This window comes from Pseudomonas sp. TUM25319, assembly GCF_056388475.1.
In genome coordinates this window covers 112,555-168,786 of record NZ_CM150751.1, presented here as the reverse complement: position 1 = coordinate 168,786, position 56,232 = coordinate 112,555, and the positions used below count along the sequence as shown (strand labels likewise).

The window sequence follows — 56,232 nt, the reverse complement described above, 5'->3', positions numbered from 1 at the left end:
AGTAAGCCCGGGCACTCATGCGCTTGAACCACGAATCACCGATTCTCAGGTTGCGCTGCATGTTCACCACGTCGTAGCCGCGTTGCCAGTAGTCCACCATGGCCGCGATGAGCTCTGGTGGATCCTGCAGGTCGACATCAATGAAGATCAGCGCACTGCCACGGGCATGGTCTATCCCGGCGCTCAGTGCAGCCTCTTTGCCGAAGTTGCGACTCAGGGACAGGCAACGTACAGATGACCCATCCTGATAGTGGCGAAGAATGTCGGCCGTCCGGTCATTACTGCCGTCGTCGACATAGAGGATTTCGCAGGAGACGGGTAAGCGCTTCACCACGCGGGTGATTCGCTGGTGGAACTCGGGGATGGTTTCCTCTTCCTGGAAGCAAGGGACCACGATGGTTAACAAGGGATCAGGGCGCTCGGGAAAGCGATGTAATGTCTGCATGATTGAATGTCCAAAAACGATGTGCAATGAATCCAAGTGCAGTGAGGCTTAAGGTCACTACGACTTGGGAGATGAGCGGTGACAGATTCGACTTGATGAGGAACCACATACCCACGCCATTGCCGAAGTTTGTGGTTAACGCGACCAGTGCAAACCTGACAGGCTGAAACTTACGAGAGCCATCTGCCACAAAACAGAGCGCCCTATTTCCAATGAAGCTCGCGATTGCGCCAACCATGCCGCCACAGATACTGGCCAGTAACGGAGTAACGAATTCTGTCGTAACCAGCAATAGGAACACCGCATAATGGACTCCCGTTGCTATGAAGCCGATCCCCAGATAACGAATCAGTAAGGTAGTAAGAGGTGGGGTTTGATTTTCCATGCCCAAAGCCTATGGAGGCAAAGGTGAAAAAATAGTGAACTAAATGTAAATGCGTAATTAGCCGAATCTATATATGGTAAGTAATAAGTCGGCGCACTAGGCTAGCACGCTACAATATCAGAGGGATTGCCTGAAAATTACGCTTTCGAAATAAAAGCCTTCCGATAACGCATGCATGACCCGTGGATTACAATGTTGACAAGATAAGGAAACACCGGGTGGCATTGAGATAGATTCCCCGAATTAAGGGGGACCTAATGGTTACACAAAATGAAACATATACAAGCACCGTTGTTCCTTACAGCCCTGACATATTGGATGATTTGCCAATTGATGATCAGCTGGCCGTAGAGTTTTTCGCAACAGCACGTTGTGCCAGTTTCAAACAGGCTGCCCGAGGGCTCAATGTGCCAGTGGTAGGCCTGCGGAAACGCTTGGAGAAACTGGAAGAGCACATTGGTGCTCCCGTGTTTGTCTACAAACACAACAAGCTTGCCCTGACCCGCACAGGCGAGAGGGTCAGCCATTACCTGTGCCAGCTCTTCGGCCCAGACGGCCTTGGCAAGTCCGGTGAAAAGGAAGTCCCCAGGCTTACCATCGCGATCACAGAGCCAGTGCTGAACGACATCGTAAACCGCGATCTAGTCGCCTACGTGCGTGATCATGCCGAAATGCAGCTGGAAATCCATTCAGAATGCACAACGCAGATGCTTTCTGAGTGTGAAGTCGATGTGGGTATCGCTTTGGTGAGCCCAGATGATAAAGGCGCGCTTGATCGCCATCCTACGTATAGGTTTGAACGGCTTGGCCGGATTGGGCACGCCCTGTTCATTTCCAGCCGCTATTCAAGAAGCGTCACCCTTCCAGTGGAGAGCTTGGATTTGCACAACTTCATGCTCGTTGTCCCTTGGGATGAAGAGATCTTGGCGGGCTCACGAAAGTGGGCATCGATAATGGCTGAGCATCAGGGCGGTACCACTCGGGTCAAGAGCTACAACCTATCACGAGGCCTTGTCGTTGGCGGTGCGTGTATTGGAGTGCTGCCCGACTACAGCCGAAAACTGGAGAGAAATATCCTACCCGTGCCGGGTTTCCTGGACGACCTGGAGGAGAAAGATGTCTATCTTGTTATCAAAACGAAGCTTGTCCGCAATCCGCAGGTTTTGGAAATTCGAAGATTGATCAAGAAGAGCTTCTTTGATAAGAAGGACTGGCTTGTTCGGTAACAGTTTTGTTAGGTTTGAAACTCCTCCGTTAACACTACAGAAACACAACTGTCATATTCGCTTGCAACCTAGTCAGAGTGCTTAGAACAAAGGCATCTTGTTACAGCAGGTGACAACCGTGGCCTGCTCCCATCTGCAAGATAAATTTAGGCCGGCGCAGGGCGAAATATAACGTCGGTAGCTAAGCACTTAACATACGAGAGGCAAGCAATGATCCGTTCTTCGAACATGCGGGAAAAGCTGTTGGCTGCCGCAATAATAGGCACATTTTCCTCGCAAGCATTCTCCGGAACAGTAACCACTGACGGAGCTGACATCGTTCTGAAGACCAAGGGCGGTCTTGAAGTATCGACTTCTGACAAGGAATTCAGTTTCAAACTGGGCGGCCGAGTTCAGGCCGACTACGGCCGTTTCGATGGTGTCTTCACCAAGAATGGCGATACCGCTGACGCAGGCTACTTCCGTCGCGCCTACCTTGAGCTCGGTGGCGTGCTGTACCGCGACTGGAAGTATCAGCTCAACTACGACCTTTCCCGCAACACGGGCAACGACTCCGACGGCTACTTCGACGAAGCCAGCCTGACCTACACGGGTTTCAAGCCGGTGCAACTGCGCTTTGGCCGTTTCTACACCGACTTCGGTCTTGAGAAAGCCACCAGTTCGAAGTGGACCACCGCCATGGAGCGGAACCTCTCGTACGACCTGGCGGACTGGATCAACGACAACGCCGGCATGGGTGTTCAAGCCACCAGCACCATCGCTGACATGGCTTATGTTTCCGGTAGCGTTTTCAGCGAAACCAATAACAACTCGGATGGCGACAGCACCAAGCGCTACAACGTACGTGGCGTGTTCGCACCGCTGCACAGTGATGGCAACGTCCTGCACGTCGGTGCTCAGTACGCTTACCGCGACCTCAAAAACAGTGCGGTCGATACCCGGATTCGTTCGCGTCTGGGCGTCCGCGGTGTAGATACCAATGGCGGCGGCGATGCCGGCACCAACGGCAACCGCATGCTGTTTGGCGGTGCTGCTGCACAAGATGGCCTGTGGAAGGACGACTCGGTCTGGGGTCTCGAAGGTGCCTGGGCCACCGGCCCGTTCTCGGTTCAAGCGGAATACCTTCGCCGCAAGCTGAAAGCTGACCAGGCCAACAACGACATGAAGGCCTCCGGTTACTACGCCCAGATGGCTTACACCCTGACCGGCGAGCCGCGTATCTACAAGCTCGATGGTGCCAAGTTCGACACTATCAAACCAGAGAACAAGGAACTGGGGGCCTGGGAAGTCTTCTACCGCTTTGACGATATCAAGGTCGAAGACGGCAACCTGGTCACCGCGGCGGACCAATCGAACGAGCGCAAGGCCAAGAGCCACACGGTGGGTGTGAACTGGTACGTCAACGAGGCGGTGAAAGTCAGTGCCAACTACATCAACGTGCGCACCGACAACAACGAGAACACCGTGGGCGACGACAGCGGCAATGCCATCGTGACCCGCCTGCAATACGTCTTCTGATCCCTCTCATCAGTCTGACGTGAGAAAGCCGGAAGCGCTCAACGTGCTTCCGGCTTTCCTGTTTCTGGAGGTGATCAAGCATGGAGCGCCCTCCTCCTACCTGCTTTCGCTTACCGATGACCGCTCTTGCCAAAGCTCGGCGAATCTGATGTGATTGCCGCGTCGGGCTTTGCATGGTGGCCGTGCAAGCAAATCAAACCTGACTCCTATTCATGATTGAACCTGATTCGACGTCCAGCTTCGCGTCTAACGGCCCTACAAGCGCAGCTACCCCAACGTCGCTCATTAGGGGATAGTCATGTCTGCAAAAAAGCTGCTTCAACCTCTCGCTGCTCAGCTGCACGCCTCGTTCTCGGCTTCTGGCCGCCCGTACTCTCATCTGCACCTCCACCAGCTGTTCCACGCGGCCATCGGCTCCGTTGCACCGCAAGTTGCCATCCAAGACAAGCTGCCAATTCAGGTCTGTCGTGACAACGAGACACGGCAGTACAACCTCTACGCGGCGGTCGAGCGGGCGAAAACGTGCTTAGGATTGACCGATCTTCAAGCAGTCGGTGTGGCTGAAGAAGTCATTGAGGTGCTACGAACTGCGGGAATCGGCGTGAACCAGGTTCGCCTGCTCCTTGACCCCTCCTTCAGCTCGAAGACTCGCAAAAAGGCCTTCAAGGCTCTCTGCAAGAACCTGGATCTGAACGAGCTAGGCGATCGCTTCGTCCCCAAGACTGCCACGTTGGCCATCGCTGCTGGTATTGCGCCGCCTCCCAAAATGTCGTGGAAGGATCGCTTCGCCCTGGCTGCAAATTCCCCCATGCGGGGGCCAAGCGAGCTCATCAGCATGGTCAACCGGGATGAGTGTTATCTGTGGGTATTCCCACCGACTGACCATCATGCGACGGCTCCAGCGACGCATGACCGTTTCTTTGGTGAAAAGACCCACCCGAGCGCAGAAATGGGCATGGGGTTCAGCATCATCGATTCCGGCTGGACCCGCCCCAAGTACCCGCTATCCAGGCAGTCACAAGAGACCTTCATCCAGTATTCGCTTTCTGCGCCGATGTGGTCCTGGCGCGCACAAAGTGACACCTGGCGCCTGGGAAACATCCTGCGTTCAAGAATCCTTGACGGGGCTCCTTGGCATAACGAGCCTCTGAGTGACGTGCTTCCGAGCGGCCTTAAATCCCTGCCCCGGATCTATGGGTGCGAAACCTGCCGAACGCTGTTCATTGAGAATCACAGCGACTACCCGGATGTACCCACTCAGTGCCAATGCGGTGAGGCGAGCAGCACGGGTGACCAAAACGAGTCATCTGCTCTCAATAGCTGATTTTCCTTACGGTGGCGGGCTGAGCCCCCCGTTAGGGATTGGCTATGGGAGCGGGATTCGCTCACCCCAAACCTGAAGGCGCCGCCACCTAACCGAGCGATATGAGCTGAATGCTCGCGGAGTAGATATGCAAAAGAGTAAAAACAAACAGGACACCCTGGCGGCGATCAATGCGCTTGTCGAGATTGCGTATGATCAGGGATTTGCGGACGGACACGGAGTCGGCAATCAAGTCGGTTTCGTAGCCGGTGTCATGAGCCTCAAAGCTGCATTGGCCTGCGGCTTACGGCATGGCTCACCTGAGTGCGGAAAGGCCCTTGAAAGCCTCAAGCGCATCGGGATCGACGAGTGAGAGAAAAGTACGGGTCGTGCGCTGATCGCGCACGACCCGTACTTCTACTTCAGGTCATTTCCCTGCTTAGCTTCATGATTGAAGCTCAGGGATCAGGTGCTTCTGCGGTAGGCCAACAGGCGCAAGGCGTTGAAGACGACCAACAGTGTGGAGCCCTCATGGATCGCAACAGCGGCACCAATGCTCAAGCCCATGATGGTGGACGGAACCAGGATGGCCACAATCCCCAAGCTGACGAACAGATTCTGGTGGATGATCGATCGCGTGTGACGGCTCAGCCCCACCGCAAATGGGAGTTGCCTGATGTCGTCAGCCATAAGCGCGATATCAGCCGTTTCCAGGGCAACATCAGATCCAGCAGCCCCCATTGCGATACCAACGCTCGAACTGGCCATGGCAGGGGCATCATTGACGCCGTCACCCACCATGGCCACCTTGGCGCTAAGGCGCAGGTTTTTGATGGCCTTGACCTTGTCTTCCGGCATCAGGTCTCCCCACGCTTCATCTAAGCCAACTTGTTTGGCTACAGCCTCTGCAACGCGGTTGTGGTCTCCAGAAATCATGACCATGCGTTCGATGCCCATCTCTCTAAGCTTCTGGAGTGCCTCTTTGGCCCCCTCCCGGGGTGTGTCCAATAGCCCGATAGCGCCCAGATCCTTGTCAGCACGCCGTACCACCATGGTGGTACGGCCTGACTGACGTAGACGCTCCGCAGCCTCCAGGGCTGCCTTGCTGAGTGCGGGAATACCATTGGTACCGAACATCTCGACCTTGCCAATCCAGACGAACTGCCCATCAAGCTCAGCACGCACGCCGCGGCCAATCATGTTGCTCATGTTCTTGGCTTGGAATCGGCGCCGTGTGCCAATCATCTCTTCACCGTCACGCACAATTGCCGCAGCCAGCGGATGGTCGCTCATCGACTCCACAGCGATGGCGACGTTTAGCAGATCCTCGATCTGCGTGCCGCCTATGGGTATTACATCGGTGATACGTGGGCGCCCTTCGGTCAGGGTACCGGTCTTGTCGAATGCCATGGCATTCAATGATCCAAGCTCTTCAAGTGGCGCACCGCCCTTGATCAGCACGCCACCTCGGGCTGCCCTGGCGATGCCAGAGAGAATGGCGCTTGGTGTAGCGATCGCGAGCGCGCAGGGGCTGGCTGCAACCAGTACGGCCATCGCCCGGTAGAACGAGTCACGGAACGGCTCGTCAAGGAAAATGCCGGCAAATAGCAGCCCGACTACCAGCAGTAAAACCAACGGGACGAATATGCGTTGGAAGCGGTCCGTGAATCGCTGGGTCGGTGACTTCCTGACTTCGGCTTCACTGACCATCTTGATGACCCGCGCCAAGGTACTCTCCGTAGAGCGCCGTGTTACCTCAACCTCGATGAGCGTTTCGCCATTGATGGTACCGGCGAAGACTTTCGAGGCTGCATCCACTGCATCTGGCTTGCTGCGTGCGAGTTCGGCATCAGGAACAGGTTGCTTGTCCACGGGGACGCTCTCACCGGTTACTGGCGCCTGGTTGATACTTGAGGAGCCTACGACTACAAAACCATCGGCCGGCAGGCGGTCATTGGGGCGCACGATGACAACGTCACCGGGAACCAGCAGCTCCACGGGCATCTCCACCGTGCCATTTGCTCTGCGTACGATCGCGGTGGCTGGTGCGAGCTTGGACAGTGCCTCAATCGCTTTCTTGGCCCGCCCCATCGCGTAGCTTTCAAGGGAATGCCCCAGACTGAACAGGAACAGCAGCAGAGCCCCCTCCGCCCAGGCGCCGATGCTCGCGGCACCGACTGCGGCGAGAAGCATCAGCGAGTCGATCTCGAAGCGTTTCTGACGGATGTTGGTAACCGCTTCCTTAGTGGTGAACCATCCACCGAACACGTAGGCCGACACGTACAGAATCAGAGGCAGACGATCAATCAGGCCAAGTTTTCCTGCGAGAGCTCCGGCACCCAGGAGAGCACCACAGATCAGCGCGAAAATCAGCTCTGTGTTCATTCCAAAAATGCCGCCATGCTCATGGCTATGACCTTCATGCCCGGCTTGGTCATCAGGGCGTTCAAGCAAACTCTTCATAACTCGTCCCTTCTGGGGTCAAGGCTTCCAATTGCCCTCTGCAGTTGGGGAGCCGTCTCTGTTGGTTGGCTAAGATCTATTGCACGGTTTGCCCGAGCCCAGGCGTTAACATTTCGAAGCTATGGGGTATCGGGCGTAATAAAAAATGCCAGGCACTGCCTGGCATTTATGAATTCTCTAATTGTTCTGTTCAAATCGTTTACTACTTGTTGTTGATGCATTGCGAATACATCGAGTAACGAACAGTCTTGAGCGTGCCCTGGGAGTCCTCGAAGGTCATCAACCGTGGATAGACCTGGCAGGTACGGGGGTCCTGCGACTGACGTACGAATTTCGCAACGTCTATCTTCATGCCATATTTGTAATCCTGAATCTCTGGCATTGGCTTGCCATTTTTCTCCGCGTACTTGGCCACTGCGGTCTGGTGTTCCTTGGTGTATTGAAGCTGCTTGCTCTCGGAGAAAGTGTTGGCCTGCGAAGCCACCGAGAAAACAACAAGTGCAGCAGCGATAATTAGCTTTTTCATAAAACCCTCTCAATTTCAAAACTTCTCGGGCGTAACCTTAGCAATGCATAGGCATCACCGGCATGACGAGAAACTTACAATTTTGAAAGGTAAGTGCATCTACTTCACTTTAAACAAAAAAGCCCACAACACGTGTTGTGGGCTTCTCTTTAGCGGAGGCTGTTAGCTAACCACTTCGGCCTCGTCGCCGTCTTCATCCTTGCGGTGTGCCCAGTGATACAGGGCAGGCAGTACCAGCAAGGTCAGTGCGGTGGAGGACAGGATCCCGCCAATCACCACCGTCGCCAATGGCCGCTGAACTTCGGCACCGGTGCCGGTGGCCAAAGCCATCGGGATGAAGCCCAGGGACGCTACCAAGGCTGTCATCAGAACAGGTCGCAGACGGGTCAATGCACCTTCATCGACTGCCTGTCTGAGCGTTCGTCCCTCCTCCCTTAGCCCGCGGATGAAGGCAATCATCACCAGGCCGTTCAGTACTGCAACGCCGGACAGTGCAATGAAGCCGACACCTGCCGAGATCGACAGTGGGATGTCCCGCAGCCACAACGCCACAACACCACCGGTGAGTGCGAATGGAATACCGGTGAAGACCAGCATGCCGTCCTTCAGGTTGTTGAACATCAGGAACAACAAGGTCATGACCAGCAGCAAGGCGACTGGAACAACGATCTGCAGGCGTTTGGCAGCCGACTGCAGCTGCTCGAACTGGCCCCCCCAAGTCGTCCAGTAGCCCGCAGGGATTTGCACCTTCTTGTCCAGCGATGCGGTCGCCTCCTCAACGAAGGACCCCAGATCGCGGCCTCGAACGTTGGCGCTGACGATAACCAGACGTTTGCCGTTCTCGCGGCTGATTTGGTTCGGGCCCAGTTGCAGGTCCAGATTGGCGACCTGGGACAGCGGGATGAAGCCGATCTGATTGGCACCCTGTGCCGCATTGGCAGGTACCGGGATCAGCAAGCTGGACATACCCGCTACGTCGGTGCGAACGGTCTCTGGTAGGCGTACTACCATGTCGAACCGACGGTCGCCCTCATACAGCGTGCCGGCCTGACGGCCACCCACGGCGATAGCGATCGAGTTCTGAACATCCGCGATGTTCAGGCCGTAGCGTGCTGCTTTTTCGCGGTCAATGTTGATGGTCAGCACCGGCAGGCCGGATGTCTGCTCAACTTTCACTTCCGATGAGCCCGGGACCGCTTTGAGCGCTGCCGCGATCTTGTTGGCGGTGTTGTTGAGCACGTCCATGTCATCGCCGAAGACTTTCACAGCGACGTCACTACGCACGCCCGAAATCAGCTCGTTGAAACGCAGTTGGATTGGCTGCGACAACTCGTAGTTGCTTCCTGGAACACCCGCTGCGGCCTTCTGCACTTCAGCAATCAGCTCATCACGAGGCTTCTTCGGGTTAGGCCACTGATCCTGAGGCTTGAGCATGATGTAGGCGTCAGAGGCGTTCGGCGGCATCGGGTCAGATGCAATTTCTGCGGTACCCGAGCGTGCGAACATCCGCTCAACTTCAGGCACCTGCGCAATCACCGCTTTCTCCAGACGCTGCTGCATCTCGACAGATTGAGTGAGGCTCGTTCCAGGCACACGCATGGCCTGCATCGCAAAGTCACCCTCACTGAGGCTTGGGATGAACTCGCTACCCATACGACTTGCCAGCAAACCACTGAGCACGACCAAGGCTACTGCGGCCGAGAAAGCGATGTTCCGATGTCCCAGCACCCATTGCAGAACCGGTTCATAGCGCAGTCGAGCTGTGCGCATGACCACGCCTTCCTCTTCCTTCACCTTGCCAGTGACGAACATGGCAATAGCTGCAGGAACAAAGGTAACGGACAGGACCATTGCACCCAGCAGCGCCATCACAACGGTGAAGGCCATCGGGTGGAACATTTTGCCTTCGACGCCGGTGAGGGCGAAGATCGGCAGGTACACCACCATGATGATCAGCTGACCGAAGATCAGCGGCCGGCGAGCTTCTCGCGCCGCGGCAAAGACCTCGTGGAAGCGTTCGGTTTTGGTGAGCATGCGGCCATGCTTATGTTGCGCATGAGCCAGTCGACGGATCGCGTTTTCTACAATAACCACGGCACCGTCGACGATGATGCCGAAGTCGAGTGCCCCCAAACTCATTAAGTTGGCACTGACCTTGTTGTTGAACATGCCTGTGAAGGTGAACAGCATGGACAGCGGAATCACCATCGCGGTGATCAGAGCCGCACGGATGTTGCCGAGGAACAGGAACAGAATGGCGATAACCAGGATCGCGCCTTCCACCAGGTTCTTCTTCACCGTCGCGATGGCTTTTTCAACCAGGTTGGTACGGTCGTAAACAGTCACAGCCACCACGCCCTTTGGCAGGGTGCGGTTGATGTCCGCCAATTTGGCGGCGACAGCTTGAGATACGGTGCGGCTGTTTTCACCAATCAGCATGAACACGGTACCGAGCACGACTTCGCGGCCGTTCTCAGTAGCAGCACCTGTACGGAGCTCTTTACCGATGCTGACGTCAGCAACGCTGCTGATGCGAATCGGTGCACCATCCACACTGGTGATCACGATGTTGGCGATGTCTTCGATATTGCCTACCTGACCCGGTGCACGGATGAGCAACTGTTCACCATTACGCTCGATGTAGCCGGCACCGACGTTGGCGTTGTTACTTTCCAACGCTGCGACCAGGTCATTGAGTGTCAGCTTGTAGGTAGCCAGGCGCTTTGGATCCGGCGCAACCAGGAACTGCTTGGCATAACCGCCGATGGTATTGATCTCGGCCACACCCGGGACGTTACGCAGCTGAGGCTTGATGATCCAGTCCTGGATCACGCGCAGGTCGGTCGGGGTGTACGGCGTACCGTCCTCTTTGACCGCGCCATCTTCGGCTTCAACAGTCCACAGGAAGATCTCGCCGAGGCCGGTAGATACCGGACCCATGACGGCCTCTACACCTTCTGGCAGCTGTTCCTTCGCAACCTGCAGCCGCTCGTTGATCAACTGGCGGGCAAAGAAGATGTCAGTGCCATCCTTGAAGATCACGGTGACCTGAGACAGGCCAGAGCGAGACAGGGAACGGGTCTGCTGAAGGCCCGGGAGACCGGCCATGGCCGTTTCAACTGGAAACGTGATCCGTTGTTCGGTTTCCAAGGGCGAGTAACCAGGCGCTGCAGTGTTGATCTGCACCTGGACGTTGGTGATATCGGGTACCGCATCGATGGGCAGCTTTTGATAGCTGTAGATACCGATACCCGCCATGATCAGAACGGCGATCATTACTACGATGCGCTGCTCGATGGCGAATCTGATGATACGTTCAAACATGAGAAATCATCCTGTCAGTTCGCATCAGTGACCGTGTTCGGCAGAAGCTTTGCCGAGCTCGGACTTGAGTGTGAAGCTGCCACTGGTTGCTACCTGGGCGCCGGCTTCAATACCGTCGATGATTTCCACGTACCCATTGTCGCGGCGACCCAGTTTTACCGGGCGGGTGTCAAAGCCATCTGGGGTGCGTACGAATACCGAAGGTTTGTCTTCAACGGTCTGCACAGCGTGCTCAGGGACCGCTACGGCAACTCGATCGGTCTGGGAGGTGACCGCAATGTTTACGAACAGGCCTGGACGCCAGGCGCCGTTGGGGTTGGTCAAGGTGACGCGGACAGTAGCTGCACGGTTTTGCTCGCCCAGCAGGCTGCCGACATAACCCACCTTCCCTTCGACCTCGACGTTCATGTCAGGCGAAGAGACTTTCACTGCACGGCCAGTCGTGACCTTGCCCAGATCTGTCGGCGGAACTGCGAAGGTCGCCCAGACCTGATTCAGGTCGGAAAGGATGAAGGCGTTGGTCGCCTCGCTGACGACTTCGCCGACGGTCAGGTGTTTCTCCACTACCACGGCGTCGAAGGGAGCGCGGAGCTCGTAACGATTACCGCCAACGGAGTTAACCGAGGCACCGATTGCGCCGACCTTCTGCTTGGCGTTGGCCAAGGAGATCTCCGCTTCTTGCAGCGCTTGGCGTGCTTGGAGGTAGTCTTGCTCTGCAGAGATCTTGTCCTGCCACAGTTGCTTCTCACGTTCGAAGGTCACACGCGCCAGTTCGACGCGACGCTGTGCGGCCTGTTGTTCGCTGCGCAGGTCAGAGATCTGCTGGCTGGCGATTACCGCGAGGACTTGCCCTTTCTTGACCGTCTCGCCCAGGTTGGCCTGGACAGCCTCAACAACGCCAGGAACACGAGGAACCACGTGGGCAGTACGATCTTCGTCGAAGCGAATTTCGCCAGGGAAGCTCACGACGGTACCGAGGTCACGAGGCGCTGCAGCTTCCAGGGCAACACCAGCGGCCTTGATCTGTTCAGCGCTGAGCGTCAGCTTGCCCTCTTCTTCACCGCCCTCTTCGCTGTGGCCTTCTTCACCATGGCCCTCATCACCTTCCTCTTTGGCGGCAGATGCGGCTTTCTTTTCGTCGCCATGGCCATCGTTAGCGCCATGCTCGGCAGTACTGGCGGCCTGCTGTCCGGAACTGTTGTTCCAGGCAAGGCTGCCAAATCCGAGGGCTGCCACAGCGGCTACCGCGAGGGCGATCTTGCGTTTGTTATCCATTGCTACTCCTGCTGATCGTAGGCACCGGCTTGTTCAAGGCTGTGTGCCGAAGAAAATGTTTGGCCCGTTCAGCGAGTGCCGGCGGTTGAGCCGACTTCGCCATAAACCCTTTCCACCTGCGCACGCGCATTGGTCGCCGCTGCCAACGATTCGAGGTATTGGCCACGAGCGACGATCAAGGTGCGCTGGGCATCCAGCACTTCGATGAAACCGAATTTGCCCATCTCGAAGCCGCGGGTTGCGGTCTCTACGGCTTGTTGGGCTGAAGGCAGAATGGTCTTGTCGTAGGACTCGACCTCCTGCATGGCGGTGGACCATTGGTTCAACGCGGTTTGGGTTTCGGTGCGCAGGCGCAGCTCAACAGCATTGCGCTGGTCCCGGGCCTGATCTGCACGACGAGAAGCGGAAAGAATGTTGCCCTGGTTACGATCGAACAGCGGCAAAGGCATAGACAGGCCCACAGTGTTGACCCGCTCGCGCACAGAGCGGTCGTACTGGCTACCTACACTGACAGTAAGGTTCGGGATACGCTGAGCTTTCTCTGAGCCGAGCGAGGCATCGCTCTTGTCTATCTGCACCACGGCCTGACGCATTTCTGCTGTTTGGTCGAGCTTAGCCAGCAGATCTTCAGTGCGAGGTGGCAAGCCCGGGGAGAGGGTTGGCGATTCGAGTCGATCAAACACGGTGACTGAGCTCCCGGTAATTTGAGCGAGCTGTTGGTAAGCGGTCGCTTTTTCCGTTTCTGCACGTCGAACTTGCAGCTGGGCTTCGGCCAGTTGCACTTGAGCGCGGGTCGCCTCCACTGGGGACGACTTACCTGCGCGAACACGGCCATCGACGATGCGAAGACCGCGCTCAGTCAGTTCGAGAGATTGCTTGGCCAGGTCGAGACCTGTCTGGGCCCGCAACGCGGCGTAAAAGGCTTGGACGACATCTGCACGCAGGCCGTTAACGCGACGGTCTAACTCAAGCTGTGCGGCGGTCTGCCCGTATGTGGCGACGTCAACACGAGCCCCCCGCTTACCGCCCAGCTCAAGGGTCTGGCTGAGAGAGACAGTCGTCTGGCTGGTGTTACGACGGGTGTCTTCCACGTCATACGAGATTGTGGGGTTGGGGATAAGCCCGGCCTGCTTGCGAGCACCATCAGCGATCCCAATTTCTTGCCTGGCCGCGGCCAGGTCTGGGTTGGCATCCATGGCCGTCGAAAGCGCCTGGGGCAAGCTGATGCTTTGGGCAAGGGCTGCAGGCGCCATCAACCCAGAGATGACTGCACAGAGTGCAGCGATCTTCCAGGGCGAGACGGGGGTCTTGGGTAAGACATTGCGGTTATACCGGGGCACTTTGATGGTCCTCGTGCACAAACTTCGATAAAGCTTGGCGAGAACGCCGAAACAGCTGCCAAGCCCCACTTGATTAGGTGATGGCACTCTAATGAGCGGTAGCTATCAGAGGGGTGGCTAGAAAATTACAATTCCGTAAGAATGTCCTGTAATGCCCGAAAATACTGGGAAACCAAACCCGACACGATGATTTCGTTACAAGCAACGGAGATGGCAAACACGCGGTGCGAAGGCCCGAACAACAGGTAGATGACGAAATTGTAATTTTCCTATCACCCCCCCGTTATCTTCGGCCTGCAAATATGAGCTCGCGCTACGCTAGGCGCGCCGCCTGGTCAGAACAATTAACGACACCCGCGCCGGTAAACATAATAAAAACTGCCGTGAATCAAAGGAGCATCGGATGAAAATCAAAGTACCACTGTATTTGGCGGCAGTTTCTGCGCTGTCTGGAAGCTATGCTATTTCGGCACAGGCAGAAGACAAGCCAGAAGGCTTCATTGAAGGCAGCAGCCTTACAGTGCTGAACCGTAACTTCTACTTCAACCGTGATAACCGCGACAGCACTGCCCCCACTTATAACAGTGGCAAGGGCAACACCAACGGCTACTCCGAAGCCTGGGCGCACGCGATCATCAGCAAATTCAACTCTGGGTTTACCCAGGGAACCGTTGGCTTTGGCGTTGATGCCTTCGCCATGATCGGCCTCAAGCTCGACACCGGTGATGGGCGCAACGGCGGCCGTAGCTCCTTCGACGTGCTACCCGTTGATAACAAGGGCGAAGCTCGCGACGAATACACCAAGGTCGGCGGCGCAGCCAAAGTCCGCTTGTTCGATACCATCGTGAAAGTAGGTGATGTTTTCCCATCGACTCCGGTCGTTGCATCCGGCGACTCTCGCCTGCTGCCAGAAAGCTTCCGCGGCGTGACCGTTGAGAACACCAGCATCCAAGGCCTCACCCTGCAGGGTGGTCGTCTGCATGCGATGAGCCAGCCGGTCTCAAGCAACCTGAACGACAACTTCGTGACGTTCTACGGCGGCCCGGTCAACTCGCCATGGATCGGTTACGGTGGCGGTGACTACTCGATCAACGACAACTGGACTGTGAGCGTCTACGCCAGCCAGCTGAAAGACGTCTGGAATCAGTACTACGCCGGCACCAGCGTGGTTTACCCGCTGAGCGACGATCTGGCGCTGATCGGTGGCTTCAACTACTACAAAGCCGTAGATGAAGGTAAGAAGCGCCTGGGTGAATTCGACAACAACATCTGGAGTGCCAAGGTCGGCGTGCGTTACGGTGCCCATACCCTAGCCCTGTCGCACCAGCGCAACAACGGCGACGACGATTTTGACTACCTGCGTCAGTCGGACTCGATTTTCGTCGACAACTCCATCCAGTACAGCGACTTCAACTCGCCGAAAGAGCGTTCCTGGATGCTGCGCTATGACCTGAACTTCACCAGCTACGGCATTCCAGGCCTGACGTTCATGACCCGCTACGCCAGAGGCTCGGGCGCGGATTACTCGAACGCTAACCAGTTCTACATGCGCACTGATGACAACGGCAACCCGCTCGACAATCAGAAGCGTTGGGAGCGTGACGTCGAAGTCAAATACGTTGTCCAAACCGGTCCAGCAAAAGATCTGTCCTTCCGGTTGCGCCAGGCAACCACACGTGCCACTGCATTCGAATCGGATCTGGATGAAACCCGTGTGATCATTGAGTACCCGCTTTCGATTCTGTAATTCGCTAACTGGACCAGTTATTCATTAACTGGTCCTATTAGTAAAACGAGCATTACGAATTCACCTTGAGTGGCTTAAGTGCTCCTTTGGTAAAAGGTGGATATTTGGCGCCCATTGGGCGCCTTTTTTTGCCTAAAATTCAAGTAGGCGTTCGATTGTACGCATCGCATGCCGGTGAAGTTCATGACTACACCAATGACCAGTCTCTTCAATGTGAGCGACCTCGCCGTCATCTGAGCGGAACGAAGCCAGCACAAAGAAGAAAATAACCCAATACTTCATAAGGTCAAATCACCTGCTGGAGAGAGGGCCCGCAACTGTCAAACCCAAACCGCGACAAGATATACCGCCAGACTATCAACTGTATTACCTAGAAATTACAAATCCGTCATTTGAGCCCCGGCACGCTCATTTTGATTTACCATCCCTTTCAATAATGCCGGCGCGCGTGCGCGGTTAATTGCTCAGTGATATCGAGACAAAATCCCATGCGAATTCTGGTAATTGAGGATGAAGTAAAAACTGCGGAGTATGTGCGTCAAGGTCTGACGGAATGTGGCTATGTCGTAGATTGCGTCCACACCGGGTCAGATGGATTATTCTTGGCTAAGCAGCACGAATATGAGCTGATTATCCTGGATATAAATCTGCCAGAGATGGACGGTTGGCAGGTCCTTGAGTTGTTGCGTCGTAAAAACTGCCCTTCCCGTATCATGATGCTGACGGCGAGAAGCCGGCTGGCGGATAAGGTCCGGGGGCTGGAGAACGGAGCAGATGACTACCTGATCAAGCCATTTGAGTTCCCTGAGCTGCTGGCCCGGGTTCGCGCCTTGATGCGCAGGTCAGATCACCCTGCATCCGTAGAGGTCATTCGCGTCGCTGACCTGGAGCTTGATCAGAGCCGGCACAGGGCATTCAGGGACGGTCAGCGCATTGACCTGACCACGAAAGAATTCGCGTTACTGCATTACCTGATGCGTAATACCGGTGTGGTGCTGAGCCGCACCCAAATTATTTCGCAGGTTTGGGATATGAATTTTGACTGCGACACAAACGTTGTAGAGGTGTCGATTCGAAGACTCAGAGCCAAGATAGATGACCCTTTCGAGACCAAACTGATACATACGCTTCGGGGCGTAGGGTATGTGCTTGAAAAACGATAGTTGCCAAGCTCTCTAGTACCGAAAATCCGCTACATGCTCCCGTCGCTTGCGAACTTGAGGTTTCTGTTTACGATCCGCGGCGCTGATTCCTCACTCAACAAATGAGGTAGGCTGTACATGAGGTATAGCATTGATTATCAGCAGGTTTCGCAAGGACAATCCGATGCCAGCATTGATGCCTGTCCAGCTGACATTGTCTTCAACAGCGACCATGGCCTAGCTCTTATCCCGTGCGTTGGCGATGTTATCAACCTCCCCTCTACGGCGGTCAAAGAAGGGGTTTGCGGCATCGTTAGATCAAGGATTTTCAATTATCTCAGAGGTCCTGAAGAGCTGTACTGTCACGTCAATATTCTCGTTGAGGAGGCGGACATCAATTTCGAAAGTCTCATCTCGGAATACATGCGCAATCAGTCACGTGCTCGCTCGCCTTCTTCATAAAGTCGAAGGCGGGCCAGTCCATTAATGGTTGTGTATGGGTGAGGGTTCAGCAGAGCGAGCGCCTACTGAGCACCAGAGATGAATAGTCACAGCCTAGTGGTTTAACGCGGTACTGCTGGTGTACGCAGGGCCGGACTCATTGTTTTTTGAATGGCGCATTGCAGCACATAGAAATATAAAACCCCGGAAGCAAATACGATTGCGGACAGATAAGCAAACTCAGAGTCTAAAACCCCGGAAACCATATACAATTTAATCGTGATAGAACCCATAATAATTCCGGTACAGTACATGACGCCTGTGAACTGATTGCCCAAAAAACTCAGTATGCCGCTGAAGGCATTGTTCGCACTCAACAGCATTGCTTTCAGTATCGTCCAGCCGAGAACTGGCAGAAAAGCCTTGATCATGAAGGCGAATAACATCGACGATGCAAACAGTTTTATCGGGGTTTCTGCCCACGGCTTGATGGTGCCGTCTACTTCAACGCCGGTATACAAGATGATATTCAGAATAATCGCCATAAGGGTGCATATGCCGAGGCGTATCATTTCCCGCTTAAGCGGGGCCATCATTATCACTGCGTGAATCTTGTTTCCAAAGTATCGTTTTAGTCCTTGGATCGACATTTTTCTTCCTATGCTCTCGGGTATGACGCTGTTGTAGCGTTGTATGACGGTCATGCTTTTACCCGAAGAGAGGTGACGCTTCAACGGTCCTGAATTGCGCAGGGGATCTCATGTCCTTCCCCTGGCTGGGTAGCTTGCTGAGAAATTCTCATCTACCTGCGTGGCAACGATGCGGCCACCCCGCCGCCGTCAGAGCTCTGGAGGACTGGCTGCTGTCAGCAACTCATCGAGTGACGGAACCTTAGCGTTTGCACTGAGGACGAGTGTTCTGGATCGGAGTATGGATACATCAAAGAAAGATTCGCACTCGACTCTTCCGTTTACTTCTCTCCAGTGGGTGACTTCTGGTATCAACTCATTAGGCACCGGGTATAGTGCCATAGGGTTATGGAATACCTCCACTTCAGCAGACCACGGCTCGTAGCCATATTGCGGCCAGAGCTGACCGTAGTCGCTGGACGCTACATCCAACAGAAATGGGATACCTCGTGATGCTCCCGGAGAACGGTCGAAAAACTCACCAAACCGCAAGTATCGGTACCCGTCTAGATGAGCTCCACCTGAGATCGGCACTCGGCTGAGCTTTGGCACTGTGCAGGCATTGGTGAAAATGACCGCTGAAAGATGGGCATTTTCCATTAGCGTAAATAGGCCGTTGGGGCGCCCTGATAGCAGAGATGTCTCTTCCTCCACAGTTATCAGGTGCGTACCACGATGCGCAGATGAGTGAACTGCAAAGCCATAGAGATAGCTGATGAGCGACTCCCTGCTCCACAGCATTGAACTGGGCGCATGGAAATCGGCTAAGGCCAGAATGAGCGGCTTACCCTCCACGTGCGGTAGGGATTCGTAACGCTTGTCCAATTTGTTTTGGATGGTCCTCGCAAACCTTTCTGCAGCCGCTCCTAAGAAACGCTCATGTCGGTCAGCGGGTGGGGGGACCGGCGAGGCGCCAAAATGCTCATACCGCTCTTCCGGGTTGGCTGTCACTGCTTCAACCCAGGCCTCATCTCCCAGCCTATTCTCGATGTGAAAATCGGGTGATTCTTTAGGCTGGGTGACCAAGAGTCCCTGTTCACGAAAAATCGCTAATAGGTGGGCTTCCCAGAGGCGGGTGTGAAAATTCTCAGTCTGGCAATCGGGAACCCAATTTCTGTCTGGGGATGGCAGTGCGAGATACAGTTGATTCAGCGCCCACGCCCCAATACGGCGGCTTGGATCAAATAGTGATTTGAACACCACGCTTGGTGTGCGCTTACCCATTCTGCTTAGAGGAGCACGTCGTCGTTCACCTGAAGGGAGTGGAAGCGGATGGGCTTGGGTATAGAGAAAATGGCTGATTGAGGCGCGGGCTTCAGACTCGCCAGTGGTGCGCTCACTATGGCTGAGGAGCACCCACACGCTATCGACACGACGCCGCAAGGTGACAATTCCGAAGCTGCCGGAATGGATATTTCGGGTTAGAGCGGCACAAGAAATTCCGTCCTCACTAAGCCATGCCCCTACTGGCGGGCTGTCCCCAAACCCCAACCCTCGTGGAAGCGACAAAGCGATTAGATCGAACATCGGCGCAGCAATTTCTTTCATTCGCTGATCTCGGCAGCCGTCAAAATGCATTCCATCAATGCCTCGGAGCGTGCCCGCCGGCGATGGCATCGGTGGAGGTACCTATTGAAGAAGGGGGCCTTGTTCCACCAGGACATCTCGGTTGGTGAAGATGGTCTCAATGGTTGCAGCCTCGGCAGCCACATGAGTCTTTCGCGTGATCTCTTCAAGGGCCAGTTCGAGCCGGTAGTCTTGGAAATACTCGTACAGCTTTTCAGAGCTCTCGGATATCTCCTCCCCACCATTCTTCGCGAACAAGATGTGGATGATCGCTGCGAGTGGGAGAGAGATGTCGAGATCCTTCTCTTCTGCATCTGAATCCGAGTTCAAACCGTCGAAATACCTCTCCAGATGACTCTGGAGCTCCTCAAGCCAGAACTGAGATAGGTTGCTTGGAAGGGAGCTTTCAGGCCCGGTCAGAAGGACTTCATCTCTGAATAGAGCCAGCAGATTGGGGTTTGCCATGGAGGACCTCACGATTAGATTTGAGAGCAACTGGTCAGCATAGTCCACCTCAAGATGACCACCTCCTTGACGCCCATCCTGGTGCTCCTGAGCATCAGACGAGTGAATCGCCCCGAAACCTGTAGATACAAAATGACCGCTTCTCGCCGTTAGCTGCCTTTCTTGAAGGACAGCTTTGGGTCGATAGCGGCCTTCGTGGAGGTTGGTGTCTACGGGGTCGGTTTAGTCAATCTGAATCTCCGGTTTCACCTCCGTGAGGCCGGCCATCGTCATGCATCAGATCTTGATTGACACGCGTGCCGCTTTGGATAGCCTTGCAATTGAGGGCTGCAACTGCGCATTTGTCGGGCCTGGGTACCAGCATGAGCCCCCCGCAATTTTGGCAGCAGAGGAAGCTGGTTCCTCTGAAGTAGTGACGGCGGGCATTGCCAGTCGGATTCTGAACCCAAGGTCGCCAGACTAGGAGCTAAAGGATCGCTGCGACTACTCCTCATCCCTTACCGAAAAGTCACGCGTCGGTCGTAAACGGCCCTTTCCAGGCCAATCAACTTTTGTGATTGGTGAGTAGGGATTTCTCGGCTTTTCTGTGAAAAGCACCCCTTCATTTCACAAAAAAAATGGCGAAGATTCCAATTTCACGGGGTCTGGCCTATCACCTATTTTGTGAACCTACAGTGTTCCACGTGAAACAAAGAACCCCGGCGAATGTGCCGGGGTTTTTTATGGGCTGTGCTTTTACAGGCCCAATTCTCGTAAACGGCGATACAGCGTTCGTTCACTCATGCCCAAGTGTCGCGCCAACTCACTGCGTGAACCTTCGAAGCTCTCCAGCGTTTGCGCCAGCCGCGCACGCTCATTCGAGGCGCCACGAACCGGCTGCACCGAAGCGCCCTCCCCGCTGATCTCTGGCGGTAGATGCTCTGCCCGAATCACGCCGTCGTCCGCAAATAGCCGTGCTCGTTCGAGGATATTGCGCAGCTCTCGGATATTGCCGGGGAAGGTGTAAGCCCGAAGCAGTTGCAGCGCTTGCTTGTCGATGTGCGGCGCGGTGTTGCCCGCGATGCGCTGCAGCAGGGTTTCGATCAGCAGCGGCAGATCTTCACCCCGCTCGCGAAGAGACGGCAGGCGAATGGGAAATCCACTGATGCGGTAATACAGGTCTTCGCGGAAGGTCCCTTCTGCCGCCATTTCTTTCAGCGGCTTGTGGGTGGCACACACCAGGCGGAAGTCCGAGTGTACGGTGCGCAAGCTGCCCACCGGCCGGAAGCTGCCGGACTCGATCAGGCGCAACAGTTTCACCTGCATCGCCAGCGGCACTTCGCCGATCTCATCGAGGAACAGGGTTCCGCCATGGGCGGCTTCCGCCAACCCTGTCTTGCGTTGTAGTGCGCCAGTGAACGCGCCCTTCTCGTAGCCGAACAGTTCGCTCTCGAACAGTGAGTCGGTAAGGCCGGTGCAGTCCACCACCACCAGGGGACCTTCGGCCCGCGAGCTGCCCAGATGCAAGGCACGGGCGAACAGTTCCTTGCCGGTTCCTGATTCCCCTTGCAGCAATACCGGAATCTGCGCCGGCGCGGCTCGCTGCAACCCTTCCAATGCCCGTTTGAACGCCGATGATCGGCCCACCAATCCATGTTGCTGCGGTTGCGCGGACGCCAGGGTGATGCGGTTGAGGCGCTCGACAAACGCAATCACCTGGCCCTCGGCATCCAGGATTGGCCGCAGTTCCACATCCACATGCTCCGGCCCTCGCGGGGTGTGGTGGACGTGCAGCATGCGTTCGGCCACACGGCTTTCCCGGGCCTTGCGCATGGGACAGACCTCGCCGGCCTGGTCGCAAGGAACCGCGTAGTGATGAGAGACACGATGGCACTTGGCGCCGATGGCCGGCTTGCCCTCCACGCCGAATTGGCGCTGATAGGCGCTGTTGGCCGCGAGGATGTTGTAGTCGGTGTCCAGCACGATAGCGGGCTGAAGATCGTGTTCGAGGTAGGACACCAGCGCCTGGATGGCGGGATGGGTCATGGCGGAGGACAGCGTGGTCATGGCGACACCTGGGAAAGCTCGGCGGCAGCTTAGCGCATGACGGCGGCACTGCCAAAGACTGCCAAGGTCTGCCACTGCCCTGCCATCCGACGCGGCAGTCACTGTCAGCCGGATAGGCCAGACTCAATGAAACCGGGACGTTGATCCCGTCGACGCCGTGGCACACATCTTGAAAACCCCTGTCGACGATTGGCAAGCCTGCGTGCTGGCGCCAGCAGACCTTCTGGAGAAAGGGTAATGATCATAGGCGGCAATTTGTATGTGGAAGCGCTGTTCGACAGTGCAACCTGGACCATCAGCTACCTGGTGATGGACAACCAGACCCGGCACTGCGCACTGATCGACAGTGTGCTCGACTACGATCCCAAGTCCGGTCGCACCGACAGCCACAGCGCCGACCGGCTGATCGCCCGCGTCCGCGAACTGGGCGCCAGCGTGCAGTGGATTCTGGAGACCCATGTACATGCCGATCATCTTTCGGCAGGTGCCTATCTGAAACAGGCGTTGGGTGGACAGCTGGCGATCGGCAGTCAGATCACCCAGGTGCAGAAGACCTTCGGTGCGCTGTTCAATGCGGGCCCCGCGTTCGCCCGGGACGGCAGTCAGTTCGACGTGCTGTTCGACGACAACGCCGCCTTCCGCATCGGCGAGCTGCAAGCGCATGCGCTGCATACCCCTGGCCATACACCGGCATGCATGACCTATGTGGTGGAACTGGCCGGCGAGACAATCGCCTTCGTAGGCGACACGCTGTTCATGCCCGACTACGGCACCGCCCGTTGCGACTTCCCCGGTGCCGATGCGCGCACCCTGTTCCGCTCGATCCAGCGCATTCTCGATCTGCCTGCGGACACTCGTCTGTTCATGTGCCACGACTACCTGCCCGGTGGCCGCGAGCTGCGCTACATGACCACCGTCGCCCAGCAGCGTGCCAGCAACATCCATATCCGCCAGGGTATCGCCGAGGACGAATTCGTCGCCATGCGCCAGGCCCGTGACGCCACCCTGGAGATGCCCGTGCTCATGCTGCCGTCCGTGCAGATCAACATGCGTAGCGGCCAGTTTCCCGAGCCGGAAGCGAACGGCGTGAGCTACCTGAAGATTCCTCTCAACGCCCTGTGATGCCGTTGTACCCAAACATTATTAGAAAGGAAGTTCCACCATGCCTGCTGCCACCCTCCCCGTTTCCGGCCGCGAGGTCGATCATCATTGCGTGCTGATCATCGGCGCCGGTGCCGCCGGAATCGCTGTTGCGGCGAGCCTGAAGGCTCGCGACCGTTCACTCGACATTGCCGTGGTCGATCCGGCCGATGTGCATTACTACCAGCCCGGCTGGACCCTGGTCGGTGCCGGCGTCTTTCAGGCCAGCAGTACCGCCCGAACCCTGGCTTCGACGGTGCCCACGGGTGTGCGCTGGATCAAGACCGCCGTCAGTCGCTTCGAACCTGAAACCAGGCGCGTGACCCTCACTGATGGCCGGACGGTGAGCTACGAGCAACTGATCGTCTGCCCCGGCCTCAAGCTCGACTGGCAGGCCATCGACGGTCTGGAGCAGACCCTCGGCCGTAACGGTGTCACCTCCAATTACCGCTACGACCTGGCGCCCTACACTTGGGAGCTGGTGCGCAACCTGCGCGGCGGACGTGCCCTGTTCACCCAGCCACCGATGCCGATCAAGTGTGCCGGGGCGCCGCAGAAAGCCATGTACCTCTCCTGCGATCACTGGTTGCGCAGCGGCCGGTTGGGCGCGATCCGCACGCAATTCTTCAATGCGGGGGCGGTGCTGTTCGGCGTGGCCGATTACGTGCCGGCGCTGATGGAGTACGTCGACCGCTACGGCATCGATCTCAACTACAGCCATCGGCTGACGGCCGTGGACGGTCCGGGCAAGCGCGCGACCTTCGTCCGGACTTTGCCGGACGGCAGTACTGAAACCCTGACGCAGCCCTTCGACATGCTGCATGTGGTACCGCCGCAGATAGCCCCCGATGTGATCCGCACCAGTCCCTTGGCCGATGCTGCCGGCTGGCTGGATGTCGACCCGGCCACCTTGCGCCATCGCCAGTTCGCCGACATCCATGGCCTGGGCGACGTGATCAACACCGGCAATGCCAAGACCGCGGCAGCCGCCCGCAAGCAGGCACCGGTGGTCGCCAACAATGTGCTGGCGGCACTCGGGCGCTTGCCGAACGTGATGGCATACGACGGCTACGGCTCCTGCCCGCTCACCGTGGCACGGGGCAAGATCGTACTGGCGGAGTTCACCTATGGCGGCAAGCTGGCGCCGAGCTTCCCGCGCTGGCTGCTGGACGGGCGCAAGGCAACCCGGATGGCCTGGTGGCTGAAGGCTCGGGTGCTACCGCCACTGTATTGGCGCGGGATGCTGAAGGGGCGTGAGTGGCTGGCGCGACCGACCCTCCGCGTGGATGAGGTTCGCCCGTGATCGAGCACGAACTGCTGGGCGCCGCGTTGGGCGCGATGGTTGGCGCGATCCTGGCGCTGACCGGTGCCGGCGGCGGCATCCTCGCCGTGCCATTGCTGGTGTTCGGCCTTGGCTTGTCGATGGTCGAGGCGGCGCCGGTCGGCCTGCTGGCGGTGGGGCTGGCGGCTGGCGTTGGCGCCGTACTGGGCTGGCGGCAAGGGCTTGTGCGTTATCGTGCAGCCTTCTTCATCGCAGGACTCGGGGTGGTGGCGTCGCCCTGTGGTTTCTGGCTGGCGCACCGATTGCCCAATGCACCGCTGGCGCTCGGTTTCTCGCTGGTGCTGGTGTACGCCTGCTCGCGCATGCTGCTCAAGGCCCGCAGGGAACTGCGTGGTGAGCCGGTCTGTGGCAATCGCCAGATCCAGCCCTGTGTGCTCAACCCGCTACAAGGGCGTCTGCGCTGGACCCTGCCCTGCGCCCGTGCCCTGGCCTTCACCGGCCTGACGGCAGGCCTGCTGTCGGGGTTGCTCGGCGTCGGCGGCGGGTTTGTCATCGTTCCCGCCCTTGGTCGCTACACCAACCTGCAGATGAAGAACATGGTCGCCACCTCCCTGGCGGTCATTGCGCTGGTGTCCTGCGGCAGCGTGCTGACGGCCAGTTTCAGCGGGGTGATGCCTTGGGCCGTCGGCGCCCCTTTCGCCGCAGGTGCACTGGCGGGACTGCTGGGCGGGCGCCAGGTCGCTCACCGTCTGGCCGGTCCACGGTTGCAGCAGGCATTCGCCGTGGTCGGGATTGGCGCTGCCGTGCTGCTGGCGCTGAACACCCTACTCGGCCAGTAGCTCGCCCTGCTCCTGAGCACACTGCGCCAGCAGGTAGTCCCAGACCACCCGCAGGCGCACCGACTTGTGCAGCTCGCGACGGGTGCTGATCCAGTAGCTGCGCTGGATGGTCTCGCTGGGCAGGATGCGCACCAGCTCCGGGTCGTGACGGGCCATGTAGTTGGGTAGCACAGCGATGCCCAGCCCGGCCCGCGCCGCATGCTGCTGGGCGATCACGCTGGTGCTGCGGAACACCACGTTCGGCGCCCGGCAGAAACTGTTGAGAAACAGCAGTTCCTGGCTGAACAGCAGGTCATCGACATAGCCGATCCAGCTGTGCCGGGCGAGGTCTTCGCGGCTGTTCAAGGCGGGCGCCCGGGCCAGGTAGTCACGGCTGGCGTAGAGCGCCAGCCGGTAGTCGGTGAGCTTGCGGGTGATCAACAGGTCGGCATTGGGCCGCTCCAGATGGATGCTGATTTCTGCCTCGCGGTTGATGATGCTGACGAACCGCGGCACCGCCACCAGTTCCACTTCCAGCCCCGGATAACGTTCGAACAGGCTGCCCATGCGCGGGGTGAAGAACATGATGCCGATGCCTTCGGTGACGCCGAGGCGGATCTTGCCCAGCGGCGTGATGGCCTGGGTGATTTCTTCCTGCGCCAGCAGCGCCACGTTCTCCATGGCTTCGGCGTGCTTGAGCAGGGCCTGGCCGGACGGGGTCAGTTCATAGCCCTGGGCGTGCTGCACGAACAATGCGGTGCCCAGGCTCTGCTCGATGTTCTCGATGTGCCGGGCGACCGTGCTATGGGTGGTATTGAGGCGTTTGGCGGCAGTGAGCAGGCGGCCGCTGCGCTGTAGTTCGAGAAAAAACCGCAGATCATTCCAGTCGAACATGAGCTGTTCCTGTTAACCGCAGGTTGGCCGGCGTTGTGTCAAAACGCACAGCGGTTGAGTGAAAACGAATGTTTTCATCTCGAAAATAATCAATAACACTGAAGGCAGACAAGAATAAAAATCAGGCGCGAGGTTCACATGCCATCAGCCGATCATGCCTACGACTACGTTATCGTCGGTGCCGGTCCCGCAGGCTGCCTGCTGGCCAACCGGCTTTCCACCGACCCCTCCTGCCGCGTCGCCCTGCTCGAAGCCGGTGGCCGCGACAACTACCCGTGGATTCACATCCCGGTGGGCTACCTCTACTGCATTGGCAACCCGCGCACCGACTGGTGCTTCAAGACCGAAGCGCAACCCGGCCTCAATGGCCGCGCCCTAGGCTATCCACGGGGCAAGGTGCTCGGCGGCTGTTCCTCGATCAACGGCATGATCTACATGCGCGGTCAGTCCGGCGACTACGATCGCTGGGCCGCCGAGGGCAACGAGGGCTGGGCGTGGAAGGACGTGCTGCCACTGTTCAAGGCCAGCGAACGGCACTTCGCCGGCGCCAGCGAGGCCCATGGCGGCGACGGTGAATGGCGGGTGGAGCGCCAGCGCTATTCCTGGGCGATCCTCGATGCTTTCCGCGAGGCGGCCGCGCAGCAAGGGATCGCCAACGTCGATGACTTCAACGGTGGCGACAACCAGGGCTGTGGATACTTTCAGGTCAACCAGAAGTCCGGGGTGCGCTGGAACGCGTCCAAAGCCTTCCTTCGCCCCATCGCCAACCGCCCCAACCTCAGCGTGCTCACCGGTGTCGAAGTGGACCGCGTGCTGCTGGAGGACGGTCGCGCCACGGCGGTACGGGCGCGTTTCGAAGGCCAGTGGCAGAGCTTCAAGGCCCGCCGCGAGATCCTGCTGTGCGCAGGCGCAGTCGGTTCGCCAGGCATCCTGCAGCGTTCCGGTATCGGCCCGCGCCCGCTGCTGGAGCGCCTGGGTATTGGTGTACGCCACGAACTGCCCGGCGTGGGTGGCAACCTGCAGGACCATCTTCAGCTACGCCTGATTTATCAGGTGGATAACGTTCGTACCCTCAACCAGGTGGCCAACAGCCTGGCAGGCAAAATGGGCATGGGCCTGCGTTATCTTTACGACCGCAGCGGCCCGCTGGCCATGGCGCCGAGCCAGTTGGGCGCCTTCGTCCGTTCCGGTCCGGAGCAGACCTCGGCGAACCTGCAGTATCACGTCCAGCCGCTGTCGCTGGACCGCTTCGGCGAACCCCTGCACCGCTTCGCCGCGTTCACCGCATCGGTGTGCAACCTGCGTCCGGTCAGCCGCGGGCGTGTGGATATCCGTTCGGCGGACCCTTCGGCATCCCCCTTGATCGATCCGAATTACCTCAGCGCTCCCGAGGACTTGCACGTCGCCGCGCAAGCCATCCGCTTGACCCGCGAGATTGTCCGTTCCCCTGCCCTGGCGCCCTTCTCGCCCCGCGAGTACCTGCCGGGGCCGTCGCTGAACACCGACGAGGAACTGCACCAGGCCGCCGGCCAGATCGGCACTACCATCTTCCATCCCGTTGGCACCTGCCGCATGGGCAGCGGTGCGCTCGACGTGGTGGACGCTCAACTGCGGGTCCACGGCATCAAGGGCCTGCGGGTTGCCGATGCCTCCATCATGCCCAACATCGTTTCGGGCAATACCTGCTCCCCCACCTTGATGATCGCGGAGAAGGCCGCGCAACTGATCCGCGAAGGCCATCAGGCCGCCAGTAGTGACCGCACGAAGATAGCGACGCCCTGAGCCTTGCGCAGGGTGGCGTGGCAACAGTGACGCCGGTAGCAGTCGGCCGGCGTCGACAGTGGACAACAACAATAATCACTGTGCCCCACGAGGGCCGAGGACAGCACGATGTCGGACACAATCCAGCAACAGGGCGCGACCACGGCGGCGAGCACTCGCCGCGAAGAGCGCAAGATCATTTTCGCGTCATCCCTCGGGACGGTTTTCGAGTGGTATGACTTTTTTCTCTACGGGGCCCTGGCCGCGGTCATCAGCAAGCAGTTCTTCGCCGGGGTCAACGACACCACGGCGTTCATCTTTGCGCTGATGGCGTTTGCCGCCGGGTTCCTGGTGCGTCCCTTCGGTGCGTTGGTATTCGGCCGCCTGGGGGACATGATCGGGCGCAAATACACCTTCCTGGTCACCATCGTGCTGATGGGCCTGTCCACCTTCGCCGTGGGCCTGCTGCCGACCTACGCCAGCATCGGCATTGCTGCGCCGATCATCCTGGTGGTGCTGCGCATGCTCCAGGGGCTGGCGCTCGGCGGTGAATACGGTGGTGCCGCCACCTACGTGGCCGAGCACGCACCGCCCGGCAAGCGCGGTTTCCACACCGGCTTCATTCAGTCCACCGCCACCCTTGGGCTGCTGCTGTCGTTGCTGGTGGTGCTTGCCAGCCGCTACATCAGTGGCGATGAGTTCGAAACCTGGGGCTGGCGCCTGCCCTTCCTGCTGTCCATCGTGCTGCTGGCAATCTCCACCTGGATCCGCATGAGCATGCATGAGTCGCCGGCGTTCGTGAAAATGAAGGCCCAGGGCAAGGTCAGCAAGTCGCCAATCCGCGAGTCGTTCACCTCCTGGCCGAACCTCAAGGTGGTGCTCACCGCCCTGTTCAGCATCAACGCCGGGCAAGCGGTGACCTTCTACACCGCACAGTTCTACGTGCTGTTCTTCATGACCCAGATGCTCAAGATGGACCCGGCCCAGGCCAATACCCTGCTGATCATCAGCGTGGTGATCGGTGCGCCGTTCTTTGTTTTCTTCGGCTGGCTGTCGGATCGCATCGGCCGCAAACCGATCCTGATGCTCGGCCTGCTGCTGGCGACCCTGCTGTATTTCCCGCTGTTCAAGGCGCTGAGCCATTACGCCAACCCGCAGATCGACGCCGCCAGCCGCCAGTCGCCCATCGTGGTGATGGCCGATCCCGCCGGCTGCACCTTCCAGTTCGACCCTGTGGGTAAAGCGCGCTTCGACAGCCCCTGCGACAAGGTCAAGACCTTCCTGGTCAAGCAGGGCCTGCCGTACAGCTCCCAGTCGATGCCGGCGGGCAGCAGCGTCGCGGTGACCATCGGTGAGCAGCGTATCGTCGGCTTCGACGAAGCCGCCCTGCGTGCAGCCATCGAGAAGGCCGGCTACCCGGCCAAGGCCGACGCGGCGAGCGTCAACCAGCCGATGGTGGTGCTGCTGATCGTGGTGATGATCCTGATCGCCACCATGACCTACGGGCCCCTGGCAGCGGTGATGGTCGAGCTGTTCCCGACCCGTATCCGCTACACCTCGATGTCCCTGCCCTACCACATCGGCAATGGCTGGTTCGGTGGCTTCCTGCCCACCGTGTCGTTCGCCCTGGTGGTGTACACCGGCGACATTTTCTACGGCCTCTGGTACCCGGTGCTGATCACCGGTGTCAGCCTGGTGGTGGGTCTGTTCTGTCTTAAAGAGACCCGCGATGTGGATATCGACAAGGTCTGAATGACGGGCACAAAAAAACCGGCGTAAAAGCCGGTTTTTTTATTCCCCGAAAAAACTTATGCACGATTTACATAAACCAGTCATACAGAGAAATATGTATACAGATTAGTAACTTAGCTTCGTTTTTTTGAAAGGATCCAAATATTGTCAACAAGTTATCCACAGAACGCTCAGGCTACCGACTGGGTTTCGCTCACCGCCTGTTGCGGTGGCAGCGAGCCCATCTCGCGCTGAGTCTTTTCGTTCCAGGCGGCGGCGCGGTCGTTCAGCTCGGCGATGGCCCGCGGGCCAGTGCCTTCGGCCCACATCGGCTCGCCAATCACCACTTCGATGGTGCCGGCACGTTTTCCCCAGCCTTCCTTCGGCCAGTACTTGCCGGCGTTGTGAGCAATCGGCAGCACCGGCAGGTTGGCGTTCACCGCCAGGGCGGCGCCACTGCGCGAGAACTTGCCGATCTGGCCGTACGGCACGCGGGTGCCTTCAGGGAAGATCAGCACCCAGACGTTTTCCTTGAGCAGCTTGTCGCCCTTGGCGGCCACTTGCTTGAGGGCCGCCTTGGGGTTGTCGCGGTCGATGGCGATCGGCCGCAGCATGGCCATTGCCCAGCCAAAGAACGGCACGAACAGCAGTTCACGCTTGAGCACCTGGCTCAGGGGCTGGAAGTAGGCCGACAGGAAGAAGGTTTCCCAGGTGCTCTGGTGATTGGACAGGATCACGCAGGGCCGCTCGGGAATGTGTTCGGCACCGGTCACCTTGACCCGGATATTCAGGAACACCCGCACCAGCACCAGCGCAAAGCGGCACCAGTAGACGTTGATCCAGCGGTAGCGGTAACGGAACGGCAGGAACGGCGCGATAAAGAAGCTGAGGGAGCACCAGATCAGCGCGCTGGCGCCCAGCAACACATAAAACGGAACGATTCTGATCGCCTGCAGGATCGACATAGCGGCTTGTACCGTTGCGGGAAGTCCCGCCTAGTAAGAGTGCGCCCGCGAGGAGCTGACGCGCTATTTGTGGATAAGTGCTCTGGCGACGGCAGCCAGGTCATCGAAAATCAGTGTATCCGGCGGTACGCCCTTGGAGAGGGTCTTCTCGCCCTTGCCGGTACGAACCAGAACCGGTTGTGCATCGACGGTCAGCGCGGCGTCCAGGTCACCACGGCTGTCGCCGACGAACCACACGCCGGCCAGATCCACACCGTAATGCCCGGCAATCTGCCGCAGCATTCCGGGTTTGGGCTTGCGGCAATCACAGCCCTCGTCCGGCCCGTGCGGGCAGTGGACGATCATGCCCACCTCGCCACCCAGCCCGGCCACCAGCTCGCGCAGGCGGGCGTGCATGGCGTCGAGGGTGGACAGCGGGTAGTAGCCGCGAGCGATGCCGGACTGGTTGGTAGCAACCGCTACCGTCCAGCCGGCCTGGCTCAACTGCGCGATGGCCTCGATCGAGCCGGGAATCGGAATCCACTCGTCCAGCGACTTGATGTAGGCGTCGGAGTCCTGGTTGATCACTCCGTCACGATCGAGAATCAGCAGTTTCAAGGCTTACCCCAGCAGCGAGATGTCGGCCACGCCCAGGAACAGACCGCGCAGGCGGCTGAGCAGGGCATAACGGTTGGCACGCACGCTGGCGTCCTCGGCATTGACCATCACCGCTTCGAAGAACGCATCCACCGGCTCGCGCAGGGCGGCCAGGCGCGCCAGCGACTCGGTGTACTGGCGGGACGCGGCCATCGGCTGCACGGCCTGGTCGGCCTGCTGGATTGCCGAGTACAGCGAGAACTCGTTGGCGTTGTCGAAGTACTTGGGCTCGACCTGGGTCGCGATGGCGCCCTCGGCCTTGCTCAGCAGGTTCGATACGCGCTTGTTCACCGCCGCCAGGGCCGCCGCTTCCGGCAGTTGACGGAACGCCTGAACGGCCTGAACGCGCTGGTCGAAGTCCAGGGCAGAGCCCGGCTTCAGGGCGCGAACCGACAGGTAGGTGGCGACGTCGATGCCTTCGTCTTCATAGCGCGCACGCAGGCGGTCGAAGATGAACTCCAGCACCTGCTCGGCGAAGCCGGCGGACTTGACCTTGGCACCGAACTGGGCGACAGCGAATTCCACGGCGTCGTTCAGGTCCAGGTCCAGCTGCTTCTCGATCAGGATCCGCAGCACGCCCAGGGCCGCACGGCGCAGGGCATAAGGGTCCTTGGAGCCGGTTGGCAGCATGCCGATGCCGAAGATGCCAACCAGGGTGTCGAGCTTGTCGGCGATGGCCACGGCCGCACCGGTCAGGGTCGATGGCAGTTCGGCACCCGCACCCCGTGGCATGTACTGCTCGTTCAGGGCCAGGGCGACGTCTTCCGGCTCACCGTCGTTTAGCGCGTAGTAGTAACCGGCAACACCCTGCATTTCAGGGAATTCGCCGACCATCTCGGTGGCCAGGTCGCACTTGGACAGCAGGCCGGCGCGGGCTGCGCGCTGGGCGTCGCCGCCGATCTTGCCGGCGATGAACGCGGCCAGCTTGCCGACGCGCTCGGCCTTGTCGAAGACGCTGCCCAGTTGAGCCTGGAACACCACGTTCTGCAGGCGCTCGTTGAAGCTTTCCAGCGGCTGCTTCTTGTCTTGCTTGAAGAAGAACTCGGCGTCGGTCAGGCGTGGGCGCACGACCTTCTCGTTACCTTCGATGATCTGCTTCGGATCGCGGCTCTCGACGTTGGCCACGGTGATGAAGCGCGGCAGCAGCTTGCCGTCGACGTCCAGCAGGCAGAAGTACTTCTGGTTGTCCTGCATGGTGGTGATCAGCGCTTCCTGCGGCACTTCGAGGAAACGCTCCTCGAACGAGCAGACCAGCGGAACCGGCCACTCGACCAGTGCGGTCACTTCGTCCAGCAGCGCTGGAGGAACGATGGCGGTGCCTTCCTGCTGCATCGCCAGTTCCGCAGTACGCTTGCTGATCAGCTCGCGACGCTCGGCGAAGTCGGCCAGGACATAAGCCTTGCGCAGGTCTTCCTGGTAGTTCGCCGGGGCGCTGATGCGCACGTTTTCCGGATGGTGGAAGCGGTGACCACGGGACTCGCGGCCAGCGGTCTGGGCGAGGATGGTGCAATCGACCACCTCGTCACCGAACAGCATCACCAGCCACTGGGTCGGACGCACGAACTCTTCGCGGCGGGCACCCCAGCGCATGCGCTTGGGAATCGGCAGGTCGTTCAGGGAGTCTTCGACGATGGTCGGCAGCAGGCTGGCGGTGGCCTTGCCCGGAATGTGCTGGGAGAAGCGCAGCTTGGCGCCGCTCTGGTCGATGTCCGACAGCTCCACGCCGCACTTCTTGGCGAAGCCCAGGGCTGCCTGGGTCGGGTTGCCTTCGGCGTCGAAGGCTGCCTGACGGGGCGGACCGTCGACATTGATGCTGCGGTCCGGCTGCTGGGTGTCCAGGTTGCGGATCAGTACGGCCAGACGGCGCGGCGCGGCGTAGACGTGCTTGGCGGTGTAGTTCAGGCCAGCGGCCTGCAGGCCTTTCTCGATGCCGGCAAGGAAGGCGTCGCCGAGGGTGGCGAGGGCTTTCGGTGGCAGTTCTTCGGTGCCCAGTTCAACCAGGAAATCTTGAGCACTCATTCTGCAGCCTCCAGCTTGGCCAACACTTCATCACGCAATTCGGGGGTCGCCATCGGGAAGCCCAGCTTGGCGCGGGCTTGCAGGTAGCTCTGGGCCACGGCCCGGGCCAGGGTGCGCACGCGCAGGATGTAACGCTGGCGCTCGGTTACCGAGATGGCACGGCGGGCGTCCAGCAGGTTGAAGGTGTGGGAGGCCTTGAGGACCATTTCATAGGTCGGCAGTGGCAGCTCCAGCTCGATCAGGCGGTTGGCTTCGCTTTCGTAGAAATCGAACAGCTCGAACAGCTTCTCGACGTTGGCGTGTTCGAAGTTGTAGGTCGATTGCTCCACTTCGTTCTGGTGGAACACGTCGCCGTAGGTCACCTTGCCGAACGGGCCGTCGGTCCAGACCAGGTCGTAGACCGAGTCGACGCCCTGCAGGTACATCGCCAGACGTTCCAGACCGTAGGTGATTTCACCGGTGACCGGCAGGCACTCGATGCCGCCGACCTGCTGGAAGTAGGTGAACTGCGTGACTTCCATGCCGTTGAGCCAGATTTCCCAACCCAGACCCCAGGCGCCGAGGGTTGGCGATTCCCAGTTGTCTTCGACGAAACGGATGTCGTGAACCAGCGGATCCAGGCCGATGGCTTTCAGCGAGCCGAGGTACAGCTCCTGGAAGTTGGCCGGGTTCGGCTTCAGGACCACCTGGAACTGGTAGTAGTGCTGCAGGCGGTTGGGGTTCTCGCCGTAGCGACCGTCGCCCGGGCGACGGCTTGGCTGCACATAGGCGGCGTTCCAGGTTTCAGGGCCTACGGCGCGCAGAAACGTGGCGGTATGAAAGGTGCCGGCGCCCACTTCCATATCGTAGGGCTGAAGCACCACACAACCTTGCTCGGCCCAGTATTGCTGGAGCGCGAGGATCAAGTCTTGGAAGGTACGCACGGCTGGCGTAGGCTGGCTCACGAAATTCACCTGTTTCTAGGGCTGCGAATATAAAGAGCGGGAGTATAACCCGATTCGCCCCGGCCTCTACCCATGGTGCTTTATGCCACGTTGCTTTTGGTGTACCGACGATCCGCTGTACCAGGCTTATCACGACCAGGAATGGGGAACGCCTCAGCGCGACGCGGGGCAGCTATTCGAGATGCTTTTGCTCGAAGGGTTCCAGGCGGGGCTTTCGTGGATCACCGTGCTGCGCAAACGCGAGCGTTACCGCCAGGTGATGTTCGGTTTCGATCCGAAGCGGCTGGCGCAGATGACCGACGAGGAAATCGAAGAGCGCATGCTTGACCCCGGCATCATCCGCAACCGCCTCAAGCTCAACGCTGCGCGCCGCAATGCGCGGGCCTGGCTGGCGCTGGATGACCCGGCGAACTTCCTCTGGTCTTTCGTCGGCGGCCAGCCGAAGGTCAATCACTTCAGCGGGCGCAGCGACGTGCCGGCGGTCACCGACGAAGCCAAGGCCATGAGCAAGGCGTTGCAGAAGGCCGGCTTCACCTTCGTCGGCCCGACCATCTGCTACGCCTTCATGCAGGCCACCGGCATGGTCATGGACCACACCACCGATTGCGATCGGTACGCCGCCCTGCTGCGCTGACGGTTACACTACGCGGCTTGCTTACGGAGGAACCTGCCTGTGGAAAAGTTCAAGGGCGCCTTGATGGTCGGGGCGTTGCGGTTGTTTGCCAAGCTGCCGTGGGGCGCTGTGCAACGGGTTGGCGCAGCCATCGGCTGGATCATGTGGAAAGTGCCGAACAGCTCCCGCGAGGTGGTGCGGATCAACCTGGCCAAGTGTTTCCCGGAGATGGACCCGGTCGAACGCGAAAAGCTGGTGGGCCGCACGCTGATGGATATCGGCAAATCCTTCACCGAAAGCGCCTGTGCCTGGATCTGGCCGGCGCAGCGCTCCATCGACCTGGTGCGTGAGGTCGAGGGCCTCGACGTGCTGAAGGACGCCCTGGCCTCGGGCAAGGGCGTGGTCGGCATCACCAGCCACCTGGGCAACTGGGAAGTGCTCAACCACTTCTATTGCAGCCAGTGCAAACCGATCATTTTCTACCGTCCGCCCAAGCTCAAGGCCGTGGACGACCTGCTGCGCGAGCAGCGCGTGCAACTGGGCAACCGCGTCGCGCCGTCCACCAAGGAAGGCATCCTGAGCATCATCAAGGAAGTGCGCAAAGGCGGCCAGGTGGGTATTCCGGCCGACCCGGAGCCGGCGGAATCGGCGGGGATCTTCGTGCCGTTCCTGGCGACCAAAGCGCTGACCAGCAAGTTCGTACCGAACATGCTGGCCGGTGGCAAGGCGGTAGGTGTGTTCCTGCATGCCCTGCGGCTGCCGGATGGTTCGGGCTTCAAGGTGATCCTGGAAGCGGCGCCGGAAGCGATGTACAGCACCGACACCGAGACCTCGGCGGCGGCCATGAGCCAGGTGGTGGAGAAGTATGTGCGGGCTTATCCGAGCCAGTACATGTGGAGCATGAAACGCTTCAAGAAGCGTCCGGCTGGCGAGGCTCGCTGGTACTGAGATTTCTGGGACCGCAAAGCGGTCCCAAAACCATTCAACTCAGTGTTCGGCTTTATCCAGCTTCTTGAGAAATACCGTCATCTCTTTTTCAGCCTGCTTGTCTCCATGAGCCTGCGCCGCAGCGATCCCCCGCTCCCAGGCATCCCGCGCCGCCAGGTTATCCCCAGCCGCCTGCCAGGCCTTGCCCAACAGCTTCCACGCCGCCGAGTACTTCGGGTCCAGTTCCACGCACCGCGCCAGGTGCACCGCCGCCTCGGCGCCGTTGCCCTCGTCCAGCCAAGACTTGCCCAAGCCAAAGCGCAGCAGCGGGTTATCCACACCCTTGGCGAGCATCTTTTCCAGCGATTCGCGCATTGCGTCGTTCCTCAGAAGAACGTCAGGCCGACGTGGAACAGTTTCTCCACATCACGGATGTACTTTTTATCCACAACGAACAGGATCACGTGGTCGCCACTCTTGATCACCGTGTCGTCGTGGGCGATCAGCACTTCCTCGTCGCGGATGATCGCGCCGATGGTGGTGCCCGGCGGCAGGTTGATGTCCTCGATGGCCTTGCCCACCACCTTGCTCGACTTCGAGTCGCCATGAGCGATGGCCTCGATGGCTTCTGCCGCACCCCGGCGCAGGGAGTGCACGCTGACGATATCGCCGCGGCGCACGTGGGCCAGCAAGGTGCCGATGGTCGCCAGTTGCGGGCTGATGGCGATGTCGATCTCGCCGCCCTGCACCAGGTCGACATAGGCCGGGTTGTTGATGATGGTCATCACCTTGCGTGCACCCAGGCGCTTGGCCAGCAGCGACGACATGATGTTGGCCTCGTCGTCGTTGGTCAGGGCCAGGAAGATGTCGGCGTCGGCGATGTTCTCTTCCAGCAGCAGGTCGCGGTCCGAGGCGCTGCCCTGCAGCACCACGGTGCTGTCGAGGTTGTCCGAGAGGTAGCGGCAGCGTGCTGCACTCATCTCGATGATCTTCACCTGGTAGCGGCTTTCGATGGCCTCGGCCAGGCGCTCGCCGATCTGCCCGCCACCGGCGATGACCACGCGCTTGTTGGTTTCGTCGAGGCGGCGCAGCTCGCCCATCACCGCGCGGATGTGCGCCTTGGCGGCGATGAAGAACACTTCGTCATCGGCTTCGATCACCGTGTCGCCCTGGGGCAGGATCGGCCGGTCACGGCGGAAGATCGCGGCCACGCGGGTATCGACATTGGGCATGTGCGCACGGATCTGGCGCAGTTGCTGGCCCACCAGCGGCCCGCCGTAGTACGCCTTGACCGCCACCAGTTGCGCCTTGCCCTCGGCGAAGTCGATCACCTGCAGGGCACCGGGGTGTTCGATCAGGCGCTTGATGTAGTGGGTCACCACCTGCTCGGGGCTGATCAGCACGTCCACCGGGATGGCTTCGTTGTCGAACAGCTCGTTGCGGGTCAGGTAGGCCGACTCCCGCACCCGGGCGATCTTGGTCGGCGTGTGGAACAGCGTGTAGGCGACCTGGCAGGCGACCATGTTGGTTTCGTCGCTGTTGGTTACCGCCACCAGCATGTCGGCATCGTCGGCACCGGCCTGGCGCAGGATGGTCGGCAGCGAACCCCGGCCCTGGACGGTACGGATGTCCAGGCGATCGCCGAGATCACGCAGGCGATCGCCATCGGTGTCCACCACGGTAATGTCGTTGGCTTCGCTGGCCAGGTGCTCGGCCAGCGTGCCGCCGACCTGCCCCGCGCCGAGGATGATGATCTTCATCCGCTGTCACTTCCTTTTTATTGACCGCGCGTGGCGGCGATTTTTATCAGCTTGGCGTAATAGAAACCGTCGTGCCCGCCTTCTTGGGCGAGCAACTGGCGACCATGGGGCTGGCGGATGCCGGCGTCGGTGGCCAGGTCCAGCTCACGGGCGCCGGGGGTGCGGGCCAGGAACGCCTCGATCACTTCGGTGTTCTCCGTGGGCAGGGTGGAGCAGGTGGCGTACAGCAGCATGCCGCCGACATCGAGGGTCGGCCACAGCGCGTCGAGCAACTCGCCTTGCAGGCTGGCGAGGGCGGCGATGTCGTCGGGCTGGCGGGTCAGCTTGATGTCCGGGTGGCGGCGGATCACGCCGGTGGCCGAGCACGGCGCGTCCAGCAGGATGCGCTGGAAGCCCTTGCCGTCCCACCAGGTGGCGGTGTCGCGAGCGTCGCAGGCGATCAGCTGGGCATCGAGGCCAAGGCGGTCGAGGTTCTCGCGAACCCGGGTCAGGCGCTTGGCTTCGAGGTCGATGGCCACCACGCCGGCCAGCTTCGGCTCGGCTTCCAGCAGGTGGCAGGTCTTGCCGCCGGGGGCGCAGCAGGCGTCCAGCACCCGTTGGCCGGGGGCCAGTTCGAGCAGGTCGGCGGCCAGTTGCGCCGCTTCGTCCTGCACGCTGATCCAGCCTTCGGCAAAGCCCGGCAGGTCGCGCACATCCTTGGCCTCGGCCAGCAGGATGCCGTCGGTGCTGAACTGGCACGGCACGGCCTCGATACCGGCCTGGCGCAGCAGGTCGAGGTAGGCGTCACGGCTGTGATGGCGGCGATTGACCCGCAGGATCATCGGCGGATGGGCATTGTTGGCGGCGCAGATGGCTTCCCACTGCTCGGGCCAGAACGCCTTCAGGGATTTTTGCAGCCAGCGCGGGTGCGCGGTGCGCACTACCGGGTCGCGTTCCATCTCGGCGAGCAGGTCATTGCCTTCGCGTTGGGCGCGGCGCAGTACCGCGTTGAGCAGGCCCTTGGCCCATGGCTTTTTCAGCTTGTCGGCGCAGCCCACGGTCTCGCCGATGGCGGCGTGCTCTGGCACGCGGGTGTAGAGCAACTGGTACAGGCCCACCAGCAGCAGCGCTTCGACATCGGCGTCGGCGCTCTTGAAGGGTTTCTGCAACAGGCGCTCGGCCAGCAGCGACAGCCGTGGCTGCCAGCGCGCAGTACCGAAGGCGAGGTCCTGGGTGAGGCCGCGGTCGCGGGCCTCGACCTTGTCCAGTTGCGCGGGCAGCGAACTATTCAGCGACGCCTTGCCGCTGAGGACGGCGGCCAGGGCGCGGGCGGCGGCCAGACGCGGGTTCATTGGCCGAGTACCGTGCCGGGGGTGAATTTCTCGCGGCGGCTGTTGAACAGGTCGCTGAAGTTCAGCGCCTTGCCACCGGGCAGTTGCAGACGGGTCAGGCTCAGTGCCTGTTCACCGCAGGCGACCACCAGGCCGTCCTTGCTCGCCGAAAGGATCTCGCCCGGCGCGCCCTTGCCTTCGGCCAGGTTGGCGGCCAGCACTTTCAGCGCTTCGCCGGCGAGGGTGCTGTGGCAGATCGGCCACGGATTGAAGGCGCGTACCAGCCGCTCCAGCTCGACCGCCGGACGGCTCCAGTCCAGGCGCGCTTCGTCCTTGTTCAGCTTGTGAGCGTAGGTGGCCAGGGCATCGTCCTGCACCTCGCCTTGCAGCGTGCCGGCGCCGAGGCCGGCGATGGCTTGCAGCACGGCGGGCGGGCCCAGTTCGGCAAGGCGATCATGCAGGCTGCCGCCGGTGTCGCTGGCGCTGATCGGGGTGCTGACCTTGAGCAGCATCGGGCCGGTGTCCAGGCCCGCTTCCATGCGCATCACGGTCACGCCGCTTTCGGCGTCGCCCGCTTGTACGGCGCGCTGGATCGGCGCGGCACCGCGCCAGCGGGGCAGCAGCGAGGCGTGGCTGTTGATGCAGCCGAGTTTCGGAATATCCAGCACCACTTGCGGCAGGATCAGGCCGTAGGCCACCACCACCATCAGGTCCGGCGCCAGCGCGGCCAGTTCGGCCTGGGCTTCGGGGTTGCGCAGCGTCGGTGGTTGCAGCACCGGGATGCCGTTATCCACAGCCAGTTGCTTGACCGGGCTCGGCATCAGCTTCTGCCCGCGACCGGCCGGACGGTCGGGTTGGGTGTAGACGGCGACGATGTCATGGTCGCTGGCCAGCAGGGCCTTGAGGTGTTCGGCGGCAAACTCGGGGGTGCCCGCGAAGACGATGCGCATGCAGTTCTCGCTTAAAAGAAAAAGGCTTGCCGGAGCAAGCCTTCTGGAGTGAGGAGGATCAAGCTTGCTGGCGGTGCTGCTTTTCCAGCTTCTTCTTGATGCGGTCGCGTTTGAGCGTCGACAGGTAATCGACGAACAGCTTGCCGTTGAGGTGGTCGCACTCGTGCTGGATGCACACGGCCAGCAGGCCTTCGGCGATCAGCTCGAACGGCTTGCCGTCGCGGTCCAGGGCCTTGACCCGGACTTGCAGCGGACGGTCGACGTTCTCGTAGAAGCCCGGTACCGACAGGCAGCCTTCCTGGTACTGGCCCATGTCGTGGGTCAACTCTTCCAGTTCGGGGTTGATGAACACCCGCGGCTCGCTGCGATCTTCGCTCAGGTCCATGACCACCACGCGCTTGTGCACGTTGACCTGGGTCGCGGCCAGACCGATGCCGGGGGCTTCGTACATGGTTTCGAACATGTCATCCACCAACTGGCGGATGGCGTCGTCGACTTCCGTCACCGGTTTGGCGATGGTGCGAAGGCGCGAGTCCGGGAATTCGAGGATGTTCAGAATGGCCATAAGGGTATGAGCTGCACTGTGCGCTATGTGACAAACATGAACGCACATAATAAAGGGATTCGCCGCGTTCGGCACCTGCGAAAAGGTCGTCTAGGGTTGAAATGCCGGCTGTCAGCGCCCGTTCGGCGGACAGTTGTCAAAGCATTATCAACAGAGTTATCCACAAGTTGTGCAATGTGGACGCTCCCCGAAAGATCAAGGATGGTCTTATGCCCTGCCCCGATTTTCCCGCCTGCCCGCCCGCCGAGCTGGAGGCGCGCCTGCGTTTGCAGCATCTGCCCGATGTGGGTCCGCAGCGTTTCATGACACTGATCCAGGCCTTTGGCAGCGCCTCTGCTGCCATGAGCGCACCGGCTGCTGCCTGGGTTTCCCTTGGCGTGCCGCCGGCCGCTGGTGATGCCCGGCGCAGCGCTGAAGTCCGTGATGCGGCAGCTGCTGCGATGGCCTGGCTAGAGCGGCCGGGCCAGCATTTGCTGATGTGGGACGATCCCGCCTATCCGGCGTTGCTGGCGGAAATTCCTGATCCGCCGCCGCTGCTTTACGTCGCCGGTGACCCCTCGCTTGTGGATAAACCCCAGTTGGCGGTGGTCGGCAGCCGGCGTGCTTCGCCACCGGCAATCAGCACCGCCGCTTTGTTTTCCCGCAGCCTGGCGAAGTCCGGTTTCGTCATTACCAGTGGTCTTGCCCTGGGCATCGACGGTGCGGCGCACCAGGCCGCACTCGATGTGGGCGGGGCCACCATCGGGGTGTTGGGCACGGGCTTGAAAAAATTTTATCCACAGCGTCACCGGACGCTGGCACGCCACATGCTGGAACAGGGCAACGCGCTGGTGTCGGAGTTTCCGCTGGAGGCCGGGCCCTTGCCGGGCAACTTTCCCCGACGCAACCGGATCATCAGCGGGCTGTCGCTGGGCGTGCTGGTGGTGGAGGCGAGTCTTGCCAGCGGCTCGCTGATCACCGCCCGGCTGGCGGCGGAACAGGGGCGCGAGGTGTTCGCCATTCCCGGCTCGATCCACCATCCTGGCGCCAAGGGCTGCCATCAGTTGATTCGCGACGGCGCGTTGCTGGTGGAAAGCATCGAACAGATCCTCGAAAGCCTGCGTGGCTGGCAGAACCTCTCGCCCGCGCCTGTGGATAAACCCGCCCACCCGCTGCTTGCCCTGCTGCTGGCCGCGCCGCAGACCAGCGAAGGGCTGGCCCATGCCAGCGGCCAGCCACTGGGGCGGGTACTGGCGGCATTGACCGAGCTGGAACTGGAGGGCCGCGTGTGCAATGAAGCCGGGCGTTGGTTTGCCCGGCCCGGCTAAGTAAACTGCGCATCAGCCTTCATGCGGAGTAACACAAATGGTGAACAGTTGGCGTGCGCAACAAGCCGCGCGGGAAATCCGGGCCGGAGCGGTGATCGCCTATCCGACCGAAGCGGTCTGGGGCCTGGGCTGTGACCCATGGAACGAAGAGGCGGTGGATCGGCTGCTGGCGCTCAAGTCGCGCTCGGTGAACAAGGGGTTGATCCTGATCGCCGACAACATCCGTCAGTTCGACTTCCTCTTCGAAGACTTCCCGGACGTGTGGATTGACCGCATGAGCAGCACCTGGCCGGGGCCGAACACCTGGCTGGTGCCGCATCAGGGCCTGCTGCCGGAGTGGATCACCGGTGTGCACGACACCGTGGCGCTGCGGGTCAGTGACCATCCGCTGGTGCGCGACCTGTGTTCGCTGGTGGGGCCGCTGGTGTCCACCTCGGCCAACCCGGCGGGGCGTCCGGCGGCCAAGAGCCGGTTGCGGGTGGAACAGTATTTCCACGGCCAGCTGGATCTGGTGCTGGGTGGGGCGCTGGGGGGGCGCAAGAATCCGAGTGTGATTCGTGATCTGGCGACTGGTGAGGTGGTTCGGGCTGGATAATTTGGGTGTTGCTGATGGCCTCATCGCCGGCAAGGCCGGCTCCCACAGGTTCCGAGTTGCCTCAGACATTGTGGGAGCCGGCCTTGCCGGCGATAGGGCCATCAGCCTCACCGTAACACTCAGGGAATCAGAACCGTCGAGCCCACCGTCCGCCGCGCCGACAACTCGGTCTGCGCCTTGGCTGCATCAGCCAGCGAATACCGCTGCTGGATATCCACCTTCACCTTGCCGCTGGCGATCATCGCGAACAGCTCATTGGCCATCGCCTGGGTGTTTTCCGCGGTGTTGGCGTAACTGGCCAGCGTCGGCCGGGTGACATACAGCGAACCCTTCTGCGCCAGGATGCCCAGGTTCACCCCGGTCACCGCACCCGAGGCATTGCCGAAGCTCACCATCAGCCCACGGGGCGCCAGGCAGTCCAGCGAGGTCAGCCAGGTGTCCTGGCCCACACCGTCATACACCACCGGGCACTTCTTGCCATCGGTCAGTTCCAGCACCCGCTGCGCCACATCCTCGCGGCTGTAGTCGATGGTCGCCCAGGCGCCCAGTGCCTTGGCGCGCTCGGCCTTTTCCGCCGAGCTGACGGTGCCGATCAGTTTGGCGCCAATGGCGTTGGCCCACTGGCAGGCCAGCGAGCCGACACCGCCCGCCGCGGCGTGGAACAGGATGACGTCGCCCGGCTGCACGTCGTAGGTCTGGCGCAGCAGGTACTGCACGGTCAGGCCCTTGAGCATCACGGCAGCGGCGTCTTCGAAGCTGATCTCCTGCGGCAACGCCACCAGATTGCTTGCCGGCAGTTCGTGCAGCTCGCTGTAAGCGCCCAGCGGCCCGCCGCCATAGGCCACGCGGTCGCCGGCCTTGAAGCGGGTCACGCCCTCGCCCACCGCTTCCACCACGCCGGCACCCTCGGTGCCCAGGCCCGACGGCAGCGCCGGCGGCGCATACAGGCCGCTACGGAAATAGGTGTCGATGAAATTCAGACCGATGGCGTGGTTACGCACAAGGACATTGCCCGGCGCCGGGGCCTTCGGTTCGAAATCGACCAGGGTCAGCACCTCGGGGCCGCCATGCTGGGCGAACTGGATACGCTTGGCCATCTGCACTCTCCTGAGACATCGGGGAAAGGGCCTATCGGACGCTTTTGCTTGATCGCCGTCAACTACGGGGGGCACATGCACGATGGTATGCTGTGCGCCGAATTTTCCGCCGGTTCCCCTGGGCCGGCCCAAGCCCGCTTCAAGGTGACCCGATGACTAGCCGCACCGAGGCCGTGAAGGCCTACCTGCTGGACCTGCAAGACCGGATTTGCACCGCCCTGGAAAACGAAGACGGCGGCGCCCGCTTCGTCGAAGACGCCTGGACCCGCGAAGCCGGCGGCGGTGGACGGACCCGGGTGATCGGCGACGGCAAGGTCATCGAGAAAGGCGGCGTCAATTTCTCCCATGTCTTTGGCAACGGCCTGCCGCCGTCCGCCAGCGCCCACCGCCCGGAACTGGCGGGTCGCGGCTTCGAAGCCCTTGGCGTGTCGCTGGTGATCCACCCGCACAACCCGCATGTGCCGACCTCCCACGCCAACGTACGCTTCTTCATCGCCGAGAAAGAAGGCGAAGAAGCGGTGTGGTGGTTCGGCGGCGGCTTCGACCTGACCCCGTACTACGGCAACGAAGAAGACTGCATCCACTGGCACCGTGTCGCCGAGCAGGCCTGCGCGCCGTTCGGCGCCGACGTCTATCCGCGCTACAAGGCCTGGTGCGACCGCTACTTCCACCTCAAGCACCGTGGTGAACCCCGCGGCATTGGCGGCCTGTTCTTCGACGACCTCAACGAATGGGACTTCGACACCAGCTTCGCCTTCATGCGCGCCATTGGCGACGCCTACGTCGAGGCCTACCTGCCCATCGTCCAGCGTCGCAAGGCCGAGCCGTACACCGCCGAGCAGCGCGAATTCCAGGAATTCCGCCGCGGCCGCTACGTCGAGTTCAACCTGGTCTATGACCGCGGCACCCTGTTCGGCCTGCAATCGGGCGGCCGTACCGAGTCGATCCTCATGTCGCTGCCGCCGCAGGTGCGCTGGGGCTACGACTGGAAGCCGCAACCGGGCAGCGCCGAAGCACGTCTGACCGAGTACTTCCTGCAGGATCGCGACTGGCTGAGTCTGGACAACAGCGCTCGCTGAGCCCATTGTTCACCCCCCCGTTTGCCCGGTCGCCGGGCGTGATTCAGGAAGCGCGTGAATGGACCAGTACGTTGTATTCGGCAACCCGATCGGCCACAGCAAGTCGCCGTTGATCCACCGGCTGTTTGCCGACCAGACCGGCCAGCAGCTCGAATACGACACCCTGCTGGCGCCGCTGGATGACTTTACCGCCTGCGCCCTGGGCTTCTTCCAGCAGGGCCTGGGCGCCAACGTCACCGTGCCGTTCAAGGAAGAAGCCTTCCGCCTGGTCGACAGCCTCACCCCCCGCGCCCAGCGCGCCGGGGCGGTGAACACCCTGAGCAAACTGGCCGATGGCAGCCTCCAGGGCGACAACACCGACGGCGCCGGGCTGGTGCGCGACCTCACCGTCAATGCCGGGGTTGAACTGGCCGGCAAGCGCATCCTGCTGCTGGGCGCCGGCGGTGCCGTGCGCGGCGTGCTGGAGCCACTGCTGGCGCACAACCCCGCGTCGCTGGTGATCGCCAACCGCACCGTGGAAAAAGCCGAGCAACTGGCCCGCGAGTTCGCCGACCTCGGCCCCGTGGCGGCCAGCGGCTTCAGTTGGCTGAAAGAGCCGGTGGACCTGATCATCAACGCCACCTCGGCGAGCCTTGCCGGCGAGCTGCCGCCCATCGACCCGAGCCTGATCGAGCCGGGCGTCACCGTGTGCTACGACATGATGTACGGCAAGGAACCCACGCCGTTCTGCCAGTGGGCCCGCGAACACGGCGCCGCCAAGGTGCTGGACGGGCTGGGGATGCTGGCGGAGCAGGCGGCGGAAGCCTTCTGCATCTGGCGGGGCGTGCGGCCGGATACCGGGCCGGTGTTGGCGGAACTGCGGCGGCAACTGGCGCGGGCTTGATCCTGAGCAAAAAACCGGCCGTGGTTATCCTCACCGGCCGGCTTTTTTATCGCTGAAACTTTTGTCGGTAATCGCTCATTTACCCGAGACGGTGATTTCTGTATTAACTTCATTACCACATTCTTCATCCCTTACGTTCAGGTTGAGGCGTGTGCTGTAACCTCGCTCGGGGGTCTTTACCTTGGTGGTCGGCTTGTTATCTTCGGGGTTGCCGGCCCACTGATATCTCACCTTTCCACTGGTTGTTTTTGTCCCCGAGGCGTCAAGAATCGTTGAAGACGTCGCTGTGTCAACTGTTTGTTTGACAACTACATCAATTGGTTTGTACTTCAGGGCTGTCAGTGTCGCTCTTTCGGAAGAGTTGATAGAATTATGCATATCGAACGCGTTCAAGCTTTGGTCTGTATAACAATTCCGTGGGTACTGTGCTTCTACCGCTGCGTTAGCCGAATAAAAAAACGGTGTTTGTATAAACAGCAAAATTAATGACGAAAAAAGCTTTATGTTATTCATTCTTTCTTCCTCACGTTTAAATTTGGGCATTCAAAATATTCTGCGCGACTCACGCTAACCAGATCTGTGCTTGAGCACAACTGACAGAAATATCAGTTGCCGGAAATGCTTGTTTGTTCTAGCTAGTTGCACTTATTAGACAGGGCGATAAAAAACCGGCCGTTGAGAACACTTAACGGCCGGTTTTTTCAGCCCACTAGATCGGCATGCTTTGTGTCGATTTCGCCAGAGCTACTTTCAGGTAGGCCTTGATCAGCCGCAGATGCACTCGCGTGTCTTCCAGATCGGCCTGCTGTTTGGGCTTGGCCTGGTCGGGCAGGCGGGTGGCGAAGGCGATGGCCTTTTCGAGATGCTCGAAGGCATTGTGGATCGCTTCGTCGTGGGTGATGCCTGGCTTGAGGGCGAGGATTGGGGGTGGATCGGGGACAAGCTTTTTCATGACAAAACTCCTGGATGAATGGAGCTGCCATCGTCTGCTGTCAAACAGAGGGTGGCAGCTGTACGCGGGTTGACAGACCGGTCCAGGAAACCCGGCGCACCATGAGGTGCCCACGCGCACAGCTGCCATAAAGCTGCGGCGACCTGAAGGACGGCCTGTCAAAGCCGATCGTTGATGTTCAACGACCGCCGAAGACTAGGCAGCGATTCCCACGAGCGCAACAACTGAAGGCGGCCGGCAGTATGCTTGGGAAATTGCCTACAAGAAAGTCGGAGATAGAGGAAGTTCGTAGCCAAGTACGACCACGAGCATTGTAGGAGCGGATTCATCCGCGATGGGCCGCAGCGCGGCCCCAGAACCATCCCGCACGAGCTGGCTGTCAGTACCGGGAGGTTAATGGTGCGTGAATGTCAGATCCAGATCGGACATCAACAGGGTGCTGGATGGATTCAGGGCCGCGCTGTGGCCCATCGCGGATAAATCCGCTCCTACCGGGCATTACGGCTTCAGTCTTCGAAGCGGATCGGGCAGCGCTCCATCCCTTCGAGCTTCTGCAATTCCTCGATCACTTGCGGCCTCGCCCGGCGCAAGGTCAGGCTGCGGTCTTGCCGGCGCAGGCGGCGGGCTTCCTGGTGGAGCATTTCCACCCCGGAGTAGTCGATGAAGTTGATCTGCCGCGCATCGATCACCACGTCCGTCGCCTGGCAGCGTTGCAGCCGCACCTGCAAGTAGTGGCTGGCGCCGAAGAAGATCGAACCGCCCACCCGCAACACGTCTGCCTCGCCTTCCCGGCTCTGTTGTACCCGCGGCTGCGAGGTGCGCTTGAGGTAGAAGAACAGCGAGGCCAGCACACCGGCATAGATCGCCGTTTGCAGCTCCAGCAGCAGGGTGGCGAAGAAGGTCAGCAGCATCACCACGAACTCCGGGCGGCTGACCCGGTACAGCGCCCGGATCGCCCGATGATCCACCAGGCCCCAGCAGATCAGCAGAATGCTGCCGGCCATGGCCGGGATCGGAATATGAGCGATGAGTTGGGCACCGGCCACCGCGAACAGCGCCACCCACAACGCTGAAAACACGCCAGCCAGCGGCGATCGGGCGCCCGCGTCATAACTCAACCCGGAGCGGGTGAAAGAGCCGGACGACAGATAACCCGAGAACCACGCGCCAATCAGGTTGGACAGGCCCTGGGCACGGATTTCCTGATTGGCGTCGATCAACTGCTCCGAGCGGATCGACAGCGAGCGGGCGATGGACAGGCTGGTCACCAGGCCCAGCATGCCCACCGCCACGGCGCCCGGCAGCAGGCGCAGGATCAGTTCCACGTCCAGCAGCGGCAGCGGGCTCAGCGGCGGCAACTGGCCGATGAACGCCGGCACCCTCGCGACATGGCCGAACATCGCCGGCCACAGCAACGCCAGCAGGCTGGCACCGAGCAGGCTGATCAGCAGTGCCGGCCAGCGCGGGCGCAGCAGCTTGATGGCAAGGCCGGTCAACAAGGTGCCAAGGCCCAACAGCAGCGACGGCAGGTCTATCTCGCCGACGTGTTGCAGCAGGCTTTGTGCGGTCTTCAGGGCGGTGGTCTGGCTGTCGAGGTCCAGCCCCATCAGGCTCGGTAACTGGCCCAGGGCAATGACCACGGCGGCACCGAGCGTAAACCCGATCACCACCGAATGAGACACGAAGTTCACCAGGGCACCGAAGCGCAACATGCCCATCAGCCACTGGAACACGCCGGCGAGGAAGGTGAGCAACAGGATCAGGGTGATGTAGTCGCCGCTGCCCGGCACCGCCATGGGGCTGACGGCGGCGTAGAGGACGATGGAGATGGCCGCCGTCGGCCCGCAGATCAGGTGCCAGGACGAACCCCACAGGCAGGCGATCAGCACCGGCACGATGGCCGCGTAGAGGCCGTATTCGGCGGGCAGGCCGGCGATCAGGGCGTAGGCGATGGACTGCGGCAGGGCGAGGATGGCGCCGCTCAGACCCACGAGCAGGTCACGGCGCACGCTGGCCCGGTTCTGCTGTGGCAGCCAGCGCAGAAATGGCAGGAGTCGTTGGCGGTCGGGCCAGGCCATGGGATCGCTCTATACCGGTGGAAGCCTGTCAGGGTGAGGTGTCCGGCGCCGCGGTGCAAGCCACGCGGCGCCGGAGCGGATTACAGGCGCGCCTTGACCGCGGCCAGGGCATCGCCGCCGTCGCGGGTGGTGACGCCCTTCAGCCAGCCGTCGAGCTGCGCCGGGTTGGCCTTGATCCAGGCCTTGGCGGCGTCGTCATAGCTGACCTTGTTATCCACAACGTTGGCCATGATGGTGTTTTCCATGTCCAGGCTGAAACTCAGGTTGGACAGCAGCTTGGCCGGGTTCGGGCAGGCCTGTGCATAACCCTTGCGGGCCAGGGTGTAGACGCTGCCGCTGCTGCCGAACCATTTTTCGCCGCCGGTGAGATAACGCATTTTCAGTTGCACGTTCATCGGGTGCGGCGTCCAGCCGAGGAAGGTGACGAAACGCTCGCGCTTCACCGCCCGCTGCACTTGCGCCAGCATCGCCTGTTCGCTGGATTCCACCAGCTTCCAGCCGCCGAGGTTGAACTCGTTCTTGTCGATGATCGACTGCAGCGACAGGTTGGCCGGTGCGCCCGAGCCGATGCCGTAGATCTTCCTGTCGAACTCGCCGGCGTGTTTCTGCAGGTCGGCAAAATCCTTCACGCCGGCCTCCCACACATACTCCGGCACCGCCAGGGTGAACTCGGTGCCTTCCAGGTTGCGGGCCAGGCGGTCGACTTCGCCGCTGGCGACGAACTTGTCGTGAAAGCCCTGTTGCGCCGGCATCCAGTTGCCGAGGAAGGCATCCACCAGGCCGTCCTTGAGGCCGCCGTAGATGATCGGTACCGCCAAGGCATCCACCTTGACCTGATAGCCCGCGCCTTCCAGCAGCACGCGGGCCACGGCGTTGGTGGCGGCGATATCGCTCCAGCCAGGGTCGGCCATCTTGACCGTTTCGCACTTGCTGTCTTCGGAGCTTGCGGCGCCGGCAGCCAGGGTAAGGACAACCGCTACAACGCTTGTGGATAACCCTTTCATGCCCGTTCCTCGGTGATTTACTGACCTGGTTGTGGATAACGTGCCTTGCGTTCGAGATCGTCGAGATCGATATGGTTGCGCATGTATTGCTGGCTGGCGTCCACCATCGGCTGATGGTCCCAGCTTTTCAGGGTGCCGGTGGCCAGTGCGCCGGCAACGAATCGGCGGCGGCGCTGGCTGTCCAGCACCTGCTGGCGCAGGCGGGGCATGTCCCAGCGCTGGCGCGCTTCGGCGAGGAAGGCGACGACCCGCTCGGCGTGCTCGCGGCTGGCGGCGAGGTTGGTCAGTTCCCGTGGGTCGTCCTCCAGGTTGTAGAGCAGGCAGGGATCGTCCTCGCTGTAGATGAATTTCCACGGGCCGCGACGAATCATCATCAGCGGGCTGACGGTGCCCTCGGCCATGTATTCGCCGATCACCTCGTCGTGGCCGCCCTGCCCTTGCAGATGCCCCAGCAGCGAGCGGCCATCCAGCGGCAGATCGTGCACCAGCGTGCCGCCGGCCAGTTCGACCAGGGTCGGCAGCAGGTCGCAGGTGGACACCGAAGCGCCAACCCGCCCCGCCGCAAACTGCCCCGGTGCGTGCACCAGCAGCGGCACCCGCGCCGACATCTCGAACCAGTGCATTTTGTACCAGAGCCCGCGCTCGCCGAGCATGTCGCCGTGGTCGCCGGAGAAGACGATCACGGTGTCGTCCAGCAGGTCGGTTTCTTCCAGGGTCTCCAGCAGCTTGCCGATGTTGGCGTCGATGTAGCTGCAGGCGCCGAAGTAGGCGCGCCGGGCATCGCGGATCTTGTCTGCCGGCAGCGGCTTGTCCCACAGGTCGTAGACCTTGAGCAGGCGCTGGGAGTGCGGGTCCAGTTCGTCCTGGGCGAAGGGCGCGTGAGGCATGGGGATGGCCTCGTCTTCGTACAGGTCCCAGAACGCCTTGGGAATGGTGTACGGGTCGTGCGGGTGGGTCATCGACACGGTGAGGCAGAACGGCTGTTCGCCGCCCTCGCGCACGTGGTCGTAGAGGTACTGGCGGGCCTTGAACACCACCTCTTCGTCGAAATCCAGCTGGTTGGTGCGCACACAGGGCCCGGCCTGCAGCACCGACGACATGTTGTGGTACCAGCTCGGGCGCTCGTCGGGGGCGTCCCAGTTCACCGCCCAGCCGTAGTCGGCCGGGTAGATATCGCTGGTCAGGCGCTCTTCATAGCCGTGCAGCTGGTCCGGGCCGCAGAAATGCATCTTGCCCGACAGCGCGGTGCGGTAGCCGAGGCGGCGCAGGTAATGGGCGTAGGTGGGAATGTCGGCGGCAAAGTCGGCGGCGTTGTCGTAGGCGCCGATCTTGCTGGGTAACTGGCCGCTGACCAGGGTGAAACGCGACTGCGCGCACAGCGGGCTGTTGCAGTAGGCGGAGTCGAACACCACCCCTTCGGCCGCCAGGCGGCTCAGGTGGGGCATGCGGATCGGCGACGGGGCGTAGATCGGCAGCAGGGGCGCGGCCATCTGGTCGGCCATGATGAAGAGAATGTTCTTGCGTTTCATGAGATCGCGGCATTCCATCGTCAGATGTTATGGGAAACGGCTACCAACGAGAGTGCGGCCACCCATAGATCGGGTAAAGCCCATGGCGGGCAATGACTAGGATTAGCTGAGCTTATGTTTGAAGCCTTGGGCGGGATGTCGCTGGACGTGTTGCGGGTGTTCGAAGCCGCAGCAAGGCAGCGCAGTTTTACGGCGGCGGCCGTCGAGTTGGGCACCACCCAGCCGGCGGTGAGCCAGCAGATCAAGCGCCTGGAGGAGCAGTTGGGGGCGCGGCTGTTCGATCGCATCTACCGCGGTATCGAGCTGACCGAGGCCGGTGTACTGCTGTACGAACAAGTACACCAGGGAATGCTCGAACTGGACGATGGCGTAGCCCGGGTGGCCGGTCGCGACCAGCATGAAGTGCTGCGGGTGGCCACCGATTTCGCCTTCGCGGCGTACTGGCTGATGCCGCGTTTGCAGCGTTTTCACCAGGCCAATCCTCGGGTGGATGTGAGCCTGGTCACCAGCGAACGCAGCCACGGCATGCTGCGTCAGTACATCGACGTGGCGGTGTTGTTCGGTGACGGGCGCTTCCCTCAGGGCGAGAGTGTCTGGCTGTTCGATGAAGAGGTATTTCCGGTGTGCAGCCCGCGTTTGCTGGGCGAAACCGGTGTTCCACAGACACCGGAGAGCCTGTTGAAGCTGCCGCTTCTCCACCTGCGCGGCGAGTCGGCAAGCCGCTGGTTCGACTGGAATGGCGTGTTCCGCGAGTTGAAATTGCCCGGTCCGCCCAACCCCGGCCCGCTGCGTTTCGACAATTACACCCTGCTGATCCAGGCCGCGATCGCCGGCCAAGGTGTAGCGATCGGCTGGCGTTATCTCGTCGATGCCCTGCTGGATCAGGGCCTGCTTTGCCGGCCTTTGACAGGTTCAATTCGTTCTGCGCAAGGATATTACGTAGTACGTCCTCCGCGTAAAAGGCGTAGTACGCTGGTGGAGCGATTCGTCGAATGGTTGGGTGAAGAGCAATCCTGGCAGCCGGTATAGTGCGTGGCAGAGCCGTTTCTCCAAGGAGCCAGTGTGGAAAGGATCAAGGGCTATCACGCCCATGTGTATTACGACGAAAGCAGCTTCGAGCAGGCGCGGGAATTGTGCGAAGAGATGGCCAAGCTGTTTCCGGTGACCATGGGGCGCATGCATCGCAAGCCGGTGGGGCCGCATCCGGACTGGAGCTGCCAGTTGGCCTTCGGGCCGGAGGTGGTGGGCGTGGTGCTGCCGTGGCTGGCGCTGTATCGGAAGGGGTTGGTGGTGTTCCTGCATCCGCTGACCGGGGATGAACTGGCGGACCACCGGGATCATGCGATCTGGATGGGAGAAATCAGGCCGCTGGATCTGTCGATTTTCGAGTGAAACCGGGCTTTTGATGTTGTTGCTGATGGCTCCATCGCTGGCAAGGCCAGCTCCCACAAGGTGTGGCGGTGCACACAAACCCTGTGGGAGCTGGCCTTGCCAGCGATGGGGCCATCAATGGCACTGAAAGCTTCAGGCCTTGCGCGCAGCCCGCACGCCTTCGGCCAGCGCCGAGCACAGCTCCAGCACGTTACCCACAGCCTGCTCGGGGCTCGCTGCGGTGGCGATTTTATCCACAAGCGCCGAGCCCACCACCACGCCATCGGCCAGGCGAGCAATCGCCGCGGCCTGCTCTGGCGTGCGGATACCGAAGCCGACGCTGATCGGCAGGTCGGTATGGCGGCGCAGGCGGGCGATGGCTTCAGTCACGTGCTCGGTGGTCGCCGAGCCGGCACCGGTCACACCGGCCACCGAAACGTAGTAGACGAAGCCCGAACTGCGCTCCAGCACACGCGGCAGGCGTGCATCGTCGGTGGTCGGAGTAGTCAGGCGGATGAAGTCGATGCCCGCAGCCTGGGCCGGGGTCGCGAGTTCCGCGTCGTGCTCCGGTGGCAGGTCAACGATGATCAGGCCATCGACGCCCGCTTCGTTGGCCTGGGCCACGAAGTTTTCCACGCCGAAGCGGTGGATCGGGTTGTAGTAGCCCATCAGCACGATCGGGGTGGTCTGGTCGTCGACGCGGAATTCACGAACCATCTGCAGCGTCTTGGCCAGGGTCTGGCCGGCATCCAGGGCGCGCAGGGTCGCGAGCTGGATCGCCACGCCGTCGGCCATCGGGTCGGTGAACGGCATGCCCAGTTCGATCACGTCCGCGCCCGCCGCCGGCAGGCCCTTGAGGATCGCCAGGGAGGCATCGTAGCCTGGGTCGCCGGCGGTGATGAAGGTCACCAGGGCGGCACGGCCTTCCTGCTTCAGCTCGGAAAAACGGTGTTCAAGACGGCTCATGCCTGCTTCTCCTGCGCGGCCATATGGCTCATTACGGTTTGCATGTCTTTGTCGCCACGGCCGGACAGGCACACCACCATCAGGTGGTCCTTGGGCAGGGTCGGCGCGCGCTTGATGGCTTCGGCCAGGGCGTGGGAGGTTTCCAGCGCCGGGATGATGCCTTCAAGACGGCAGGTGGTGTGGAACGCGGCCAGGGCCTCGTCGTCGGTGATGCTGACGTACTCGACGCGCTTGATTTCGTGCAACCAGGCGTGTTCAGGGCCGATGCCGGGGTAGTCCAGGCCGGCGGAGATAGAGTGGGCGTCGGTGATCTGGCCGTCTTCGTCCTGCAGCAGGTAGGTGCGGTTGCCGTGCAGCACGCCCGGGACACCGCCGTTGAGGCTGGCGGCATGCTTGTCGGTATCTACGCCATGGCCACCGGCCTCGACGCCGATGATCTGCACGCTGCTGTCATCGAGGAAGTCGTGGAACAGGCCCATGGCGTTGGAGCCACCGCCGACGCAGGCGATCAGGCTGTCGGGCAGGCGACCTTCCTTCTCTTGCAGCTGGGCGCGGGTTTCCTTGCCGATGATCGACTGGAAGTCGCGGACCATCGCCGGGTACGGGTGAGGACCTGCCACGGTGCCGATCAGGTAGAAGGTGTCGTCGACGTTGGTGACCCAGTCGCGCAGCGCTTCGTTCATGGCGTCTTTCAGGGTGCCGGTGCCGGCGGTGACCGGCACGATCTCGGCGCCCAGCAGCTTCATGCGGAACACGTTGGCTTGCTGGCGCTCGATGTCGGTGGCGCCCATGTAGATCACGCAAGGCAGACCGAAGCGGGCGGCGACGGTGGCGGTGGCCACGCCGTGCATGCCGGCGCCGGTCTCGGCGATCAGGCGTTTCTTGCCCATGCGCTTGGCCAGCAGCACCTGGCCGATGCAGTTGTTCACCTTGTGCGCGCCGGTGTGGTTGAGCTCTTCACGCTTGAAGAAGATCTTCGCGCCGCCGCAGTGCTCGGTCAGGCGCTCGGCGAAGTACAGCGGGTTCGGGCGGCCGATGTAGTCGCGCTGGAAGTAGGCGAGCTGCTCTAGGAATTCCGGGTCGGCCTTGGCCGCCTCGTATTCGCGGGCCAGGTCGAGCACCAGCGGCATCAGGGTTTCGGCGACGTAGCGGCCGCCAAAGGCGCCAAACAGGCCGTTGGCGTCGGGGCCGCTGCGAAGGTTGCTCTGGGTCATGGGGTCGCTCCAGGAAAAAGGATTGGGCTGACAATGGTCCTACTCTAACCACGACAGGCTTTACTGAAAACCGATAAGATCGCCGCAACCTGTCAGGAAAACTCACACGTCATGTCCAGGGAACTGCCACCGCTCAATGCCCTTCGCGCCTTCGAGGTGACCGCCCGCCTGGGCAGTGTCAGCCAGGCTGCCGACCAACTGCACGTGACACACGGCGCGGTCAGCCGGCAGTTGAAGGCGCTGGAAAGCCACCTGGGCGTGAGCCTGTTCGTCAAGGACGGGCGTGGCATCAAACTCACAGATGCCGGGGTGCGCTTGCGGGATGTCAGTGGCGAAGCATTCGAGCGCCTGCGTGCGGTGTGCGCCGAGTTGAGCCAGAGCAGCGCCGATGCGCCGTTCGTGCTTGGCTGTTCGGGCAGCCTGCTGGCGCGCTGGTTCATTCCCCGGCTGGGGCGCTTGAAGGCCGAGCTGCCGGAGCTGCGCCTGCACCTTTCAGCCGGTGAAGGCGACCTGGATCCGCGGCGCCCCGGCCTCGATGCCCTGCTGGTGTTCGCCGAGCCACCATGGCCTGCGGACATGCAGGTTCATGTGTTGGCCCGGGAATGCGTGGGGCCGGTACTGAGTCCGCACTTTGCCGGTTTCGAGCGCTTGCGCCAGGCGCCGGCCAGCGCGGTGCTCGACGAAGCGGTACTGCTGACCCATTCACGACCGCAGGCCTGGCCTGACTGGGCGCGGCAGCAGGGCATCGACCCGCGGGCACTGCGCTACGGGCAGGATTTCGAGCACCTGTACTACTTGCTGGAGGCTGCGGTGGCGGGGCTTGGCGTGGCGATCGCCCCCAAGCCGCTGGTTGCCGACGATTTGCGTGCCGGCCGATTAGCGGCGCCCTGGGGGTTCAGCCCGACCGAGGCGTCACTGGCATTGTGGGTGCCACGACGCGCCGCAGACGGGCGCGCCGAGCAATTGGCGCGATGGTTGCGCGCCGAGCTGGCGCGCCAGGATTAATCCCGTTTGCTGCACATCAGGTAGGCGGCCAGCAGGCCGAGCGCACCGACGGCCACGCCTGCGGTGGTCCAGGGATGTTGCTGGGCGTAATCGCGGGTGGCCAGACCGGTTTCGCGGGTCTTGGTCTTCACCTCTTCGTACGCATCGCTGAGCAGGCTGCGGGATTGGCGCAGGGCACTTTCGGCGTTGCTTTTCAGCGCCTTGAGGGTTTTGCGCGACTCGTCCGAGGCGTCGTCTTTCAGGCTTTCCAGAGATTTGAGCAGGCTTTCGATTTCCGCTTCCATGTTCTGCAACGCGGCTTTGCGGAGCGAGCTGTTAGCCATGGGGTGTCTCCTTCAGGGGTGAGTGAGGTGTGTAGGTTCCGACTCCGGCGTGTCTGGAAAGTGCGATCGAACGTTTGGACACACCGGCCCTCAGAGGTAAAACAGCCCGGCGCTGCTAGGCTCAACCGGCACACCCTCAAGGAGAACAGCGATGTCCGATCATCACACGTACAAGAAGATCGAGCTTGTCGGCTCGTCCCCCACCAGCATCGAAGACGCGATCAATAACGCCTTGGCCGAGGCCGGCAAGAGCATCAAGCATCTGGAATGGTTTGAAGTGGTGGACACCCGCGGGCATATCCGCGACAACAAGGCGGCACATTTCCAGGTGACCCTGAAAGTCGGGTTCCGCATCGCCAACAGCTGAATTCCAAGCAGCACGCCTCAAGCCATAAGCTTCAAGAAAAAGCAGCCATCACACGGGCTGCCTTTTTCTTGCAGCTTATGGCTTGTAGCTTGTAACTGACTTTGATCCACCAAGGAGAGCGATCAATGAAGCAAGTGATTCTGGCAGTAGCACTGATGGGCCTGGCCGGCACCGCAATGGCAGCCGGCAAGCCCTGTGAGGAATTGAAGAGCGAGATCGCGGCGAAGCTGGATGCCAAGGGCGTTA

General features: G+C 60.8%; 53 protein-coding genes (2 of these 53 cut by a window edge). 23 read left to right on the top strand and 30 right to left on the bottom strand.

The window, feature by feature from the left end:
* Positions 1-445, bottom strand: partial view of a glycosyltransferase family 2 protein gene (locus AC05QJ_RS00750; RefSeq protein WP_010951445.1) — the beginning only. It extends 539 nt beyond the left edge of the window; the window shows 445 of its 984 coding nt (coding positions 1-445); it begins with the start codon at positions 443-445; the stop codon falls past the left edge of the window.
* On the bottom strand, positions 411-830 hold the full coding sequence (locus AC05QJ_RS00745) for a GtrA family protein (protein WP_010951446.1): 420 nt from the start codon (positions 828-830) through the stop codon (positions 411-413). The genes AC05QJ_RS00750 and AC05QJ_RS00745 overlap by 35 nt, the downstream gene beginning before the upstream one ends.
* Before the next feature lie 257 nt (positions 831-1,087).
* On the opposite strand from AC05QJ_RS00745, the gene AC05QJ_RS00740 reads away from it, so the two are divergent.
* The 4 genes from AC05QJ_RS00740 (at position 1,088) to AC05QJ_RS00725 (ending at position 5,250) form a co-directional block, all read left to right on the top strand.
* Positions 1,088-2,056 carry a LysR family transcriptional regulator gene (locus AC05QJ_RS00740; RefSeq protein WP_010951447.1) on the top strand — a complete coding sequence of 323 codons (969 nt, stop codon included), beginning with the start codon at positions 1,088-1,090 and terminating at the stop codon, positions 2,054-2,056.
* A gap of 210 nt (positions 2,057-2,266) precedes the next feature.
* Positions 2,267-3,574, top strand: coding sequence for an OprO/OprP family phosphate-selective porin (locus AC05QJ_RS00735; RefSeq protein ID WP_009395904.1), 1,308 nt, complete (start codon positions 2,267-2,269; stop codon positions 3,572-3,574).
* 298 nt (positions 3,575-3,872) lie between these two features.
* Positions 3,873-4,898 carry a hypothetical protein gene (locus AC05QJ_RS00730; RefSeq protein WP_011953109.1) on the top strand — a complete coding sequence of 342 codons (1,026 nt, stop codon included), beginning with the start codon at positions 3,873-3,875 and terminating at the stop codon, positions 4,896-4,898.
* A 127-nt stretch (positions 4,899-5,025) separates the two neighbouring features.
* Entirely contained in the window at positions 5,026-5,250 is a 225-nt protein-coding gene (locus AC05QJ_RS00725; RefSeq protein ID WP_010951451.1) for a hypothetical protein, read from the top strand.
* A 92-nt stretch (positions 5,251-5,342) separates the two neighbouring features.
* Here the strand turns inward: AC05QJ_RS00725 and AC05QJ_RS00720 are convergent, their stop codons facing one another.
* From AC05QJ_RS00720 to AC05QJ_RS00700, 5 genes are all read right to left on the bottom strand, one after another.
* Entirely contained in the window at positions 5,343-7,340 is a 1,998-nt protein-coding gene (locus AC05QJ_RS00720; protein ID WP_010951452.1) for a heavy metal translocating P-type ATPase, read from the bottom strand.
* Between the two features lie 202 nt (positions 7,341-7,542).
* Complete coding sequence (locus tag AC05QJ_RS00715) at positions 7,543-7,866, bottom strand: DUF2790 domain-containing protein (RefSeq protein ID WP_003253432.1); 324 nt, start codon at positions 7,864-7,866, stop codon at positions 7,543-7,545.
* A 162-nt stretch (positions 7,867-8,028) separates the two neighbouring features.
* Positions 8,029-11,190, bottom strand: a complete 3,162-nt coding sequence (locus AC05QJ_RS00710) for a CusA/CzcA family heavy metal efflux RND transporter (RefSeq protein WP_010951454.1) — start codon at positions 11,188-11,190, stop codon at positions 8,029-8,031.
* A gap of 24 nt (positions 11,191-11,214) precedes the next feature.
* Positions 11,215-12,465, bottom strand: coding sequence for an efflux RND transporter periplasmic adaptor subunit (locus AC05QJ_RS00705; protein ID WP_010951455.1), 1,251 nt, complete (start codon positions 12,463-12,465; stop codon positions 11,215-11,217).
* Positions 12,466-12,533: 68 nt separating this feature from the next.
* On the bottom strand, positions 12,534-13,805 hold the full coding sequence (locus AC05QJ_RS00700; RefSeq protein WP_010951456.1) for a TolC family protein: 1,272 nt from the start codon (positions 13,803-13,805) through the stop codon (positions 12,534-12,536).
* Positions 13,806-14,208: 403 nt separating this feature from the next.
* Between AC05QJ_RS00700 and AC05QJ_RS00695 the strand changes: the two genes are divergently transcribed.
* The 3 genes from AC05QJ_RS00695 (at position 14,209) to AC05QJ_RS00685 (ending at position 17,156) form a co-directional block, all read left to right on the top strand.
* Complete coding sequence (locus AC05QJ_RS00695; RefSeq protein WP_003253422.1) at positions 14,209-15,552, top strand: OprD family porin; 1,344 nt, start codon at positions 14,209-14,211, stop codon at positions 15,550-15,552.
* Between the two features lie 488 nt (positions 15,553-16,040).
* Positions 16,041-16,715: a heavy metal response regulator transcription factor gene (locus tag AC05QJ_RS00690; RefSeq protein ID WP_003253420.1), complete on the top strand. Its 675-nt coding sequence runs from the start codon at positions 16,041-16,043 to the stop codon at positions 16,713-16,715.
* A gap of 117 nt (positions 16,716-16,832) precedes the next feature.
* Complete coding sequence (locus AC05QJ_RS00685) at positions 16,833-17,156, top strand: hypothetical protein (protein WP_010951457.1); 324 nt, start codon at positions 16,833-16,835, stop codon at positions 17,154-17,156.
* Positions 17,157-17,257: 101 nt separating this feature from the next.
* On the opposite strand, the gene AC05QJ_RS00680 is transcribed toward AC05QJ_RS00685, so the two are convergent.
* The 4 genes from AC05QJ_RS00680 to AC05QJ_RS00665 form a co-directional block, all read right to left on the bottom strand.
* Positions 17,258-17,785, bottom strand: coding sequence for a hypothetical protein (locus AC05QJ_RS00680; protein ID WP_012269855.1), 528 nt, complete (start codon positions 17,783-17,785; stop codon positions 17,258-17,260).
* A gap of 189 nt (positions 17,786-17,974) precedes the next feature.
* Positions 17,975-19,372 carry a hypothetical protein gene (locus tag AC05QJ_RS00675; protein WP_224765890.1) on the bottom strand — a complete coding sequence of 466 codons (1,398 nt, stop codon included), beginning with the start codon at positions 19,370-19,372 and terminating at the stop codon, positions 17,975-17,977.
* Between the two features lie 81 nt (positions 19,373-19,453).
* Positions 19,454-19,855, bottom strand: coding sequence for a hypothetical protein (locus AC05QJ_RS00670; RefSeq protein WP_012269857.1), 402 nt, complete (start codon positions 19,853-19,855; stop codon positions 19,454-19,456).
* Positions 19,856-20,590: 735 nt separating this feature from the next.
* The gene (locus AC05QJ_RS00665) at positions 20,591-21,901 is read right to left on the bottom strand and encodes a sigma-54 interaction domain-containing protein (RefSeq protein ID WP_476745153.1); all 1,311 of its coding nucleotides are present in this window, start codon (positions 21,899-21,901) and stop codon (positions 20,591-20,593) included.
* Between the two features lie 237 nt (positions 21,902-22,138).
* Between AC05QJ_RS00665 and AC05QJ_RS00660 the strand changes: the two genes are divergently transcribed.
* Genes AC05QJ_RS00660 through AC05QJ_RS00650 form a run of 3 tightly spaced genes read left to right on the top strand, consistent with a single transcriptional unit; the run spans position 22,139 to position 25,162 of the window.
* Positions 22,139-23,023 (top strand): MBL fold metallo-hydrolase, encoded by an 885-nt coding sequence (locus AC05QJ_RS00660; RefSeq protein ID WP_476745152.1) that lies wholly within the window; start codon positions 22,139-22,141, stop codon positions 23,021-23,023.
* Positions 23,024-23,063: 40 nt separating this feature from the next.
* Entirely contained in the window at positions 23,064-24,344 is a 1,281-nt protein-coding gene (locus AC05QJ_RS00655) for an NAD(P)/FAD-dependent oxidoreductase (protein WP_476745151.1), read from the top strand.
* Positions 24,341-25,162, top strand: coding sequence for a sulfite exporter TauE/SafE family protein (locus tag AC05QJ_RS00650; protein ID WP_476745150.1), 822 nt, complete (start codon positions 24,341-24,343; stop codon positions 25,160-25,162). The genes AC05QJ_RS00655 and AC05QJ_RS00650 overlap by 4 nt, the downstream gene beginning before the upstream one ends.
* Here AC05QJ_RS00650 and AC05QJ_RS00645 read toward each other — a convergent pair.
* Positions 25,148-26,035, bottom strand: a complete 888-nt coding sequence (locus AC05QJ_RS00645) for a LysR family transcriptional regulator (protein WP_476745149.1) — start codon at positions 26,033-26,035, stop codon at positions 25,148-25,150. The genes AC05QJ_RS00650 and AC05QJ_RS00645 overlap by 15 nt on opposite strands.
* 138 nt (positions 26,036-26,173) lie before the next feature.
* Here AC05QJ_RS00645 and AC05QJ_RS00640 point away from each other — a divergent pair, with 138 nt between their 5' ends.
* A complete protein-coding gene (locus tag AC05QJ_RS00640; RefSeq protein WP_476745148.1) occupies positions 26,174-27,817 on the top strand; it encodes a GMC family oxidoreductase in 1,644 nt (547 codons plus the stop codon).
* A 108-nt stretch (positions 27,818-27,925) separates the two neighbouring features.
* Positions 27,926-29,548, top strand: a complete 1,623-nt coding sequence (locus AC05QJ_RS00635) for an MFS transporter (protein WP_476745147.1) — start codon at positions 27,926-27,928, stop codon at positions 29,546-29,548.
* Between the two features lie 170 nt (positions 29,549-29,718).
* Here the strand turns inward: AC05QJ_RS00635 and AC05QJ_RS00630 are convergent, their stop codons facing one another.
* The 4 genes from AC05QJ_RS00630 to glyQ all read right to left on the bottom strand — a co-directional run bounded on the left by AC05QJ_RS00630 (position 29,719) and on the right by glyQ (position 34,091).
* Positions 29,719-30,492 (bottom strand): lysophospholipid acyltransferase family protein, encoded by a 774-nt coding sequence (locus AC05QJ_RS00630; RefSeq protein ID WP_476745146.1) that lies wholly within the window; start codon positions 30,490-30,492, stop codon positions 29,719-29,721.
* 63 nt (positions 30,493-30,555) lie between these two features.
* Positions 30,556-31,089, bottom strand: a complete 534-nt coding sequence (gene gmhB / locus AC05QJ_RS00625; protein WP_476745145.1) for a D-glycero-beta-D-manno-heptose 1,7-bisphosphate 7-phosphatase — start codon at positions 31,087-31,089, stop codon at positions 30,556-30,558.
* Positions 31,090-31,092: 3 nt separating this feature from the next.
* The gene (gene glyS, locus AC05QJ_RS00620) at positions 31,093-33,147 is read right to left on the bottom strand and encodes a glycine--tRNA ligase subunit beta (RefSeq protein WP_476745144.1); all 2,055 of its coding nucleotides are present in this window, start codon (positions 33,145-33,147) and stop codon (positions 31,093-31,095) included.
* Complete coding sequence (gene glyQ / locus AC05QJ_RS00615) at positions 33,144-34,091, bottom strand: glycine--tRNA ligase subunit alpha (RefSeq protein WP_476745143.1); 948 nt, start codon at positions 34,089-34,091, stop codon at positions 33,144-33,146. The genes glyS and glyQ overlap by 4 nt, the downstream gene beginning before the upstream one ends.
* An 82-nt stretch (positions 34,092-34,173) precedes the next feature.
* Between glyQ and AC05QJ_RS00610 the strand changes: the two genes are divergently transcribed.
* Together AC05QJ_RS00610 and AC05QJ_RS00605 are read left to right on the top strand one after the other, a co-directional pair.
* A complete protein-coding gene (locus tag AC05QJ_RS00610; RefSeq protein WP_476745142.1) occupies positions 34,174-34,725 on the top strand; it encodes a DNA-3-methyladenine glycosylase I in 552 nt (183 codons plus the stop codon).
* A 39-nt stretch (positions 34,726-34,764) separates the two neighbouring features.
* Complete coding sequence (locus tag AC05QJ_RS00605) at positions 34,765-35,652, top strand: lysophospholipid acyltransferase (RefSeq protein WP_476745141.1); 888 nt, start codon at positions 34,765-34,767, stop codon at positions 35,650-35,652.
* Positions 35,653-35,691: 39 nt separating this feature from the next.
* Here the strand turns inward: AC05QJ_RS00605 and AC05QJ_RS00600 are convergent, their stop codons facing one another.
* Genes AC05QJ_RS00600 through def form a run of 5 tightly spaced genes read right to left on the bottom strand, consistent with a single transcriptional unit; the run spans position 35,692 to position 40,216 of the window.
* Positions 35,692-36,006: a hypothetical protein gene (locus AC05QJ_RS00600; protein WP_476745140.1), complete on the bottom strand. Its 315-nt coding sequence runs from the start codon at positions 36,004-36,006 to the stop codon at positions 35,692-35,694.
* Positions 36,007-36,017: 11 nt separating this feature from the next.
* Positions 36,018-37,391: a Trk system potassium transporter TrkA gene (trkA, locus tag AC05QJ_RS00595; RefSeq protein ID WP_476745139.1), complete on the bottom strand. Its 1,374-nt coding sequence runs from the start codon at positions 37,389-37,391 to the stop codon at positions 36,018-36,020.
* 17 nt (positions 37,392-37,408) lie between these two features.
* A complete protein-coding gene (gene rsmB / locus AC05QJ_RS00590; RefSeq protein WP_476745138.1) occupies positions 37,409-38,722 on the bottom strand; it encodes a 16S rRNA (cytosine(967)-C(5))-methyltransferase RsmB in 1,314 nt (437 codons plus the stop codon).
* Positions 38,719-39,651, bottom strand: a complete 933-nt coding sequence (gene fmt, locus AC05QJ_RS00585; protein WP_476745137.1) for a methionyl-tRNA formyltransferase — start codon at positions 39,649-39,651, stop codon at positions 38,719-38,721. Before fmt ends, rsmB begins: the two co-directional genes overlap by 4 nt.
* A 58-nt stretch (positions 39,652-39,709) precedes the next feature.
* A complete protein-coding gene (def, locus tag AC05QJ_RS00580) occupies positions 39,710-40,216 on the bottom strand; it encodes a peptide deformylase (RefSeq protein WP_476745136.1) in 507 nt (168 codons plus the stop codon).
* A 209-nt stretch (positions 40,217-40,425) separates the two neighbouring features.
* Here def and dprA point away from each other — a divergent pair, with 209 nt between their 5' ends.
* The gene (gene dprA / locus AC05QJ_RS00575; RefSeq protein WP_476745135.1) at positions 40,426-41,523 is read left to right on the top strand and encodes a DNA-processing protein DprA; all 1,098 of its coding nucleotides are present in this window, start codon (positions 40,426-40,428) and stop codon (positions 41,521-41,523) included.
* A 37-nt stretch (positions 41,524-41,560) separates the two neighbouring features.
* Positions 41,561-42,118 carry an L-threonylcarbamoyladenylate synthase type 1 TsaC gene (gene tsaC, locus AC05QJ_RS00570; RefSeq protein ID WP_476745134.1) on the top strand — a complete coding sequence of 186 codons (558 nt, stop codon included), beginning with the start codon at positions 41,561-41,563 and terminating at the stop codon, positions 42,116-42,118.
* Positions 42,119-42,237: 119 nt separating this feature from the next.
* Here the strand turns inward: tsaC and AC05QJ_RS00565 are convergent, their stop codons facing one another.
* Positions 42,238-43,215: an NADPH:quinone reductase gene (locus tag AC05QJ_RS00565; RefSeq protein ID WP_476745133.1), complete on the bottom strand. Its 978-nt coding sequence runs from the start codon at positions 43,213-43,215 to the stop codon at positions 42,238-42,240.
* Between the two features lie 152 nt (positions 43,216-43,367).
* On the opposite strand from AC05QJ_RS00565, the gene hemF reads away from it, so the two are divergent.
* Both hemF and aroE read left to right on the top strand, forming a co-directional pair.
* Positions 43,368-44,294: an oxygen-dependent coproporphyrinogen oxidase gene (gene hemF, locus AC05QJ_RS00560; protein WP_476745132.1), complete on the top strand. Its 927-nt coding sequence runs from the start codon at positions 43,368-43,370 to the stop codon at positions 44,292-44,294.
* A 58-nt stretch (positions 44,295-44,352) separates the two neighbouring features.
* Entirely contained in the window at positions 44,353-45,177 is an 825-nt protein-coding gene (gene aroE / locus AC05QJ_RS00555) for a shikimate dehydrogenase (protein WP_476745131.1), read from the top strand.
* Positions 45,178-45,252: 75 nt separating this feature from the next.
* Here the strand turns inward: aroE and AC05QJ_RS00550 are convergent, their stop codons facing one another.
* The 5 genes from AC05QJ_RS00550 to betC all read right to left on the bottom strand — a co-directional run bounded on the left by AC05QJ_RS00550 (position 45,253) and on the right by betC (position 50,740).
* Positions 45,253-45,690 carry a hypothetical protein gene (locus AC05QJ_RS00550; RefSeq protein ID WP_476745130.1) on the bottom strand — a complete coding sequence of 146 codons (438 nt, stop codon included), beginning with the start codon at positions 45,688-45,690 and terminating at the stop codon, positions 45,253-45,255.
* 196 nt (positions 45,691-45,886) lie between these two features.
* A complete protein-coding gene (locus AC05QJ_RS00545; protein ID WP_476745129.1) occupies positions 45,887-46,129 on the bottom strand; it encodes a hypothetical protein in 243 nt (80 codons plus the stop codon).
* A 506-nt stretch (positions 46,130-46,635) separates the two neighbouring features.
* Positions 46,636-48,207 (bottom strand): SulP family inorganic anion transporter, encoded by a 1,572-nt coding sequence (locus AC05QJ_RS00540; protein ID WP_476745128.1) that lies wholly within the window; start codon positions 48,205-48,207, stop codon positions 46,636-46,638.
* A gap of 80 nt (positions 48,208-48,287) precedes the next feature.
* On the bottom strand, positions 48,288-49,211 hold the full coding sequence (gene choX / locus AC05QJ_RS00535; protein WP_476745127.1) for a choline ABC transporter substrate-binding protein: 924 nt from the start codon (positions 49,209-49,211) through the stop codon (positions 48,288-48,290).
* A 17-nt stretch (positions 49,212-49,228) separates the two neighbouring features.
* Entirely contained in the window at positions 49,229-50,740 is a 1,512-nt protein-coding gene (gene betC, locus AC05QJ_RS00530; protein ID WP_476745126.1) for a choline-sulfatase, read from the bottom strand.
* 114 nt (positions 50,741-50,854) lie between these two features.
* Here betC and AC05QJ_RS00525 point away from each other — a divergent pair, with 114 nt between their 5' ends.
* Both AC05QJ_RS00525 and AC05QJ_RS00520 read left to right on the top strand, forming a co-directional pair.
* The gene (locus tag AC05QJ_RS00525) at positions 50,855-51,769 is read left to right on the top strand and encodes a choline sulfate utilization transcriptional regulator (RefSeq protein WP_476745125.1); all 915 of its coding nucleotides are present in this window, start codon (positions 50,855-50,857) and stop codon (positions 51,767-51,769) included.
* 33 nt (positions 51,770-51,802) lie between these two features.
* Positions 51,803-52,132: a DOPA 4,5-dioxygenase family protein gene (locus tag AC05QJ_RS00520; protein ID WP_476745124.1), complete on the top strand. Its 330-nt coding sequence runs from the start codon at positions 51,803-51,805 to the stop codon at positions 52,130-52,132.
* 132 nt (positions 52,133-52,264) lie between these two features.
* On the opposite strand, the gene trpA is transcribed toward AC05QJ_RS00520, so the two are convergent.
* The gene (trpA, locus tag AC05QJ_RS00515; protein WP_476745123.1) at positions 52,265-53,077 is read right to left on the bottom strand and encodes a tryptophan synthase subunit alpha; all 813 of its coding nucleotides are present in this window, start codon (positions 53,075-53,077) and stop codon (positions 52,265-52,267) included.
* Positions 53,074-54,291, bottom strand: coding sequence for a tryptophan synthase subunit beta (trpB, locus tag AC05QJ_RS00510; RefSeq protein WP_476745122.1), 1,218 nt, complete (start codon positions 54,289-54,291; stop codon positions 53,074-53,076). Before trpB ends, trpA begins: the two co-directional genes overlap by 4 nt.
* A 111-nt stretch (positions 54,292-54,402) precedes the next feature.
* Here trpB and AC05QJ_RS00505 point away from each other — a divergent pair, with 111 nt between their 5' ends.
* Positions 54,403-55,296 carry a LysR family transcriptional regulator gene (locus tag AC05QJ_RS00505; RefSeq protein WP_476745121.1) on the top strand — a complete coding sequence of 298 codons (894 nt, stop codon included), beginning with the start codon at positions 54,403-54,405 and terminating at the stop codon, positions 55,294-55,296.
* Here the strand turns inward: AC05QJ_RS00505 and AC05QJ_RS00500 are convergent.
* Positions 55,293-55,619 (bottom strand): ElaB/YgaM/YqjD family protein, encoded by a 327-nt coding sequence (locus AC05QJ_RS00500; protein WP_476745120.1) that lies wholly within the window; start codon positions 55,617-55,619, stop codon positions 55,293-55,295. The genes AC05QJ_RS00505 and AC05QJ_RS00500 overlap by 4 nt on opposite strands.
* A gap of 151 nt (positions 55,620-55,770) precedes the next feature.
* Here AC05QJ_RS00500 and AC05QJ_RS00495 point away from each other — a divergent pair, with 151 nt between their 5' ends.
* Both AC05QJ_RS00495 and AC05QJ_RS00490 read left to right on the top strand, forming a co-directional pair.
* Positions 55,771-55,986 (top strand): dodecin, encoded by a 216-nt coding sequence (locus AC05QJ_RS00495; protein WP_042121737.1) that lies wholly within the window; start codon positions 55,771-55,773, stop codon positions 55,984-55,986.
* A gap of 125 nt (positions 55,987-56,111) precedes the next feature.
* Positions 56,112-56,232, top strand: the 5' portion of a protein-coding gene (locus AC05QJ_RS00490) for a DUF1161 domain-containing protein (protein WP_476745119.1). It continues 104 nt past the right edge of the window; only the first 121 of its 225 coding nucleotides appear in the window; it begins with the start codon at positions 56,112-56,114; the stop codon falls past the right edge of the window.

Excerpts from the sequence above, each read along its gene's own strand:
- AC05QJ_RS00745 (WP_010951446.1), bottom strand. The coding sequence starts at position 830 with ATGGAAAATCAAACCCCACCTCTTACTACCTTACTGATTCGTTATCTG.
- AC05QJ_RS00740 (WP_010951447.1), top strand. The coding sequence starts at position 1,088 with ATGGTTACACAAAATGAAACATATACAAGCACCGTTGTTCCTTACAGC.
- AC05QJ_RS00735 (WP_009395904.1), top strand. The coding sequence starts at position 2,267 with ATGATCCGTTCTTCGAACATGCGGGAAAAGCTGTTGGCTGCCGCAATA.
- AC05QJ_RS00730 (WP_011953109.1), top strand. The coding sequence starts at position 3,873 with ATGTCTGCAAAAAAGCTGCTTCAACCTCTCGCTGCTCAGCTGCACGCC.
- AC05QJ_RS00725 (WP_010951451.1), top strand. The coding sequence starts at position 5,026 with ATGCAAAAGAGTAAAAACAAACAGGACACCCTGGCGGCGATCAATGCG.
- AC05QJ_RS00720 (WP_010951452.1), bottom strand. The coding sequence starts at position 7,340 with ATGAAGAGTTTGCTTGAACGCCCTGATGACCAAGCCGGGCATGAAGGT.
- AC05QJ_RS00715 (WP_003253432.1), bottom strand. The coding sequence starts at position 7,866 with ATGAAAAAGCTAATTATCGCTGCTGCACTTGTTGTTTTCTCGGTGGCT.
- AC05QJ_RS00710 (WP_010951454.1), bottom strand. The coding sequence starts at position 11,190 with ATGTTTGAACGTATCATCAGATTCGCCATCGAGCAGCGCATCGTAGTA.
- AC05QJ_RS00705 (WP_010951455.1), bottom strand. The coding sequence starts at position 12,465 with ATGGATAACAAACGCAAGATCGCCCTCGCGGTAGCCGCTGTGGCAGCC.
- AC05QJ_RS00695 (WP_003253422.1), top strand. The coding sequence starts at position 14,209 with ATGAAAATCAAAGTACCACTGTATTTGGCGGCAGTTTCTGCGCTGTCT.
- AC05QJ_RS00690 (WP_003253420.1), top strand. The coding sequence starts at position 16,041 with ATGCGAATTCTGGTAATTGAGGATGAAGTAAAAACTGCGGAGTATGTG.
- AC05QJ_RS00685 (WP_010951457.1), top strand. The coding sequence starts at position 16,833 with ATGAGGTATAGCATTGATTATCAGCAGGTTTCGCAAGGACAATCCGAT.
- AC05QJ_RS00680 (WP_012269855.1), bottom strand. The coding sequence starts at position 17,785 with ATGTCGATCCAAGGACTAAAACGATACTTTGGAAACAAGATTCACGCA.
- AC05QJ_RS00675 (WP_224765890.1), bottom strand. The coding sequence starts at position 19,372 with ATGAAAGAAATTGCTGCGCCGATGTTCGATCTAATCGCTTTGTCGCTT.
- AC05QJ_RS00670 (WP_012269857.1), bottom strand. The coding sequence starts at position 19,855 with ATGGCAAACCCCAATCTGCTGGCTCTATTCAGAGATGAAGTCCTTCTG.
- AC05QJ_RS00665 (WP_476745153.1), bottom strand. The coding sequence starts at position 21,901 with ATGACCACGCTGTCCTCCGCCATGACCCATCCCGCCATCCAGGCGCTG.
- AC05QJ_RS00660 (WP_476745152.1), top strand. The coding sequence starts at position 22,139 with ATGATCATAGGCGGCAATTTGTATGTGGAAGCGCTGTTCGACAGTGCA.
- AC05QJ_RS00655 (WP_476745151.1), top strand. The coding sequence starts at position 23,064 with ATGCCTGCTGCCACCCTCCCCGTTTCCGGCCGCGAGGTCGATCATCAT.
- AC05QJ_RS00645 (WP_476745149.1), bottom strand. The coding sequence starts at position 26,035 with ATGTTCGACTGGAATGATCTGCGGTTTTTTCTCGAACTACAGCGCAGC.
- AC05QJ_RS00640 (WP_476745148.1), top strand. The coding sequence starts at position 26,174 with ATGCCATCAGCCGATCATGCCTACGACTACGTTATCGTCGGTGCCGGT.
- AC05QJ_RS00635 (WP_476745147.1), top strand. The coding sequence starts at position 27,926 with ATGTCGGACACAATCCAGCAACAGGGCGCGACCACGGCGGCGAGCACT.
- AC05QJ_RS00630 (WP_476745146.1), bottom strand. The coding sequence starts at position 30,492 with ATGTCGATCCTGCAGGCGATCAGAATCGTTCCGTTTTATGTGTTGCTG.
- glyS (WP_476745144.1), bottom strand. The coding sequence starts at position 33,147 with ATGAGTGCTCAAGATTTCCTGGTTGAACTGGGCACCGAAGAACTGCCA.
- AC05QJ_RS00610 (WP_476745142.1), top strand. The coding sequence starts at position 34,174 with ATGCCACGTTGCTTTTGGTGTACCGACGATCCGCTGTACCAGGCTTAT.
- AC05QJ_RS00600 (WP_476745140.1), bottom strand. The coding sequence starts at position 36,006 with ATGCGCGAATCGCTGGAAAAGATGCTCGCCAAGGGTGTGGATAACCCG.
- trkA (WP_476745139.1), bottom strand. The coding sequence starts at position 37,391 with ATGAAGATCATCATCCTCGGCGCGGGGCAGGTCGGCGGCACGCTGGCC.
- rsmB (WP_476745138.1), bottom strand. The coding sequence starts at position 38,722 with ATGAACCCGCGTCTGGCCGCCGCCCGCGCCCTGGCCGCCGTCCTCAGC.
- fmt (WP_476745137.1), bottom strand. The coding sequence starts at position 39,651 with ATGCGCATCGTCTTCGCGGGCACCCCCGAGTTTGCCGCCGAACACCTC.
- def (WP_476745136.1), bottom strand. The coding sequence starts at position 40,216 with ATGGCCATTCTGAACATCCTCGAATTCCCGGACTCGCGCCTTCGCACC.
- dprA (WP_476745135.1), top strand. The coding sequence starts at position 40,426 with ATGCCCTGCCCCGATTTTCCCGCCTGCCCGCCCGCCGAGCTGGAGGCG.
- tsaC (WP_476745134.1), top strand. The coding sequence starts at position 41,561 with ATGGTGAACAGTTGGCGTGCGCAACAAGCCGCGCGGGAAATCCGGGCC.
- AC05QJ_RS00565 (WP_476745133.1), bottom strand. The coding sequence starts at position 43,215 with ATGGCCAAGCGTATCCAGTTCGCCCAGCATGGCGGCCCCGAGGTGCTG.
- hemF (WP_476745132.1), top strand. The coding sequence starts at position 43,368 with ATGACTAGCCGCACCGAGGCCGTGAAGGCCTACCTGCTGGACCTGCAA.
- aroE (WP_476745131.1), top strand. The coding sequence starts at position 44,353 with ATGGACCAGTACGTTGTATTCGGCAACCCGATCGGCCACAGCAAGTCG.
- AC05QJ_RS00550 (WP_476745130.1), bottom strand. The coding sequence starts at position 45,690 with ATGAATAACATAAAGCTTTTTTCGTCATTAATTTTGCTGTTTATACAA.
- AC05QJ_RS00545 (WP_476745129.1), bottom strand. The coding sequence starts at position 46,129 with ATGAAAAAGCTTGTCCCCGATCCACCCCCAATCCTCGCCCTCAAGCCA.
- AC05QJ_RS00540 (WP_476745128.1), bottom strand. The coding sequence starts at position 48,207 with ATGGCCTGGCCCGACCGCCAACGACTCCTGCCATTTCTGCGCTGGCTG.
- choX (WP_476745127.1), bottom strand. The coding sequence starts at position 49,211 with ATGAAAGGGTTATCCACAAGCGTTGTAGCGGTTGTCCTTACCCTGGCT.
- betC (WP_476745126.1), bottom strand. The coding sequence starts at position 50,740 with ATGAAACGCAAGAACATTCTCTTCATCATGGCCGACCAGATGGCCGCG.
- AC05QJ_RS00525 (WP_476745125.1), top strand. The coding sequence starts at position 50,855 with ATGTTTGAAGCCTTGGGCGGGATGTCGCTGGACGTGTTGCGGGTGTTC.
- trpA (WP_476745123.1), bottom strand. The coding sequence starts at position 53,077 with ATGAGCCGTCTTGAACACCGTTTTTCCGAGCTGAAGCAGGAAGGCCGT.
- trpB (WP_476745122.1), bottom strand. The coding sequence starts at position 54,291 with ATGACCCAGAGCAACCTTCGCAGCGGCCCCGACGCCAACGGCCTGTTT.
- AC05QJ_RS00505 (WP_476745121.1), top strand. The coding sequence starts at position 54,403 with ATGTCCAGGGAACTGCCACCGCTCAATGCCCTTCGCGCCTTCGAGGTG.
- AC05QJ_RS00500 (WP_476745120.1), bottom strand. The coding sequence starts at position 55,619 with ATGGCTAACAGCTCGCTCCGCAAAGCCGCGTTGCAGAACATGGAAGCG.
- AC05QJ_RS00495 (WP_042121737.1), top strand. The coding sequence starts at position 55,771 with ATGTCCGATCATCACACGTACAAGAAGATCGAGCTTGTCGGCTCGTCC.